Genomic DNA, 57,671 nt, shown 5'->3' on the forward strand with positions numbered 1-57,671 from the left:
GAGAAGACCACCACCCGGGTGTCGGACTTCGGTCCGACCCCGATCTCCCGCAACTGCTCCAGCAGGGCGCCGAGCCCCCGCTCCCCTCTCCTCCTGGAGGCACAGGTGGCTCCCCCCGCCGAAGTGCTCGCCGTCCGCGGCCTGAGCAAGACCTTCCCCGGCGTCCGGGCCCTGGACGGCGTGGACCTCACCCTGCACGCCGGTGAGGTGCACGCCCTCATCGGCGAGAACGGCGCCGGCAAGTCGACCCTGATCAAGGTGCTGACGGGCGTCCACCGCGCCGATGCCGGCGCCATCACGTTCCTGGGCCGCCCGGTCTCCTTCGCCACACCGCTGGAGGCCCAGAACGCCGGCATCTCGACCATCTACCAGGAGGTCAACCTCATCCCGCTGATGAGCGTCGCCCGCAACCTGTACCTGGGGCGGGAGCCGCGCAACCGGCTCGGGCTGCTGGACTTCGGCCGCATGCACCGCGAGGCGGAGCGGACGCTGCGCGGGTACGGGGTGCGCGTCGACGTGCGGCAGCCGCTGCGCACCCTGGGCGTCGGCGCCCAGCAGATGGTCGCCCTGGCCCGGGCCGTGGCGGCCGACGCCCGCGTCGTCGTCATGGACGAGCCGACCTCCTCCCTGGAACCGCGCGAGGTGGAGACCCTGTTCTCGGTGATCCGGCGGCTGCGGGCCGACGGCATCGCGGTGATCTACGTCAGCCACCGGCTGGACGAGCTGTACGCGATGTGCGACACCGTGACGGTGCTGCGCGACGGCCGCCGGGTGCACTCCGGCCCGTTGGCCGAGCTGGACCGGCTGTCCCTGGTGTCCACCATGCTCGGCCGGGACCTGGGCGAGGTGCGCCGCGAGGGGCTGACCAAGTTCACCGGCGACCACCACGCGGCCGACGCGCAGCCGGTGCTGCGCGCGACCGGCCTGACGGTGCCGCACAAGCTGCACGGCGTGTCCCTGGACATCCGGCCCGGCGAGGTCGTCGGACTGGGCGGGCTGCTCGGCTCCGGCCGCACCGAGACCGCCAAGGCCGTCTCCGGCGCGCTGCCGCTGCAGTCGGGCCGGATCACCGTGGCCGGTGCCGCGCTGCGCGGCGGGTCCACCCCGGCCGCCATCCGGGCCGGCGTCAGCCTGCTGCCCGAGGACCGCAAGAGCGAGGGCATCGTGCCCGGTCTCTCGGTCCGCGAGAACATCGCGCTGGCGGCCCTGCCCCGGCTGTCCCGCTTCGGTCTGGTCTCCGAGGCGCGGGTGGACGCCGTCGTGGACACCTTCGTCGAACGGCTGCGCATCAAGGCCTCCTCCCCGCACCAGAAGGTGGGCGAGCTGTCCGGCGGCAACCAGCAGAAGGTGCTGCTGGCGCGCTGGCTGGCGATGAACCCGAAGGTCCTGCTGCTCGACGAGCCCACCCGGGGCATCGACGTCGGGGCCAAGGCCGAGGTGCAGAGACTCGTCGACGAACTCGCCGAGGACGGTCTCGGCGTCCTGCTCATCTCCTCCGATCTGGAGGAGCTCATCGAAGGGTCGGACCGCGTGGTCGTGCTGAAGGACGGCGCCGTGGTCGGCGAGCTGACCGGCGACGACGTCACCGAGGAGAAGCTGATGCGGACCATCGCCGAGACCGGCGCCGCCGTGCGGACGGCGGCCGTGCCCGGGGAGGTGGGCGCCGATGGCTGAGGCCACCTGGCGTACGGCCTCCTTCGACCGGGCGCGCCTGCTGCAGTGGATGCAGACGTACGGCGTGTACGCGGGGGTCGCCGTCCTCCTCGCCGTCAACACCGCGGTCACCCCGCACTTCGTGTCGGCGGAGAACTTCCGCACCCAGGCCGTGCAGGTGGCGCCGGTCGTCATCGTCGCGCTGGGCATGGCGCTCGCCATCGGCACCGAGGGCATCGACCTGTCGGTGGGCGCGGTGATGGCGCTCGCGGCGTCCGTGACGGCGCTCTACCTCGGCTACGGCCTGGTGCCGGCGCTGCTGATCGTGGCCTTGTTCGCCGCCGCGGTGGGACTGGCCAACGGCGCCCTGGTGGCGCTGGTCGGCGTGCAGCCCATCGTGGCGACGCTGGCGCTGATGGTGGGCGGCCGGGGCCTCGCCCTGGTGCTGCTGCCCCAGCTGAAGGACGTGCACAACGAGGCGCTCGCCGAGCTCGGTTCGGGGGACGTGCTGGGGGTGCCCCACCTCATACTGGTCGCCGCGGCGCTGGCGCTCCTGGTGGCGTTCGTGGTGCGGCGCACCACGTTCGGGCGGCAGCTGCTGGCCATCGGCGACAACCGGGCGGCCTCGCAGCTCGCCGGCCTGCCCGTGCGGCGGGTGCTGATCGTGGTGTACGTCGCCTGTGCCCTGCTGGCGGCGGTGGCGGGCGTGCTGGCCACCGCCCGGCTCCAGGCCAGCGACCCCACATCGCTGGGCAACCTGATGGAGCTGTCCGCGATCACCGCGGTGGTGGTCGGGGGCACCCCGCTCAGCGGCGGCCGGGTCAACATCGGCGGCACGGTGGCGGGCGCCGTCCTCATCCAGCTCCTCACCGCCACCCTCATCAAGCACGATCTGCCCCCGTCGTGGACCCAGATCGCGCAGGCAGTCGTGATCGTGCTCGCGGTGTACGCGGCACGGGGACGGGGGAAGCGATGACGGCGACGAAGCCGGACACGCCGGTGGAGTCCGCGCCCCGGGACGCCGTGGCCCCCGATCCGGTGGGCGGGGCCCGCTCCGAGCGGCTCAGCGCCCTGGTCCAGCAGCACGGGGCGCTCGCGGTGCTGGTGGCCGTGTCGATCGTGGCGTCCGCCGGCTTCGACTCCTTCGCCACCGTCGACAACCTGTCCAACATGGCGACGAGTTCGGCCTTCCTCGCCGTCGTCGCGCTCGGCATGACCTTCGTCATCGTCACGGGCGGGATCGACCTGTCGGTCGGTTCGCTGTTCGCCCTGGGCGGTGTGCTGGCCGCCTGGGGTTCCCGGTACGGCACGGCGGTGGCCCTGGCGCTGCCGCTCGCCGTGTGCGGGCTGATCGGCGTCGTCAACGGGCTGCTGATCGCCCGGGCCCGGCTCGCGCCGTTCATCGTCACCCTGGCGGCGATGCTCGCGGCGCGCGGCCTGCTGCTGTCGCTGACGGACGAGGGCGCCGAGACCTATCTGGTCGCCAAGGGCTCGTTCCTCGCCGAACTCGGCCAGGGCACGACCCTCGGGCTGGGCAATCCGGTGTGGATCACGCTGGCGCTGTTCGCGGCGGGCGCCGTGGTGCTGCGGCGCAGCCGGTTCGGGCAGCACGTGTACGCGATCGGCGGCAACGAGGACGCCGCCGCCCTCATGGGCGCCCCGGTGGCCCGTACGAAGATCCTCGTGTACGCGCTGTCCGGTCTGCTGGCCGGGCTCGCGGGCGCCCTCAACGCCGCCTGGCTCGCCTCCGGCGTCACCATCCTCGGCGGCGGCATGGAACTGGAGGCGATCTCCGCCGTGGTCATCGGCGGAACCCTGCTCACCGGCGGTCTCGGTCACGTCAGCGGCTCGCTGGTCGGCGTGCTGCTGCTCAAGGTCATCCAGAACGTCATCAACCAGATCGGCTCTCTCGACTCGTCCTACCAGCAGGTGGTCAGCGGCGCCTTCCTGGCCGTCGTGGTGATCGCCCAGACGTGGCTGGGCCGCAGGCGCCGGCTGCTGTAGCACCACGCAAGCGCATGTACTCCCCCCACCCCAAGGAGCCGCTGTGCGCAGTGTGTCCGTCCTCCGTTCGCTCGCCGGACGGCTCAGAGGGAAGGTGCGGCGGGCCACCGCCGCGTCCGTCCCTCTGGCCCTGGTGTGCGTGGCCGCCCTCACGGCCACGGACACCGCCGAGGCGGCCCCGGCCGCCTGGAGTCCGAAGCCCGCCCCCATGACCACCCCGTGGACCGACCGGGTCCCCGTCGACGCGCCGCTCCCCGAGTATCCGCGTCCCCAGCTCACCCGCCCCGACTGGGCCAACCTCAACGGCGTCTGGGACTTCGCCGTCACCCCGGCGGACGCCGGGCAGCCGGCCTCGTTCCCGGAACAGATCCGCGTCCCGTTCGTCGCGGAGTCCGCGCTCTCCGGCATCCAGCGCAAGATCACCCAGAACGACAGACTGTGGTACCGGCGCACCTTCACCGTTCCGTCCGCCTGGAACGGCCGCCGGGTGCAGCTGAACTTCGGCGCCAGCGACTGGCGTACGACGGTGTGGGTCAACGGCAGGCAGGCCGGGGCCGCCCACAGCGGCGGCTACGACTCCTTCTCCTACGACATCACCGGCCTGCTGACCGGCGGGACCAACACCCTCGTCGTCTCGGTGTGGGACCCCACGCAGACCGGCGGACAGGCCGTCGGCAAGCAGCGCATCAGCGACGTCGTCCCGCACCCGGGCGGCGGCATCTTCTACACGGCCGCGTCGGGCATCTGGCAGACGGTGTGGCTCGAACCCACCGCCGCGGCCCACATCACCCGCCTGGACCTGGTGCCCGACCTGAAGAGCGACTCCCTCAAGGTCACCGTGCGGGGCGAGGGCGCCGACGGCCAGAACGTGCGGGTCACGGTGTCGTCCGGCTCGACCACCGTCGGCAGCGGCACCGGACAGGTCGGCGGCGCCTTCTCCGTCGCAATCCCGCACCCGCACCTGTGGACCCCCGACGACCCCTTCCTGTACGACGTGCGGGCGGACCTGCTCTCCGGCGGCGCGACGGTGGACTCCGTGGGCAGCTACACCGGCATGCGCTCCATCGGCGTCGCCAGGGTCGGCGGTGTCCTGCGGCCCGTGCTGAACGGCGCCTTCGTCTTCCAGACCGGCACCCTGGACCAGGGCTACTGGCCGGACGGCATCTACACCGCGCCGACCGACGAGGCCCTCAGGTACGACCTGCAGAAGCACAAGGACCTGGGCTTCAACATGGTGCGCAAGCACATCAAGGTCGAGTCGCAGCGCTGGTTCTACTGGGCGGACAGGCTGGGCCTGCTCGTCTGGCAGGACATGCCGGCCATGGACACCCGCACCCCGGACGCGGCCGCGCGCACCCAGTGGGAGGCCGAGTACGACCGGATCATCGACCAGCACCGCAGCTCGCCGTCCCTGGTGATGTGGGTCGACCAGAACGAGGGCTGGGGCCAGTACGACCAGGCCCGCATCGCCGACCACGTCAAGTCCTACGACCCGTCCCGGCTCGTCGACAACATGAGCGGCGTCAACTGCTGCGGCGCGGTCGACGGCGGCAACGGGGACGTCCTCGACCACCACGTCTACGTCGGACCCGGCACCACCGTGCCCACGGCCACCCGCGCCGCCGTCCTCGGCGAGTACGGCGGGCTCGGCTACCGGGTGAGCGGCCACGAGTGGTACCCGGGCGGCGGTTTCAGCTACGAGGACCAGCCCACCCGGGCCCACCTCGACGACCGGCTGACCGGGCTGCTGGACTCGCTCCGGGAGGTGCGGATGCCGGCCGGGCTGTCCGCGTCCGTGTACACGGAGATCACCGACGTCGAGAACGAGTCGAACGGCCTGCTGACCTACGACCGCCAGGTGGTGAAGGTCGACGCCGCCCGGATCCGCGCCGCCAACCGGGCCCTGATCGACGCCTCGCGCCAGCCGGCGGCGCCCGTCTCCCTGCCCGCCGGCCAGTACCGGTCCCTGCGGGTGACCACACCCGGCTTCACCGACCGCTACATCCGGCACAAGGACGGAGCCGTCTACACGGAGGTCGTCGGCGCGAACAGCGACGGCCTGCTGAAGAACGACGCCACCTGGAAGATCGTGCCGGGGCTCGCCGACGGTTCGTGCTACTCCTTCGAGTCGCGGAACTACCCGGGCCAGTACCTGCGCCACCGCGACTACCGCGTGTACAAGGAAGCGGGCAGCGGGGACCTGTTCAGGACCGACGCCACCTTCTGCGCGGTGCGCGGCGCCGACGGCGGCGTGCGGCTCTCCGCCGCCGGCTTCCCCGAGCAGTACCTGCGTCACTACAACGCCGAACTGTGGCTGGCGACTCCGGGCGGCACCCACGCCTGGGACAGCCCGGCGCACTTCGCCGAGGACACCACCTGGGCCGTCGAAGCCCCCTGGGCGCCGTAGGCCCGGCCGTCCGGGGCACGTCGGCGCCGGCCGCGGCCGTGCCCCGGACCGGTCCCCCGCCTCCGAGGCGGCACGGCGGCGACGGCCGCCGCGGCCTCGGAGGCGGGCGCAGGAGCGCCTAGAAGGGGGTGAGGGTCAGGCGGATGCCGGTCGGCGCCGTGTCCTGGATGTACGAGGCGAAGTCGGCCACGTCGTCGAAGGCGAAGCCGTACGCCTTGCCGTCCTCGTTGACCGTGTGCATGGCCTTGGCGTAGTGGTTGGTGATCGCGCCCTGGTAGAAGGAGCCGGCGCCGGTCGTCGGCTGCGCCGCGGAGGAGATCAGGGTGGAGCGGTTGAAGCCGGCGCCGAGGACGGCGGCGACGGGGCCGGTCGTGCCGTCGTTGGGCGCGGCGAGGGCTCCGTCGCAGAAGAGCACGTCGCGGGTGGACGGCTTGGCGAAGGAGACCTGGCCGGGGCCGTCGAAGGTGAGCTTGCCGCCGCGCACCCGGCCGGTGAAGGTCCCGGCGTTGGTGGTGACCTTGAGGTCCTTGCCGGTGTAGGTGCTCCACACCTCGTCGATGTACGGGGCGAAGTAGTCCTTCGGGAACAGTCCGGCGTCCAGGCCGTGGCCGGGGGCGATGACGCGCGTGTCGTCGACCACGAGCCGCGAGAACTCCGGGACCTGCTTGACGGCGGCGAACGCGGCGGCCCGGCCTCCGGCGCGCACCGTGCCGGTCGTCTGGTCCTTGGCGCCGGTCAGCCGGATGCTGAGCGGCACGCTGAACATGTCGACCATCGTGGTGTTGCAGAACATGCCGGAGGCGTTGTAGGTGAACTCGGCGCAGTCGTGGATCACCGCGAAGTTGGGGTCCGACGACACCCAGCCGGCCGGGTACTGCAGGGCCGCGTTCCCGGCTCCGTCGGTGACCGCCTTGAACTTCAGCTTCTTGCCGAGCGACACGTAGATCCGGCCGGACATGTACGGCAGGGTTATCCGGGTCTCGCCCCCCGACAGGGTGATCGCGTAGTCGGTGAAGCCGTCGGCGCCGTTGTCGGACAGGGCGATCGGCGCCAGCTTGCCGTCGGGGGTGAGCCGCACCTGCCGGCCGTCCTGGTTGCCGACGACGTACACGTGGACGTTGGCGTTGTCGAAGGCGCCGCTGTTGTTGACGATCGTCAGCGGCAGCGCGCCGGCCGCCTTGACCGAGTTGCCGTCGCCGGCCGGACCCGCGAGGGCGTGCGGGGCCACCGCCGCGACGACGGGAGCGGCCACCGCGGCCCCGCCGAGAGCGAAGAGGAACTTGCGGCGGCCGAGGTTGCGCTGGTGACGGGGTGTCATGGGGAGTGTCTCCTGCCGTGCTTGTGGGGGGGTCGTGCCGGCCCACGGGTGGGAGCGCTCTCAGGTGGCGCTTGCGACCCGCTGGGGAGCCTGATGTTACGTACGCGACGACCCCCGGACAACAAATCCGTTTCGCCCTCAACTAGCGCCTGACCTGCGGATATTGAGGTCCGGGGGTCAGTGACCATGAACGCTTAACCCGTATTTAAGGGCCCCTTAAGCCGGGCGGCCGGCGGCGCGTGTCTCGAAACCGGCGCTCACGGGCCGACGCGGGGTGAAGGTCCGGCAGCGAGAGCGTGCACAGCTCTGGACAGCCGTCCCGGGACCGTGCTGTCATGCCCATTGCCGCCTCCTTCCAACGTTGTACAAGACGCGCAACGAGCCACAGCTCACCGATTCGAGGAGACACGTGCGCCCCAGCAGAATCCGACCACGACTGGCCATGCTGCTCACCGCGGCCCTCGGCATCACCGGTCTCGCCGCGGCGCCGTCCGCGACGGCCGCCGGCCCCGCCGAGGAGCCCCACGGCCTCAAGGGCGAGTACTACACCCAGTCCGCCCCGGGAGCCTTCGACTTCCACGACCTGAAGGCGACCGCCTTCGACCCGGACATCGACTTCGGCAACCTCGAACCCCGGCTCCAGTCCGCCACCGGACGGAACGACGACGTGAGCGTCCGGTGGACCGGCAAGGTCGTCCCGGAGCGAACGGGCCCCACCACCTTCTCGATGACCGGCGACAACGGCTTTCGGCTGTGGGTCGACGGGAAGCTCGCCATCGACCACTGGGTCGACGACTGGGACAGGAAACAGACCTCGCAGCCGGTCGAGCTGACGGCCGGCACGGCCTACGACATCAAGGTCGAGTACTTCGAGCACTTCGGCGGCTCCAACCTCCATCTGCGCTGGACCGAGCCGGGACAGGCCGAGGAGGCGATCCCCTCCTCCGCGTTCCGCCTGCCCGACGGCTTCGACTACGACGGCGCCCTCGCCGCGACCGTGCTCAGGGACGGCCGCACGCTCAGGCTGGACTTCGCACAGACGCTCGCGGCGCCGCCGGCCGGCCTCACCGAGCACATCGACGCCGTCGTCGGCGGCGCCAAGTGGCCGCTCGGCGCGGCCGCGCTCGACCCGGCCGACCCCAGCTCCCTCCTCGTGGCGCTGAAGGAACCCGTCGTCGGCAACAGGACCGGCACCGCGCCCGGGCTCGCCGACGTCCACTACGACGGCAAGGGCGGCCTCACCTCCCGGGAGGGCAAGGCCGTCGGCGCGTTCTTCGGCAGCGGCCCCAACCACTCCACGTACGAGCTGCGCACCAGGTGGGCGGACGAGGTGTCCGCGCGCAACGCCCACCCCGAGTACCCCCGCCCCCAGCTCACCCGGGACGCCTGGCGGAACCTGAACGGCACCTGGCAGTTCGCCGCCGCCGAACCCGGCGAGCAGCCCCCGGTCGGCAAGCGGCTCGACGAGCGGATCCTCGTCCCCTACCCCGTCGAGTCCCAGCTGTCGGGGATCGAGCGGCACGAGGACCGCATGTGGTACCGGCGCACCTTCACCGTCCCGGCCGACTGGAAGATCGGCTCGGGCAAGCGGCTGCAGCTGAACTTCGGCGCCGTCGACTGGCAGGCCGAGGTGTACGTCAACGGCACCCGGGTCGCCGGGCACAAGGGCGGCTACGACAAGTTCAGCGCCGACATCACCAGGGCCCTCAAGCCCGGCCGCACCCAGGAGCTGATCGTCGGCGTCTACGACCCGACCGACGCCCCCGGCGGGGAGAACCCGCCGGCCGGCAAGCAGCGCACCGACCCCAGCGGCATCTGGTACACCCCCTCCTCCGGCATCTGGCAGACCGTCTGGATGGAGCCGGTCGCGGCCGACCACGTCGACACCCTCCGGCTCGTCCCGGACGTCGCCAAGGGCACGGTCACCGTCGAGCCGCAGGGCGTGCGGGCCGGCCTCCCGGTGCGGGCCACGGCGTACGCCGGTCACCGCGTGGTCGCCACGGCCGCCGGCCGCAGCGGTGCGCCCCTCACCCTGAAGATCCGCAACCCGCGCCTGTGGTCGCCCGACGACCCCTTCCTGTACGACCTGAAGGTGAGCGTCGGCGGCGACCGCGTGGGCAGCTACTTCGGGATGCGCTCCATCGCCGTCCAGAAGGTGAACGGCGTGCCGCGCACCGTCCTCAACGGCGAGCCCGTCTTCATGATGGCCACGCTCGACCAGGGCTTCTGGCCGGACGGCCTGCACACCGCGCCCACCGACGAGGCCCTCGCCCACGACCTGAAGATGCACAAGAAGATGGGCTTCAACGCGGTCCGCAAGCACATCAAGGTGGAGCCCGACCGCTGGTTCTACTGGGCCGACCGGCTCGGTCTGCTGGTCTGGCAGGACATGCCGGCGATGAGCAGGGTGCCCGACAGCGCCGCCCAGCGCGCCCAGTACGAGCACGAGATGAAGCAGATGATCGACGAGCACATCAGCAGCCCGTCGGTCGTCATGTGGGTCACCTTCAACGAGGGCTGGGGCCAGTACGACATGGCCCGCATCGCCGACCAGGCCAAGTCCTGGGACCCGACGCGGCTGGTCAACAGCATGTCGGGGCTCAACCTCGGCGCGGACGGCGGCACCGGGGACATCATGGACGAGCACGGCTACCCGAGCCCCGCGCTGCCGCCGCACCCCGACGGCAGGCGCGCCCTGGTCAGCGGCGAGTACGGCGGCCTCGGCCTCGCGGTGCCCGGCCACGCCTGGTCGGTGCAGCAGTCGTACGTCGACGTCGACCCGGCGCGGTACACCGACGACTACCTGGCCAAGCTCGCCGAGGTGCACGCCCTGGCCTGCAAGGGCGGCAACGGCGCCGTCTACACCCAGATCTCGGACGTCGAGGGCGAGCTCAACGGCCTGCTGACCTACGACCGCGCGATCGTCAAACCCGACGTCGAACGGCTCAAGGCCGCCCAGGACGCACTGATCGACGACGCGTCACGGGCCGTCCCGGCCGGCTGCCCGGCCTCCTGACGGCCGCACCGCACCGGCTCCGGCGCGGTCCGGCCCCCGCCCGCCCGCTCCGCCCCGCGGAGCGGGCGGGCGGCGCCGCACCGCGCCGGTCCCCTGCCCCGGCCGCGCCCCGCACCGCACCTCCCCGGAACAGGAGCACCCGCATGCCCGTCAGCAGACGCGCCCTCCTCGGCGCCGGCGCCCTCTCCCTCGGCACCGCGGCCCTGGGCGGCCCCCTGGCCCGGACCGCCTCGGCGGCGCCCCGGCCCACGGCCGGCGCCCTCGTCCCGGACCGGTTCCTGAGGCTCCCCCCGGGCAGCGTCACCGCCCGCGGCTGGCTCGCCGGCCAGCTCAGGCTGCAGCTCGACGGCCTGTGCGGCCGGTACGAGGCCGTCTCCCACTTCCTCGACTTCCGGGCCAGCGGCTGGGTGCACCCGGAGCACGGCGCGTGGGAGGAGGTGCCGTACTGGCTGCGCGGCTACGTCCCGCTGGCGATCGCCACCGGTGACGAGCACGCCCTGCGGCGCTCGCGCGAGTGGATCGACGCGATCCTGGCCACCCGGCAGAGCGACGGCTTCTTCGGGCCGCGGGCCCTGCGCACCTCGCTGAACGGCGGTCCGGACTTCTGGCCCTTCCTGCCGCTGCTGCAGGCGCTGCGCACCCACGAGGAGTACACGCACGACGAACGGATCGTGCCCTTCGTCACCGCCTTCCTGCGCTACATGCACGCCCAGGGGCCGGGCGCCTTCGACACCGGCTGGGTCTCCTACCGCTGGGGCGACGGCATCGACGTCGCCGTGTGGCTGTACCGCCGTACCGGGGAGCCCTTCCTGCTGGACCTGGCCGCCAGGATGCACACCCTGGGCGCGGACTGGACGGGGGCCACCCCCACCCGGCACAACGTCAACATCGCCCAGGGTTTCCGCGAGCCGGCCCAGTACGCGCAGCTGACCGGCTCGGCGGAGCCGACCGAGGCCACCTACCGCGCCTACGAGAGCGTCATGCGCGCCTACGGGCAGTTCCCCGGCGGCGGCATGGCCGGCGACGAGAACTACCGGCCCGGCTTCGGCGATCCCCGTCAGGGGTTCGAGACCTGCGGGATCGTCGAGTTCATGGCCAGCCACGAGCTGCTCACCAGGATCACCGGCGATCCGGTGTGGGCGGACCGCTGCGAGGAACTGGCGTTCAACCTGCTGCCCGCCGCCCTCGACCCGCAGGGCAGGGGGGTGCACTACATCACCAGCGCCAACAGCGTCGACCTGGACGACCGGCCCAAGACCTGCGGGCAGTTCCAGAACGGCTTCGCCATGCAGTCCTACCAGCCGGGCGTCGACCAGTACCGGTGCTGTCCGCACAACTACGGCATGGGCTGGCCGTACTTCACCGAGGAGCTGTGGCTCGGCACCCCCGACCGGGGTCTGGCCGCCGCGATGTACGCGCCGAGCACGGTCCGCGCCCGCGTCGGCACGGGAACGACGGTGACGATCACCGAGGAGACCGGTTACCCCTTCACCGAGGACGTCACGCTCACCGTGGCCACCCCGCGGCCGGTCCGCTTCCCGCTCCGCCTGCGCGTCCCGGGCTGGTGCGGCGACCCCGTGCTGCGCGTCAACGGCGGGCCGGCGCCGGCCGCGGTGCAGGCCGGCCCCTCCTGGACGACGGTGGAGCGGACCTGGCGCCACGGGGACGTCCTCACGCTGCGGCTGCCGCAGCGCACCGTCCTGCGCCGCTGGCCCGCCCAGCACGACGCCGTCAGCGTCCAGCACGGCCCTCTCGCCTACTCCCTGGAGATCGGCGAGAGGTACGACCGCTACGCGGGCGACGACGCCTTCCCCCACTACGAGGTGCACGCCACCTCGCCCTGGAACTACGGCCTGGTGCCCGCGCCGCGCCTGTCCTTCGCGCGCGCCGCGGGGCCCGTGCCGGACAACCCCTTCACCCACGCCACGGTGCCCGTGCGCATCACCGCGCAGGCCCGCCGGATCGACGAGTGGACGGCCGACGCGGAACACGTCGTCGCGCCGCTCCAGGACGGCCCCGCCCGCAGCGACGCCCCGGTCGAGGAGGTCACGCTGATCCCCATGGGCGCCGCGCGGCTGCGGATCACGTCCTTCCCCACCGCTTCGCCCGACGGCCGGCCCTGGACCCCCGAGCCGCCCTACCGGCGCATCCTCAACAAGCACAGCGGCAAGGTGCTGGCCGTCGACGGCATGTCCACCGAGAACAGCGCGCACGTGGTCCAGTACGACGACACCGGCACGGCCGACCACGCCTGGCAGCTCGTGGACAAGGGCGACGGCTGGTTCCTGATCCGCAACGGCAACAGCGGCAAGGTGCTGGGGGTCGACGGCATGTCCGGGGCCGACAGCGCGCACGCCGTGCAGTACGAGGACAACGGCACCGACGACCACCTGTGGGCCCTGGTGGACGGCGGGGACGGCTGGTACCGCGTCCGCAACAAGCACAGCGGCAAGGTGCTGGGAGTCGACGGCATGTCGACCGCGAACAGCGCGCACGTCGTCCAGTTCGCCGACAACGGCACCGACGACCACCTGTGGCGGCTGCTGTGACGGCGGCCGCGGCGCCGGGCGCCGCTCAGGCGGAGTCCCGCACCACCAGTTCCGGGTCGAAGACGACGCAGGCCGGTTCGGTGCGCTCGCCGCGGATGTGCTCGTCGAGCAGGCATGCCATCCGCGCCGCCATGCGCTCCACGGGCTGGCGGATCGTGGTCAGCGACGGGCGGCAGGCCGCCGCGACGCCGGAGTCGTCGAAGCCGACGACGGCCACGTCGCCGGGCACCCGCCTGCCGTGTTCCCGCAGCACCTGGCAGGCGCCCTGGGCCATGAGGTCGTTGGCGGCGAAGACGCCGTCCACCTCGGGGTGGGCGGCGAGCAGCCGCGTCATGGCCGTGACCCCGCTGTCGAAGGTGAAGCCGCCTTCCTCGACGGGCGGGTCCGGGCGGCCGTGACGGGCCAGTGCGTCGCGGAAGCCGGCCAGCCGTTCCCGGCTTGCGCCGACGTCGAGCGGCCCGGCCACGGTGGCCGGTCTGCGGCAGCCGCGCGCCAGCAGGTGTTCCGCCGCGAGCCGGCCGCCGTCCCGGTGGTCGAGGTCCACGCAGCTGAGTGGCACCGGACGGGCCGGGCGGGCGAACAGGACGGCGGGCAGACGCCGTTCGGCCAGCAGGGCGGGCAGGGGGTCGTCGGCGTGCGTGGAGACGACGAGCGCGCCGTCGGCGCGGCCCTGCCGCAGGCAGGTGAGGATCTCCTGCCGGTCCTCGGCCGACTCGGCGAACATCAGCACCGGGTGAACCGAGCGGGGACGCAGGTGGTCGACGACCCCGGCGACCACCCGCCCGAAGAAGGGGTCCGCGAAGACGCGGGCCGCGAAGGCCTGGTGCTCGGCCGGGTCCGGGCCCGCCCCGGACACCACCAGGGCGACGGCCTCGGCGCGCCGGGTCACGAGGGAGCGGGCGGCCCGGTTGGGTGCGTAGCCCGTCTGCTCGATCGCCCGGCGCACGAGTTCCCGCAGGGCGGGGTCCACGTTGCGGACCCCGTTGACGACCCGGGAGACGGTCGCCCGGGACACTCCCGCTTCCCGGGCGACGTCCTCCAGGGTGGGCGCTCGTCTGGTCATGCCCGCACCCTAAGGGACACCGGCCGCCCGCCATAGAGCGCTCTCCGGCTCCGGGGCGGGGAGCCGCCCGGCCGGCCGCCCCATCCGTCGCCGTGCCGCGCGGTCAGTCGTAGACGCCGAACTCGTACAGCGAGTAGCCGTAACCGGTGCCGCGCGCCGTGCCGTTGACGCGGACGTACCGGCCGGTCCCGGTGACGTCGAAGTCGTCGACGCCTCCGTCGCCGTTCGCCACGGTGCGGACGGTCTGCCAGTTCTGGCCGTCGTCGGAGGTCTGGACGGTGTACGCCTTGGCGTAGGAGGTCTCCCACACCAGTTGCACGTGCCGGAAGGCGGTGCGTGCTCCGAGGTCCACCCGTATCCACTGGGGGTCGCTCCAGTCGCTGGCCCAGCGGGTGGTGGGCTTGCCGTCCACCGCGTTCGCCGCCGGGCAGGGGCAGTCGCCGTAGCTCTGCTGGAAGGAGGACGCGACGGCCGGCCTGCCGAGCGCGAGGTCGGTGCCGCCGACCGCGGGCGGCACGACCCTGACCGAGCGGGTCTCCACGCCGACGTTGCCGTGGCCGTCGGTCGCCTTGACGTACACCTTCCAGACGCCGGGCCGGTCGGGCGCCGTGACCTTCAGCCGCCCGGCGCCCGGACTGGTGAACGGCAGGGAGACGAGTTGCTTGCCGCCGTCGAGGTAGTTGCTGTTGACGAGGACCTCGTAGGTGATCGGGTCGCCGTCGGGATCGGCGGCCCGCACGTCGAGGACCAGGTCGCGGCCGGCCTGCACGGCGTCCGCGCCGCCCTCGACGGACAGGCCGGAGACGACGGGCGGGGTGTCGTCGTGCGCGGTGTCGCCGCCGTAGGCCCGCTTGACCGCGTAGTACGACAGCCGTTTCTGGCCGGCGGGCAGCAGGTTGAACCAGATGCCGCCGAAGTCGTACTCGGTGCCGTAGTGGAACATCGTGGCGCCGAGGGCGACGCCCCTGTGCGCGGTGACGCAGCCCCACGCCCTGGTGTATCCGTCGGCCTTGGCCTGGTCGGACGGCTCCTGCGGCACACCGTTGGCGTCGTCGGGCACCTCCCACTCCCCCGCCGGCCCCGTCTCGGTGACGATGTAGGGCTTGGTGTACCCCCCTTGCTCCCACGCGGCCCTGACGTCGCAGACGCCGTTGTAGGAGTTGACCGCGTACAGGTCGAGGGCCGGTGCGTTCCGCTTGTAGTACGGCCAGGCGCCCACCCAGGCGTCGGTGGAGGTGACGGGGTGGTCGGGGTCGACGGCGTGGATCTTCCTGGCGATCTCGTCGACCAGGGTCGTGTAGGCGTCGCGCTGGCGTTCCAGCTCGGCGCCGCCGTAGCAGTTCTGCAGACCGAGCACGGACTCGTTGCCGACGTCCCACATGAGGACGCCGGGGTGGTCCTTGTAGGTCTGCACCCACTGGGGGATTTCGGTGAGCACCTGGCTGCGGTACGCCGTGTCCGCGACGTAGTCGACGCAGCCCCCGGAGCCGGGGCCGCCGCCGGGCTGGAGCCAGAAACCGGCGACGACCTTGATGCCGTGGGCCGCGGCCGAGTCGAACAGCGGCTTGCTGGAGGCGTCGGTGCCCCAGGTGCGGACGGTGTTGACACCCATCGACCGCAGGTCGGGCATGTACCTGTCGGCGTCGGCGACGGACGGCCCCCAGGTGAGGCCCTTGATCTGGTAGGGCCGTCCGTCGACGGTGAGCTGCCAGTCGCCCTGGCCGCCGGTCACCTTGACGACACTGCCGGCGGCGTGCGCCGAGGCGGCCGGCAGTGCTGTCAGGGCGCCGGCCGTCAGGAGAGCGGCGGACAACTGGGCCGGAAGACGGCGGGCACGGGTGCGTGGTGGGGGCATGGCGGTCCTCTGCGGTGGGGGGAGGGCGGGCGGCCCGGCCGCGGCGGGGCGTGCGTGCGGCCGGGCCGCCCGGTCGGGGGCGGGGGTGGCGGGGCGAGGATCAGGGAAGCCGGTAGTCCGCGTTCAGGGCCGCTCCCGCCTCGGGGTGCGTCTGGTCCCAGCCGCGCGCGTCGCACTGCAGTCCGCCGACGATGCAGTGGTCGACCAGTGCCTTGAGGGTGGCGTCGTCCCAGGCGTTGAAGAAGTCGTAGTGGAAGCTGTGGCCCGGCCCGCTGGCGAGGGCGACCTGCGACATGTCGCCGTTGACGGGGAAGGCCATCTTGAACTCGACCATCGGCAGCGCCACCGGGTGGTCGGCGGGGCAGATGTTGTCGTTGGTGCCGGCCTTGACCACGGGGTAGGCCATGTGGCTCTTGTGGTCGGGCGTGTCGAGGTACCTGCCGTCCCAGCAGCTGGGCGCCTGGAAACGGATGTTGAGCTGCACGTCGGCGCGGTTCGGGCAGGTCGCCGGGATCTCGGTGTTGAAGTAGCTGTCCCCGCATTCCCAGCCCTCGACGAAACCGGGGTGGCGGCGGAACTCGTCCGCCGTCTGCGTCGGGGTGCCCACCACGAACCGCAGCCCCTTGGGGAAGGGACGCACGCTGGTGTAGTCGGTGACGCCGGCCTTGTAGTAGATCGTCTGGGGGCCGACCGGGAGCACCGGCTTGCCCGCCTTGCTCAGGGTGGGCATCCAGTACCCGGACAGGTCACCGGGCGCCTTGCACGTGGTGCGGCCCGCGCCGAGCGAGGCCGTCGTGCTGTTCGCGTCGGTGGTGGTGTTGCCCATGAACGTGTGGTCGTGGGACTTGCCCGGCTGCTGCGGGTACACGATCGGGTCGTCGGGGGCGGTGTGCGTGACCGAGCAGTTGGCCTGGAACTCGTGGAAGTAGCGGTGCGGCGGGTTCTGGGGGGCCGGCACGCCGGTGACCGGCGGGTTCGCCGGGATGTAGCCGTCACCGTCCGGGTCCTCCGGCGAGGACGCGGTGGACGCCGCCATGAGATGGGCCGAGTGGGCCGCCGGTAACGCGGCGGTCGCGGGGGCCGGCGCGCCGGCACGCGCGGCGACGGCGCCCAGACCGAGCGAGGTGAGCAGCAGGGCGCTCGCGATCAGCGTTCCCGGGAGGATCTTCGATCTCCGTGGCATGGAGACCTCCTGGACATGGGGGGCGGTGGAGGTCGTACGGCACCGGTTCCTGATGGAGCGTCGGGACACCGGGGGCGGGAGAGCGCTCTCCCGCTCACGGAGTGTCCGCGCGGCGGCAAGGGGGCGTCAAGGGGCCCGGCGGCAGAAAGCGGGGACGGCCGCGGCCCGGGCCCCCGTGCCTGCCCGGCCGGGCGAGTGCCCGCCCCGTGCCGCCGCGCCCACCGGGCGTGCGGGGGCGGCGGCCGGAGGCGGCCGCTCGCCCGGCGGCTGTCCTCGGTCTCCTACGGGAGGCTGTCCGCGGGGCTCTTTCCGGCGGCGGTCCTTCCGGCGGCGGTCCTCAGGACTCTTCCAGGCGGCGGACGTCGTCCTCGTCCCACGTGCTGGTGTCGCGGGGCTGCGTGTACGGCTCCGCCTCGGGCGGGTGGCCGCCGGCGATGGCCCGCTGCCGCACCGTCTCCGCGTCGAACTCCAGGCCCAGCAGGATGGCCAGGTTGCTGATCCACAGCCAGACCAGGAAGACGATGACGCCGGCCATCGTCCCGTACGTCTTGTTGTACGACGCGAAGTGGGCGACGTAGAACGCGAACCCGGCGGAGGCGATCATCCAGATCAGCAGCGCCAGGAAGCTGCCCGGGGTGATCCAGCGGAAGCCCTTCACCTTGGCGTTGGGGCTCGCCCAGTAGAGGATCGCGATCATCATCGTGACCAGCAGCACCAGTACGGGCCACTTGGCGATGCCCCACACCGCCAGGGCCGTGTCGCCGACCCCGAGCGCCTGCCCGGCCTGGTGGGCCAGACCGCCGGTGAACACCACGATGAGGGCGCTGGCGACCGCCAGCACCATCAGCACCACGGTGACCCCGATGCGCACCGGCAGGATCTTCCACACCGGGCGTCCCTCCGGCATGTCGTAGACGGCGTTGGCGGCGCGGATGAAGCCGGCCACGTACCCGGACGCGGACCACACCGCCAGCACGATGCCGACGACCGCCATGAGCGAGCCCGTGCCCGCGTTGCCCTGCAGCTGCTCCACCGCGCGGGTGATGATGTCCCGGGTGGAGCCGGGGGTCAGCTGCTTGACGTTGCTCAGCAGCTTGTCGATGGTCGCCTTGCCGGTGATGCCCAGCAGCGACACCAGCACGAGCAGCGCCGGGAACAGGGAGAGCACGCTGTAGTACGTCAGGGCCGCCGCCCGGTCGGTCAGCTCGTCGTCCTTGAACTCCTTCAGGCTGCCCTTGAACACCGCCACCCAGCCCTGCTTCGGAAGGCCCGTCGGCCCGTCCGGCGCGGCCTCCTCCACCTCCCGGCTGGGACCGGTCTCCTCCGGCGCCGGCACCTCGGGGGCCGCGGATGCGCCGCCGTCGTCGTCTTTTCGCCCTGGTAGATGAAGCTTCGCCATACCGCTCGGGTAACCCCGCTCCGCCGCCTCACGCCCCCCCGCACACCGGCGGCGCACGGACACGGCCTCCGGCCGGCCCCGGCCGGCGGGCGCGGATCAGGCCACGCGGGAGGACCGCGGAGCGGCGTGCGACCGGGTGGCGGTCCGCTGCCTGCCGCCCTGGATCAGGCGCAGGTGCCGGCCGCCGGCGTGCCGGGGCCGTTTCGGCGAGCGCGACAGCCAGTCCTCGACACGGTCCATGCCGTACAGCAGGACTCCCACGACCGGCAGCAGAAGGCACGCAACGATGACCACGGCTCGGGCTCCCTCCCGGCAGACAGCCGTGGCCGGGTGCCCGCGCTGCCGCGTCGGTCACCGGGTGCCCGTGTGAACATGCTGTGCCGTTCCGGAGGATGATCCGCGGCGCCGGATCGCGGGCGCCCACGGCGGCGGGCCGGCGAGCGGGGCGGCCCGCGGGGCGGGAACGGGCCCGCGCGAAGGCCGGGTGCGCGGCGCCGTCGCGGGCCGGCCCGTCACCGGCCGGGGGCGAGCGGGGTGGGCGGGCGGGGGCGAGCGGGGTGGGCGGCCGGGGGCCGGCCGGGCTGGTCCGGGCTGGTCCGATCGGAGCAGTCGCCCTCGCGGCGCGGCGCATCACCGGCCACGGTGGGGAGAGCGCGCCGGCCGCACGCCGGCGCCCGATCCCTCTCCCCCTGCCGAGGAGCGTTCATGTCCGAACGGAACACGATGCTGCGCAGTTTGCACGATCTCGGATTGGCTGCCTGGTTCGGCGGCTCGCTGATGGGCGCGGTCGGCCTGAACGCCGCCGCCCGCGACGAGGGCGGAACGTCGACGACCACGGAGCGGATCTCCAGCAGCGGCTGGGCCAAGTGGACGCCGGTCAACGCCGCGGCGATCGCGGCCCACCTGGTGGGCGGCAGCGGTCTCCTCGCCGTGAACGCCCCGCGGGTCAGCGCCCAGCAGGGCGTGGGCGCCTCCACCCTCGCCAAGACCGTCCTGACCGGCGCGGCCCTCGCGGCCACCGCCTACAGCCGGGTGCTCGGCAAGAGGATCGAGCTGGCCGCCTCCTCGGATCCCAAGGACGCGGAGAAGGCCGGGAAGCACCCCGTCGACGCCGACAAGGCCCGGCGGCAGCTGTCGTACATGCAGTGGGCCGTCCCCGCCCTGACCGGCGGCATCGTCATCCTCAACGCCCTGCACGGCGAGCAGCAGCGGCCCGAGGAGCAGGCCCGGGGCGTGTGGCAGCGCGCCCGTTCCTTCACCCCCCACATGCCCTCCGGAGCGGACTGGCACCTGACCCACTAGCCCGTCCGCCGCCACGGCCGGGCGGCCCGCGCGGCCGTGGCGGTACGGGGGTGCAGGGCGCCGGGGGTCCTGGCGTCCCGTCCGCTACGACGGTCCGGGGCCATCGCGCAGGATGTCCGCCGTGATGTCGGCGAGCGACCTGCCGCTGCGGAAGGCTTCGGCGCGCATGACGGCGAGCGCGTCCTCGCCGGTGAGCCCCCTGCGGGCCACCAGGGCGCCGATGGCGCGCGCGGTGTCGAACCAGTGGGCGCGCACGACCTCTTCCGGCTCCCAGGACGGGGCCCGCGTCCCGGTGATGATCATGTCGCGGGTCGGGACCAGCGCGGTCGCCACCGCGTCGGCCACCTCGGCCGCCTGCTCCAGGTCCTCCTTGCCGAGCGCGTGCGGGCGCAGCGCCAGCACGTCGGCCGTGCCGAGGACGTAGTCGCCGAAGAAGACGGGGAGCGCGTACACCGACCGCACCTGCGGCAGCCTCTCGCGCATGGTGGCTCCGAAGAGGGTCCAGGGAGTCAGCTCCTCGTGCAGGTCGTCGACGCCCACGGCCTCCCCGCTGTGCGCCGCGCTGATGCAGGGGCCCTCCAGCACCGTGAACTGGATCTCCTCCAGGACCAGCGCCTCGTCGCCGGACGCCGCCAGCAGTTGACGTGCGGGGGTGTCGGTGAGCAGCGACAGGGTGGCGCCGTCCATGCCGAGCCCTTCGCACACCGCCGCGCACACCCGGCGGGGCAGCTCCGTCACGGGTGCGTCCGCCGCGGCCTGCGCGACCATCCGGGCGGCCTTCGCGACTCCGCTCGTCATACGGCCCTCCGCTGCGCTGCCTCGGGCCGGGCCGGCCGCGGGTCCCGGGCCGCGCGGCCGGGTGAGGGGGCCGGCCGCCGGTGCCGCCGTGCCGGGGTGTCCTGATGTGGGCGCATACCGGCGGAGTACCCCGCCGGGCGGCGGTGACGCCGCCCCCTGTCCCGCGTTCCGCTCGCTGCGCGCCGGTAGCCGGTCCGCGCGGCGGGTACTCGGGCTTCCGTCCACCCGTGAAGGAGCCCGAGATGTCTGAGCCGAACGACCAGGACCTGAGCCATCCGCTGGAACAGGTCACCGGTGAACGCGACGTCCACCCGGAGGAGGACCCGGACCAGCAGCAGAACGAGGAGGCGGCGGCCGGGACCGGCGCCGGCGAGCAGCAGGCGGCCGGCGAGCCCGCCGACGGGGACACGGCCTGACGCGGCCGGCGCGCCGCAGAAGCCCGCTCCTGCTCCTCGACTCCCCCGGGATCGGGCCGGGCTCTTTACCTCCGGAGAACCCGCACTTTATATTCGGGCGAGATGTTGTCAATCGCCCGATTTGCGTATGGGTGCGGGGTGGGTGATCCGCGCCCGCGCACGACGGTGTCGCGAGGAGGCTCCGTGACCGTCACTCGTATCCCCCGATCCCCCGCCCGGGCGTCCCGGCGTTCCGCCGCCGTCGCGTCGCCGGCATGAACTGGCGCGGACGTGCGGCGTGCCGCAACGAGGACCCCGAGCTGTTCTTCCCCATCGGCGACACCGGCCCGGCGGCGCAGCAGACGGAGAAGGCGCTGGCCGTGTGCCGCAGCTGCCCCGTCCTCGCGCCGTGCCGGACCTGGGCGCTCACCCACGGCGAGACCGACGGCATATGGGGTGCGACCACGGCGGCGGAGCGCCGGTCCCTGCGCCGCCGGATCGATCCCGCGGGCGCGCGGGCCGGGCCGTAGAACCTGCCGAGCCCGCAGGGCCGGCCGTCCGGGTGCACCGCGACCCGGGAGCGAGAGGCACTGCGGCAGGACGGCTGGTGCGTAGGCCTCGTCCGCGGTGATCCACTTGGCGGGCAGGCCGGCGGCCAGGCAGCGGCGGACGATGTCCCGGGCCGGTTCTCCCTTGGTCGCGAAGCCGCGTTCGTCGGGTATCTTCGCCGCCCGGCAGCGGTCACGATCGGACGTCCGGGGCCGCAGCGATCGACGGGCGGGCAGGTGAGCCGGCGCCGCATGAGGTGTGGCCCCGGCCAGGAGGCCGAAGAGGTGGCGTTCGAGGACCCATCGGGAGCAGCGCCGGTCCCAGGCCGTCGGGCGCCGCCGGGGCCGCGTCCCCGGCGTGACCCTGCTCGGCGACGCGGCCCACCTGATGTCCCCCTTCGCCGGCGAGGGCGCCGACCTGGCGATGCTGGACGGCGACGAGCTCGCCGAGGCCGTCGCCCCCCACCCGGGCGACCGGGAGGCGGCCCTCGCCGCGTACGAGGAGGCACTCTTCCCGCGCGGCGAGGCGTCCGCCGGCGCGTCGGCCGCCGGCCTGGAGACGATGTTCGGCGAGAAGGGGCTCGAGCGGACGACCGGGTTCTTCACGTCCGTGCGGGACGGTGCGGGACGGCGGCTCCGCCCCGTACGACGGCGACGGCCGGGCGATGGCGATCTCATGCGACCGTGTCGAGGCGGGTGATCTGTTCGGCCACACTCCTTTCGATCGCAGCGGCGAGGGCCTTCGCCTGCTCGGCGCTCCCCGACGTGCGTTCGCTCGCACACAGCATGCGGACCTGGACGAGATGCGCCCGCAGACTCTCGGTGAGGAGACGGTCGAAGGTCTCCCCGGACACGGTCTTCGCCCTGCGCACCGTGTCGAGGCCGACCATCCCGGGCATGGTGTGGCCTTCGTGGGGGCGGGTGTCGGGCACGCCCGAGAGCCTCAACAGCTCGCGCAGGTCGCTGAGTTCGTCCCCGAGCCTCCTGTCCGTCTCCTTCGCCCAGGCGGCCAGGGCCGGGCGCCCGGCGCGTGCGGGCGCCAAGTCGGTGAGCAGCCCGGCCCGTTCGTCCATGGGGATCATCAGCTGGATCCACGCGGTGTCGGTGTCGTTGAAGGAGGCGGGCGCGGGACGGTCGGTCGCCGGCTGCGGGGCGCAGCCGGCGACCGCCAGGCCCAGGAGCAGGGCGGCCGCCGTCCGCCGGGTCAGAACGTTCCGGCGGAGTTGCACTTGGCGCTCTGCACGATGCAGTCCTTCACGCGCTGCCCGAGGGCCGCGGTGTCCCAGGCGTTGAAGAAGTCACCGTGGATGGACGAGGCCATGCCCGACGCCAGGGAGAACCCGTCGGCGCTGCCGCTGGTCGGGTAGCTGATGACGAACGAGACCGAGGGGATGGCCACCGGGTAGGCGCCGCTGCACTTGCCGTCGTAGGTGAAGGCGACGTGCGACTTGTGGTCCGGGCTGTCGAGGTGCTTGCCGTCCCAGCAGTCCGGGAAGACCAGCTGGTACACCAGCTTGGCGGTGGGGGCGCACAGCGGCCAGTTGCCGTCGGCGCTGCGGCCGGTCTCACCGCCCGGTCCGGCGCACCAGAACTGGTTGGGCGAGCCGGCCGGAGTGGCCACCTGCAGCTTGGCGTTGCCCGCGATCATGCGGAAGCCCTGCGGGAAGGGCACGGTCGCCGTGGGGTCGGGCAGCCGCGACCCGTAGTAGACGATCATCCCGTCGGGTTCGACCGCCTTGCCGCGCTCGTAGAGCGTGGGGATCCAGTAGGCGGAGAGGTCCTTGGCGGGCGTGCAGCTCGTGCCCGTGTTGCTCAGCAGGCTCTGGGTCGTGGTGAACGCGTCGGTGCTCTTGTTGCCGAAGAAGCTGTGCATGTGGGACGCGCCCGGCAGCCCGGGGGCGACGATCGGGTCGTCCGGCTTGGAGTGGCTGTAGGTGCAGGTGGCGTTGAACTCGGGGACGCGCACCGCGTTGGCGGGCACCGGCGCCGGGGTCATGGCCCGGAACTGGGTCAGCTGGGCCTGCCACTTGGCCTGGTCGATGTCGACCCAGCCCGGCGCGGGCTCGTCGCCGCCGCTGACGAACGAGAACCAGTTGATGTTGACGAAGTCGCCGGGCGTGGTGGCGCGCAGCACCGCGAACACGGTCTGGGGCCCGGTCGGGTGGGTGGTGACGTCGGCGCTGCGGGTCGCCCAGGTCTGCCAGCCTCCGGTGGGGCTGACCTGGATCACGGCGAGCAGGGGGCCGGTCAGGGAACCGGTGCGCAGTTCGACGGAACCGGTGCCCGTGGCGGAGGCCACGCGCGCCGACACCGTCAGCCGGCCGGCGGCCCCGAGGTCGACCTGGTCGAACCGCATCCAGTCGCCGTCGGCGAGGTAGGCGGCGTTCTGCCCGCCGCCCTGGTCGGCGGTCGTCTCCAGGGTGACGCCGGACTGTGCCGCGTAGGACTCGGCCTGGACGGTGATCGTGGCGGCCCGCGCGGCGGGGGCGCCGAGGGTGATGCCGAGGGCGGCGGCCAGGGCGATCGCCAGGGCACCGACCAACACGGGAGAGAGGCGAAGGGAGTATCTGCGCATGTCACTTCCTCATCGGAGGGGTGGGGCGTGGTGCGGCTGCGGTCCGGCCCGGAACGGAGGTGTCCGGGACGGAACCGACAAGGGGGCCGGTGCCGGCCGCGCTACTGGTACACGCGCACGTAGTCGACGAGCATCCGGGACGGGAACGGCGTGGACGCGTCGGTCGGGCCGGGCCAGTCCCCGCCGACCGCCAGGTTGAGGATCATGTAGTGCGGGTGGTCGAAGATCCAGGGACCGCGCGTGCGCTCCACCTGGTCCTTGTCGAGGGTGAACACGGTGCGCCCGTCGAGGCTGAAGACGATGCCCTTGCTGTTCCAGTCGGCGGCCCAGGTGTGGAAGTCGTCCGAGAAGTCGGCGCCCGAGGGCAGCCGGTACGGCGAGCCCATCCCGTTGCCGCCGTTGTAGGCGGGGGCGTGCACGGTCGAGTAGGCCGTCTTCACGTCCTTGCCGAGGACCTCCATGATGTCGACCTCGCCGTTGTACGGCCACGGACGGCCGGTGAGGAAGTCGGCGCCCATCATCCAGAACGCGGGCCACAGCCCGTTGCCCTTGGGCACCTTAACGCGGGCCTCGACGCGCCCGTAGGCGAACTGGAAGGTGGCGCCCGTGTTCATGCGGGCCGAGGTGTACTGGCAGGTGGTGCTGCCGGTCAGCGGGTCGGGCGGGCAGGCCCGGCCGGGGCTGGCCTCCTTGCGGGCCTCCATGACCAGGTGGCCGCCGCCGTCGAGCGCGGCGTTCCGGTGGTCGGTGTAGTACTGCAGTTCGCCGTTCTGCCCGGTGCCGGGGTCGGCCCGCCACTTGGCCGGGTCGGGTTTGCTCCCGGCGGCTCCGTCGAAGTCGTCGCTCCACACCAGCCGCGGCGGCTGCGCCGGGTCCGGCGGCAGCGGCGGCGCCGGGATCGGGGCGCCCCCGGTGCCGTACACCTGGAACTCCCACAGGGAGTAGCCGTAAGGGGTGGCGCGTTCGGTGCCGTACATCCGCACGTAGCGTCCCGTGCCGGAGACGGCCAGGGTCTGCTTGAAGCCGGTGCCGGACGTGGTCGAGTAGACGGGCGTCCAGTCCGTGCCGTTGGACGACACCTGGATCTGGAAGGACTTGGCGTAGGCCGGGTCCCACTGCAGGACGACCTTGGTGATCTGCGCGGTCGCGCCGAGGTCGACGGAGATCCAGCCGGGGTCGGTCCAGCCGGTGGTGGAGCTGGTCGCCCAGCGTGAGGCGGGGTCGCGGTCGAAGGCCCGCGCGGGCGTGCACTCCCAGCAGTTCTGGTCGCTCTGCGAGGAGGAGGCCGCGCCTGTCTTCCCGTACGACAGCAGCGTGTCCCCGCCACCGCCGCCCGGGTCGCCGCCGGTGCCGTCGGTCCCGAAGACCTGGAACTCCCAGAGGGAGAAGCCGTATCCGGTGCCGCGCTGGGTGCCGTACATGCGGACGTAGCGGCCGGTGGCCGTCAGGGTCAGGTTCTGGGTGCCGCCGGTGCCGTCCGTCGTCTCGTGGACGGTGGACCAGGTCTCGGCGTCGTCCGACACCTGGATGCGGAAAGCCTTGCCGTAGGCGGCCTCCCACTGGAGGGTCACGCGGCTGATGCGGGCCGGCGCCCCGAGGTCGACCCTGATCCACTGCGGGTCGGAGAAGGCGCTGGACCAGCGCGTCGCCGGGTTGCCGTCGACGGCTCCGGGCGCGCCGAACGGGTCCTCGGTGCTGGACGCGACGACGGGCCGGCCCTGCGACAGCAGGGTCTCGGCGGCGTGGGCCCGGGGCGCGGGCAGGCTCAGGAGCGTGAGCAGGACGGCCGCGACGACGGCGGGTAAGCCGATGCGGCGGAGCAGGGGATGCACGGGCGACTCCTCAGTGGGGGGAAGGATGAGGGAGCGCTCCCTGAGGGGTGAGAATGGGCCGGTCCCGATGGACTGTCAAGGTTTTGAGCAACAGGCCCGTAACGCCCTTGACGCACAGGGTCGGTCCCGGGGAACGGTTCCTGAGATCCACTTCGGCGGTATGCACGACACCCCTCGACAGGCGCCCTGAGGAGCTCAGTCGACGGCGAGTTCCCCTGCCGGGGCGCGGAGAAGGGCCCGTTGACATGCGGATCGGGCCGAGGTGATCCTGAGGGGAAACGCTCCATGGACTCGAGGACCGGGCACCGGTGATCGGAAGGCGATGAAACGACCCACGCTCGCGGTGGTCGCCGCGCGGGCCGGCGTGTCCAAGTCGAGCGTCTCCCGGGTCATCAACGGGGAGACCACCGTCGCACCGGAGATCCGGGACGTCGTCATGCAGGCGGTGCGGGAACTCGGGTACGTGCCGAACGCCGCCGCCCGCAACCTGGTCACCCGCCGCACCGACGCCGTCGCCGTGGTCGTCTCCGACCCGCCCAAGGGCGTGGTGTCCGACGACCCGCTGTTCTCCACCGTGGTGCGCACCGTCAGCCGGGAGCTGGAGGCCGTCGGCAGACGCGTGGTGCTGATCCTCGCCGAGTCCGACGAGAGCCGGGCCCGGGTGGAGCGGTACGTGGCGGGGGGTCATGTGGACGGCGTGATGCTCGTGGCGCTGCACGGCGCCGATCCACTGCCGGCCGCGCTCGCCCGCATGGGCCTGCCCGTCGCGTCCTTCAACCGCACCGCCGCGACGGACGTCCCGTACGTGGCGCTGGACAACGCGGGCGGCGCGGCGCTGGCCGTACGGCACCTGCTGGAGCGGGGCAGACGCCGGATCGCCACCATCACCGGACCACTGGACCTGTACGAGTCCCGTGAACGGCTCGAGGGGTACCGGGCGGCCCTGCGGGACACCGGGCGCCGCTCGATCGTCGCGCTGGGTGACTTCACCCGGGTGTCGGGCGCGGAGGCCATGCGGCAGCTCCTGGAGGACGACCCGGACCTCGACGCGGTGTTCGCGGCCAACGACCTCATGGCCATCGGGGCGTTGCGCACCCTGCACCAGGCGGGCCGCCGGGTCCCCGACGACGTGGCCGTCGTCGGGTTCGACGACATCGAAGCCGCCGCCTACACCACGCCCGCGCTCACCTCGGTGCGCAGTTCCATGGCCGAACAGGCCACCGCGACGGTGCGCCTGCTGCTGGCGCTCATCGAGAGCGGCCCGAGGAAGCCGGTGATCATGCCGAACGAACTCGTGGTCCGCGAGTCGAGCTGAACGGCGTACCAGGGGACGGGACGCCGACGGGTGACGGCGGCCGGCCGGTCCCCGCGGGGCCGCCGGCCTTCCGCTGTGCCGCCGGTCAGGGTGTGAACACCTCGTCCAGGCGGTCGATCGCCCCGTCGGCGCCGAGGTGGTAGGTGAAGACCAGCCCGCTGTTCGGGTGCGCCTCCAGCCAGTCGAGGAACTCCTGCACGCCGATGTGCTGGTTCTCGGTGCTCTCCACGATCGGCGTCGTGACGGTGATGTACGCGGCCTGGTCCATGGGGATGAAGGTCTCCTTGCCCACGGTCTCGAACGGCGCGCCGTCGGAGTCCGCGGGTGCGCAACCCCAGTTGCCGTGCCGGACGATGAGGCTCAGCGAGCCGCCCTCGGGGGTGTAGCGGTAGACCGCCACCTCGTCGGGCGAGATGGGCATCTTGTGGTCGCAGCCGCCGCCCGCCGGCTTCGAGGCGGCCGGCTCGGCCGGTGCCGGCGGCTTCGTCGGGGCGGTGGCCGAGGAAGGCGAGGAGGGCGCGGAGGGCGAGGAGGGCGAGGATCCGCCGCCGGCGCCCTTCGCGGGCCCGCCCGTGGGCGTGCCGACGGGGTCGGACCCGGCGGTGGCGGAGCCGGCCGCCTCGGCGCTGCCGGCCGACCGGGCGGTCGCCTTCTTCCCGCCGGCCGGCGGCGCGGCCGAGCCGTCGGCCCCGTTGCAGGCCGTGAGCAGCACCGCCAGGACGGCGGCGGACACACCGGCGACGGTCGCGCGGACCGCGGCGCCGGATCGGTGAGGGGCGGTCTTCCTGGTGGTGGGCACGGCGCGTCCTGTCTCGTGAAGGGCAGCCTGTGGGCGGGCTGTGTCGGTATCCGGGACGGACGATTTTCAGCCATCGCCCGGTTGCGGCGGCCACCGTTCGTTTCCCTCTCGTGACATGGGGCGGCCGCACGGCGCCGGGACGTCGGGGGGCGGCCGGTGAACCGGCGGATCGCGGGCAGACGGCGGGAGTGATCTTCGTCAGCCAGGGAGGGGGGCATCACCACCGTGACCACGCCCGCACGCCGCATACGGCCGGCCGGTCCCCTACGGGCGACCGGCCGCCGGCGGTTCGATCTGCGCGCGACCGCGCTGTCCTTCGGACTGCTCGCTCTCGCCCTGTGCGTCCTGGGGTTCGCCGTCCGCACAGCGGCCGAGGCCGTCGAGCGGCGCCCCGCCTGGGTGGCGGCGCTGTGCTTCCTGGGCACGGCCGCCGCCCTGGCGCTGCGCCGACGGCGACGGCGGCGGCACGCCGGTGCCGCCCGGGCCGCCCGGCAGGCCGCAGCGGCGCTGGAGGCGGGGACGGAGACGGCGCTGGAGGCACTGGAGGCACCGCCGGCGCAGGCCGTCCCGTCCCCGCCCGGGCCCGCGCGCACCGGCCCCCGGGACGGCGACGCCGTCACCGCCGCCCTTCCCGGCGCCACGCGTCCGCTGCCCGTCGACTACGACGCCCTCGACGCCGACGAGTTCGAACAGGCCGTGGCCGCGCTGTGCACACGGGACGGGTGCAGCGGCGTGGAAGTCGTCGGCGGCGCGGGTGACCTGGGCGCGGACGTGCTGGCCGTGGCCCCGGACGGGCGGCGGGTGGTCATCCAGTGCAAGCGCTACGGCGCGGGGCACCGGGTCGGTTCGCAGGACCTGCAGCGGTTCGGCGGCACCTGCTACACGGTGCACGAGGCGGACGTCGCGGTCCTGGTCACCACCAGCGACTTCACCGCGCCGGCCGCCGAGTACGCCGAGCAGTGCGGGATCGTGTGCCTGGACCGCTCCGGCCTGCAGGCGTGGAGCGACGGCACCGGCCCGGAACCCTGGAGGCTCGTGGACGGCGCCGGTGAGGACGTCACCTGCTGACACGCCGTGGCCGGATCGGACGCGTCAGGTGGGGGGCGCCTGGACGCCGGGGCGGAACTTCGGGACCCGGACCGTGATCTTCGTGCCCGCTCCGACGCCCGTCTCGACGACCAGGCCGTAGTCGTCGCCGTAGACCTGGCGCAGCCTGCGGTCCACGTTGCTCAGCCCGATGCCGGTGGACGGGCCGGCCGTGCCGTGCAGGATCGCGCGCAGGCGTTCCGGTTCCATGCCCACGCCGTTGTCCTCGACGACGACCCGGGCCTCGGTCCCCTCGTCCTCGGCGACGATCGTGACCCTGCTGCGCTCCACCGCCTCCTCCAGTCCGTGCTTGAGGGCGTTCTCGACCAGGGGCTGCAGGCACAGGAACGGGAGCGTCACCGGCAGCACCTCGGGGGCGATGCGGAGGGTGACCTCGAGACGGCGGCCGAACCGGGCGCGGGCGAGCTCCAAGTACTGCTCGATGGAGCGCAGTTCCTCGGCGAGGGTGGTGAAGTCGCCGTCGCGGCGGAACGAGTAGCGGGTGAAGTCGGCGAACTCCAGCAGCAGTTCGCGGGCGCGTTCGGGGTCGGTGCGGACGTAGGAGGCGATGCTCGCCAGCGAGTTGTAGACGAAGTGCGGCGAGATCTGGGCGCGCAGGGCACGGACCTCGGCCTCGTGTGCGCTGGAGCGGGCCCGGTCCAGGTCGGCGAGCTCGAGGTCCGCGGAGAGCCGGCGGGCGGCCTCCTCGGCGGCCCGTACCGGCACGGCCGGCTCCGCGCCCGCGAACACGGCGAGCGTGCCGACGGCCGACCCGTCGGCGGTCAGCGGGACCAGGACGCCCCACCGGACGGGGCAGCCGTCGTCGTCGCAGGACAGGGTGAGGGCGCGGGTGCGCGGGGACGGGGCGAGCCGGGCCGAGAGCTGGTCGCGGTGGTGCTCGGCGGCACCGTCCCAGACCAGCACGGAGGTCTCGTCGGCGAGGGCGAGGGCGGGGACGCCGAGGAGGGGGCGCAGCCGGCGGGCCGCCCGGCGGGCCGTGTCGGGCGTCAGCCCGGCCCTCAGGGGCGCGGCGGCGAGCGCGGCGGCGTGCAGGGCGTGGGCGAGGGCGCGCGTGCCGTCGGGGCCGGCCGCGTGTTCCTGCTGCCGGCGGGCGGCCCCGTGCCCGAGAGCGGTTCCGAGGGCGAACAGCGCGAGCCCGGCCAGTACGAGGGCCGCGGTGACGAGCACGGTCATGTACGGCACACCCGGCCGTGGCGCGCGGGACGAACGGGCACGGGGACCTCCTCGGTCGGAGACGGACGGGTCAGGGGGCCGGCCGGAGCGGGACGGCCGGTCCGGGAGACGGCTGTTCGGGAGACGGCTGTTCGGGAGACGGCTGTGTCGGGACGGCTGTGTCGGGACGGCTGTGCCGGGACTGCCGTGCCGGGACGGGGCGGTCGAGGGGGTGAGGTCTCCTTCGGGGGCGGTCGGGCGGAAGGCGGGCCGGGAAGCGGGCGCCGGTTCGCGGGGCGGGGGCCGCTCGGCGGGCCGGTCAGGTGCGGGGCGGGGGCGGTTCGGGCAGGTGGAGGCGGGCCATCGTGGCGGCCGTGCCGGGGGGCACCCGGTCCCGGGTGGCCAGGGAGGTCAGCACCATCGCCGCGAACCCCACGGGTACGGACCACACCGCGGGCCAGGCCAGCAGGGTGTGCAGCCAGCCCGAACGGGCGCCGCCGGCGATGGTCGCCGTGACCGCGGTGAGCGCGGAGCCGCCGCCGAGGACCAGTCCGGCGATCGCCCCCGGCGGGGTCAGCCCGCGCCACCATATGCCGAGGATCAGCAGCGGGCAGAACGAGGAGGCGGACACGGCGAAGGCGAGCCCGACCGCGTCGGCCACCGGCAGCTCGCCGACCACGGCGCCGGCGGCGGCGGGCACCGCGACCGCGGGCAGGGTGGCGAGCCGGAAGTGCCGTACGCCGAGGGTGGGCAGCACGTCCTGGGCGAGCACGCCGGCCACGGACAGGGTGAGCCCGGAGGCGGTGGACAGGAACGCGGCGCAGGCGCCCCCGGCGACGAGGGCCCCGAGCAGATCACCGGCGGGGCCGCCGACCAGCCGCTGCGGCAGCACCAGCACCGCGGCGTCGGTGTCCCCGGTGAGCAGCAGGTCGGGCGCGTACAGCCGGCCCAGCACGCCGTACAGGGGCACCAGCAGGTAGAAGGCGCCGAGCAGGCCCAGCACGATCACGGTGGTGCGGCGGGCGGCGCGGCCGTCGGGGTTGGTGTAGAAGCGGACGACGACGTGCGGCAGGCCCATCGTGCCGAGGAAGGTGGCCAGGATCAGCCCGTAGGTGGCGTACAGGCTGTGCTGTTCCCGGTCCGAGGAGAGGGGTCTCGCCCAGCTGGAGGAGGCGGTGCGGCCGAGACCCCGGTCCGGCAGCGGGACGCGGGCCCCGGCCGGGAAGCGCAGGGTGGTGTGCGTGCCGATGCGGTGCCGGCCCTCGGCCAGGGTGAGCGGACCGCCGTGGACGGTCCGGCCGTCCACGGAGCCGGACACGGTCACGCGGACGGGTTCGCGCACGGTGACGGTGACCGGCCGGTCCAGGCGCACCTCGGCCGGGCGGTGGAGGACGGGCCGGTCGTCCCAGGCGGGGACCGGGGCGCGGTCGGCGCGCCAGGCGAGGAGCAGGAACGCCACGGGCACCAGCAGGGCGGTGAGTTTCAGCCAGTACTGGAACGCCTGGACGAAGGTGATGCTCCGCATCCCGCCGGCGGCCACCGCCCCGCTCACCACGGCCGCGACGACCAGGCCGCCGGACCAGCCGGGCGCCCCGGTGAGGAGCCGCAGGGTCAGCCCGGCCCCGCGCAGCTGGGGCAGCAGGTAGAGCCAGCCGATGCCGACGACGAGCACGCCCGCGATCCGGCGGACCGCCCGGGACTCCAGCCGGGCCTCGGCGAAGTCCGGCAGGGTGTAGGCGCCGGAGCGGCGCAGCGGGGCGGCGACGAAGGCCAGCAGCACCAGGAACCCGGCGGTGTAGCCGATGGGGAACCACAGCATGTCGGCGCCCTGGGCGAGGACGAGTCCGGCGACGCCGAGGAAGGAGGCGGCGGACAGGTACTCCCCGCTGACCGCGAAGGCGTTGAGCCGGGGGGCGACGGTGCGCGAGGCGACGTAGAAGTCGGAGGTGGTGCGGGAGATGCGCAGGCCCAGCGCGCCGACCAGGACCGTGGCGAGGACCACGGCGGTCACGCCCGCGATGCCGTACGTCCGGTTCACCGGCCGGCCCCGGCGGTTCGTCGGCGCATGGTCAGGGGCGTTCCGCGGAGGCGGGCGTGCCGGTCTCGTTGCGCTCGGCCCGGCGGACGTACCAGGCGCCGATGCCCAGCAGCACGGGGTAGGGCGCGACGCCGAGCAGGAGCCAGACGGCCGGCGGGACGCGGGGCGCGGCGCCGGCGGGCGGCAGGAGGCGCAGGACGACGGGGAGCAGGCCCAGCAGGGCGGCGAGCAGCGCGGTCGCGGTGAGGGCAGCCCGTATCTGACGGCGCATCAGGGCGCGGACGGCTCCGTCGTCGCCCGGTGCGCCGGGCCGGGGCCCGGGCGCGGGCGCCGGGCGCGGCGGGGTACGGCCGGCGGCGGGGGCGTGCGGCCGTGCGGTGACCACTTCTCTGCGAGGGACGGATTCCGCACCCATCACGCACTCCCCGACGCCGCGGTGATCACCTTGTGTGCGGCGAGTGTACGCAGCGGGCCACCGGTGAGACACCCGCCGGACCGAATCGGCACACGTCCGTCACGCGCGGTTCGCGCCCGGTGGTTCAGCGGGCCCGGCCCGCCGCGCGGCTGGCAAGCAGGTCGCGCAGTTCCCGGGCGTTGCGCCGGCTCACGGCGAGGATCCGGTCGCCGATCCGGACGGTCAGGTTCCCGCCGTCGAGGCGGAGTTCCTCGATCCGGCCGAGGGCGACGAGCCGGCTGCGGTGGATCCGCACGAAGCCGCGGGAGCGCCACTGGTCCTCCAGCGTGGACAGCGGTATCCGCACCAGGTGGCTGCCGTGGCCGGTGTGCAGCCGGGCGTAGTCGCCCTGGGCCTCGACATAGGCGATGTCGGCGACGGGCACGAACCGGGTCACCCCGCCCAGTTCCACGGGGACCTGGTCGCCGAGGGCGGGCGCGGGCGGCGGGAGGGCGGCGGGGCGGGGTCCCCGGCCGGCCCGCACCAGGTCGGCGACCCGCCGCACGGCCTCGGCGAAGCGTTCCTCGCGCAGCGGCTTGAGCAGGTAGTCCACGGCCTTGAGGTCGAAGGCGCGGACGGCGAAGTCCTCGTGGGCGGTGACGAACACGATCAGCGGCGGCGCGGCCAGCCCGCCCAGCAGGCGGGCCAGTTCGAGGCCGTCGAGGCCGGGCATGTCGATGTCGAGGAAGACGACGTCGAAGCCGTCCGGGCCGTCCGGGCCGTCCTCCATCGCGCGGCTGAGCCGGCGCAGCGCCTCGGTGGCGGCCGGCGCGGGCACGGCCGTGCCGACCCGCGGGTCCTTCCCCAGGAGGTACAGCAGTTCCTCCAGCGCGGGTTGCTCGTCGTCCACCGCCAGGACGCGCAGGGGCGCGCAGGTCGCGCTCATGTCCGGCCGGCTCCTCACGTCCTCGACGGCTGCTTCCTGGGGACATGGTGGTCCCGTCGGCCGTCACCGTCGAGATCGCGGACGGCGGTGCGTCCCGGCGGCCCCCGGCGTGCCGGCGTGCTCCCGGGCGGCAGCGGTCGCCGTCACCCCTCGGACAGCAGGGCGGTGAGGATCCGGTCGGGGGTGAGGGGCAGGGTGCGGAAGCGGATGCCGGTGGCGTGGTGGACGGCGTTGCCGACGGCGGCGGCGGTGCCGACGATGCCGATCTCGCCGATGCCCTTGCCGCCCGGGGGGTTGAGGTGGGGGTCGTCCTCGTCGATCCAGTCGGCCTCGATGTCGGGGACGTCGGCGTGGACGGGCACGTGGTAGGAGGCGAGGTCGGTCTCGGGGAAGTCGCCGAACGCGGGGTCCAGGGTGCTGCCCTCGGTGAGCGCCATGCCGAGGCCCATCACCATGGCCCCGGTGAACTGGGAGCGCGCGGTGCGGGCGTTGAGGATGCGTCCGGCGGCGAAGACGCCGAGCAGCCGGCGGACCCGCACCTCGCCGGTGACGGTGTCGACGGCGACCTCGGCGAAGTGGGCGCCGAACGCGTGCCGCGCGTAGGGGCTCTCGGCGTCGGCCTTCCCGGTGGTGTCGGCGTGGACCGTGAGGCCGTCGGCGGGCAGCGGGCCGCGGTGGGCGGCGAGCCGGGCCGCCAGCTCGGTGCACGCTTCGTGGACGGCCCACCCCCAGGAGGCGGTGCCGGAGGAGCCCCCGGCGAGCGGGGCGGGCGGCAGGTCGCTGCGGCCGACCTCGGTGCGCACGCGCTCCAGGGGGACGCCGAGGGCGTCGGCGGCGACCTGGGCGAGGACGGTGCGGGCGCCGGTGCCGATGTCGGCCGCGTTGACCCGGACGGTGAAGGCGCCGTCGGGCAGCGCCTGGACGGCGGCGGCGGACGGGGCGACCTGCACGGGGTAGGTCGCGGCGGCCACGCCGGTGCCGAGGAGCAGGGGGCCCTCGCGGCGCACGCCGGGGCGCGGGTCGCGGCCGGCCCAGCCGAAGCGGCGGGCCCCTTCGCGCAGGCACTGCACGAGGTGCCGGCTGCTGAACGGCTTGCCGCTGCCCGGCTCCCGGTCCGGTTCGTTGCCCACGCGCAGCTCCACCGGGTCCGTGCCGAGCGCGTCGGCGAGTTCGTCCAGGGCGGACTCCAGGGCGTACATGCCGGGCGCCTCGCCGGGGGCGCGCATCCAGGACGGGCTGGGCACGTCGAGCGGCACCACGTGGTGGGAGCTGCGCAGGTTCGGGGTGGCGTACATGACGCGGGAGACGACCGCGGCCTGCTCCACGAACTCCTTGACGCGGGAGGTGTGGGTGGTCACCTCGTGCAGCAGGGCGGTGAGCCGGCCGTCCGGGTCCGCGCCGAGCCGCAGCCGCTGCACGGTGGGCGCGCGGTGGCCGGTGGCGGTGGGCAGGTGCCGGCGGGCGTAGGCGAGGGTGACGGGCCGGCCGGTGTGCCGTGCGGCCAGTGCGGCGAGGACGACGTCGGGGCGTGGGGTGCCCTTGGCGCCGAAGCCGCCGCCGACGTGCTCGGCGACGACGGTGATGTGCTCCTCGGGCAGTTCGAAGAGCCGGGCGAGCACGGACCGCACGGCCGTGCCGCCCTGGGTGGAGGTGTACACGGTGAGCCGGTCCCCCTCCCAGTGGGCGGTGCTGGTGTGCGGCTCCAGGGGGTGGTTGTGCAGCGGCGGCACCCGGTAGGTGGCGTCCACGCGCACGCCGGCCCCGGCGAAGGCGGTGCGCGGGTCGCCGTGCTCGACGCGGGCGGGTCCGCTGCTGACCTCCTCCGGCTCGTAGCCGTGCGGGCTGCCCGGGGCGAGGTCGACGTCGTGCGGCGCGGTGTCGTAGGCGACCCGGACGGCCCGGGCGGCGGCGCGGGCGGCCTCCGGGGTCTCGGCGACGGCCAGGGCCACGCACCAGCCCCGGTGCGGCACGTCCGGGCCCTGGAGCACGGCGAGCGTGGCGTCCTCGGGTTCGGCGACGCGGGGTGCGTCGCCGGGGGTGAGGACGGCGAGGACGCCGGGCAGGGCGAGGGCGGCGGAGGTGTCGACGCCGGTGACCCGGCCCCGCGCGACCGCGGCCGGCACGGGCCAGGCGTGGGCGCGGCCGGGCAGGGCGTACTCGGCGGCGTAGCGGGCGGCGCCGGTGACCTTCTGACGCCCCTCCCGGCGCTCGGCGGGGGCGCCCAGGGCGGTGCCGGCCGTGCCCGGCCTGCCGGTCGCCCCGGTCGTGCCCGGCGTGCCGGTCGTGCCTGGCGTGCCGGTCGTGCCGGTCGTGCCTGGCGTGCCTGTCATGGGGTCCTCCTGTGACGGCTCAGGCCGCTGCGGTCTCCGGGGCGAGACGGTTCAGGACGTCCAGGGCGAGGTTGCGGGCGAGGGGCACCTTGTAGGCGTTGTCCCGCAGCGGTTCGGCGTGCGCGAGTTCGAGCGCCACGGCTCCTTCGAAGGCGGCCGGGGTGGCGGGCGCGCCCAGCAGGGCCAGTTCGGTGTGCCGGGCCCGCCAGGGCCGGTGGGCGAGCCCGCCGAAGGCGACCCCCACCTGGTCCACGATGCCGTCCGCGACCCGCAGCACCACGGCCACCGAGGCGAGGGCGAAGGCGTACGACGCCCGGTCCCGCGCCTTGCGGTAGGCGGACGGGACGCCGGCCGTGGCGGCCGGGAGCCGCACGCCGGTGATCAGTTCGCCGGGGCGGATCCAGGTGTCCCGCTCGGGGTGCTCGCCGGGCAGCCGGTGGAAGTCGGCCACCGGCAGGCGCCGGGCGCCGTCGGCGCCGTACAGCTCGACCTCGGCGTCGAGGGCGGCCAGGGCCACCGCCATGTCGGAGGGGTGGGTGGCGATGCACCGGGCGGAGTGGCCGAGCACCGCGTGGTCGCGGTGGACGCCCTCGCGGGCGCCGCAGCCGCTGCCCGGCTCCCGCTTGTTGCAGGGCTTGTCCAGGTCCTGGAAGTACGGGCAGCGGGTGCGCTGGAGCAGGTTGCCGCCGGTGGTGGCGGCGTTGCGCAGCTGTGCGGAGGCGCCCGCGAGGAGCGCCTGGGACAGCGCCGGGTAGCGGTCGCGGACACGGGGGTCGGCGGCGAGGTCGCTGTTGCGGACGGTGGCGCCGACCCGCAGGGAGCCGTCGGGCAGTTCCTCGACGGCGTCCAGCGGCAGCCGCCCGACGTCGATGACCGCGGTGGGCTGCTCCACACCGAGTTTCATCAGGTCGACCAGGTTGGTTCCGCCGGCGAGGTAGCGGGCGCCGGGGTGGGCGGCGTACGCCTCGGCGGCCTCCTCGACGCTGCCGGGCCTGAGGTAGGCGAAGCCGTTCACTCGATCACGTCCTCGATCGCCTCGACGATGCGGGGGTAGGCGCCGCAGCGGCACAGGTTGCCGCTCATCCGCTCGCGGATCTCCGTCCGGTCCAGCGGCACGGGCCGGCCGGAGGGGGCCGCCGGGTCGGTGACGTGGGAGGGGTGGCCGGCGGCGGCCTCGGCGAGCATGCCCACGGCGGAGCAGAGCTGCCCCGGGGTGCAGTACCCGCACTGGAAGGCGTCGCGGTCCAGGAAGGCCCGCTGCAGCGGGTGCGGGTCCTCTCCGGCGCCGCCGAGGCCCTCGACGGTGGTGACCTCGCTGCCGTCGAGGGCGACGGCGAGCAGCAGGCAGCTGTTGACGCGGCGTCCGTCGACCAGCACGGTGCAGGCCCCGCACTGCCCGTGGTCGCAGCCCTTCTTGGAGCCGGTGAGTTCCAGGTCCTCGCGCAGCAGGTCGAGCAGGACGCGCCGGTGGTCGACGAGCACGGTGCGGGGTTGGCCGTTGACCCGGAGGGTGACCTCGGAGCGGTGGCCGGGCTGGTGCGGGCTGGTCATGGCAGGGGTGACCTTCCTACGGGCGGTGCTGCCGTGCAGACCGCGTATCCAGGCAAGGGGGGCTCACACGTCCCAGCCGGCCGTCGCACCCGACCGGGTCATCCTGCCGGTGACGTCCGCGGTGTCCGCGGCGGGCGGTGCGCTCACCCGGACGGCACTCCCGGAGTCCGAGAAGCGCAGCACGGTGGTGCTCGTCACCGCGGTGTCCTCCCGGCCCGGCGTCCGGTGCTTCGGCGGGTGCAGGGCGAGCCGCACGCTCTCCTGCCGCACCCGGCCCCGTGCGTCCAGCCACAGGTCCACCGGCACGGCGGACGTGCCGAGCTGCCGGCCCGAGGGCCTCTCGTGGACCACGCCGTCGACGACGCGCTGTCCGCCGGTGGTGCCCTGCGAGGTGAGCGTGGGGCGGCCGGCGCCGGCCCGGGCGGGCGGGGTGGCGCCGGCCGGCCGGGCCTGTGCGTGCGCCGGGCGCACCCGGCCCGGTCCCGGTCTCCCCGTCCGGTGCCGCTCACGCCGGCCGGGTCACGGGGGCACCGGCGCAGGAGGCCCGGCCCGTTCAGGCGGTCGGCACCTCGTCGTCCCGCTGGGCGAACTGCGTACGGTACAGCTCGGCGTAGCGCCCGTCGGCCGCCAGCAGCTCCTCGTGCGTACCCCGTTCCACGATCCGCCCGGACTCCACGACGAGGATCTGGTCGGCGGTCCGCACGGTGGACAGGCGGTGGGCGATCACCACGGCGGTGCGGCCCTCCAGGGCTTCGGTGAGGGCCTCCTGCACGGCCGCCTCGGAGGTGTTGTCCAGGTGGGCGGTGGCCTCGTCCAGGACGACCACGCGCTGGCGGGCCAGCAGCAGCCGGGCGATGGTCATGCGCTGGCGTTCGCCGCCGGAGAGCCGGTAGCCGCGCTCGCCGACGACCGTGTCCAGGCCGTCGGGCAGGGACCGTACGACGTCGGCGAGGCGGGCGCGGCGCAGGGCGTCCCACAGCTCGTCGTCCGTGGCGTCCGGGCGGGCGAGGGCGAGGTTGGCGCGGACGGTGTCGTGGAAGAGGTGACCGTCCTGGGTGACCATGCCGAGGGTGGCCCGCAGGGACGCCGCGGTCAGGTCGCGTACGTCCACCCCGCCGATGCGGACGGCGCCCGCGTCGACGTCGTACAGCCGCGGCAGGAGCTGGGCGATGGTCGACTTCCCGGCGCCGGAGGAGCCGACGAGGGCGACGGTCTGCCCGGGCTCGGCGCGGAAGGAGACGCCGTGCAGGACCTCGGAGCCGCCGCGGGTGTCCAGTGCGGCGACCTCCTCCAGGGAGGCGAGCGAGACCTGGTCCGCCGACGGATAGGAGAAGCGGACGTCCTCGAACTCGACGGCGACCGGGCCCTCGGGGACCTCGCGGGCGTCGGGCCGCTCCTCGATGAGCGGCTCGAGGTCCAGCACCTCGAAGACCCGCTCGAAGCTGACGAGCGCGCTCATCACCTCGACCCGGGCCCCGGCGAGCGCGGTCAGCGGGGCGTACAGCCGGGTCAGCAGCAGGGCGAGGGAGACCACCGCGCCGGGCTCCAGGGTGCCGCGCAGCGCGAACCAGCCGCCGAGGCCGTAGACGAGGGCCAGGGCGAGGGCGGAGACCAGGGTGAGGGAGGTGATGAAGACCGACTGGGCGGTGGCCGTGCGCACGCCGATGTCCCGGACCCGGCGGGCGCGGGCGGCGAACTCCGCCGACTCCTCCTCCGGGCGGCCGAACAGCTTGACCAGGGTGGCGCCGGGGGCGGAGAAGCGCTCGGTCATCCGGGTGCCCATGGCCGCGTTCAGCTCCGCCGCCTCCCGCTGCATGCGGGCCATCCGGCTGCCCATGCGCCGGGCGGGCAGCACGAACACCGGCAGCAGCACCAGCGCCAGCAGGGTGATCTGCCAGGACAGGGTGAGCATCACCGCGAGCGTGAGCAGCAGGGTGACCAGGTTGCTGACGACGCCGGAGAGGGTGCTGGCGAAGGCCCGCTGGGCGCCGATCACGTCGTTGTTCAGACGGCTGACCAGCGCGCCCGTCCGCGTACGGGTGAAGAACGCGACGGGCATGCGCTGCACGTGGTCGAACACAGCGGTTCTGAGGTCGAGGATGAGTCCCTCGCCGAGCGTCGCCGACAGGCGGCGCCCGAGGATGCCGAGCCCCGCCTCCACGAGGGCGACCAGCGCGATCAGCAGGGCGAGCCGGACCACCGTGCCGGAGTCGTGCCCCGCCACGATCGCGTCGACGACCCGGCCGGCCAGCACCGGGGTCGCCACGGCGAGCAGTGCCGTCACCACCCCGAGCAGCACGAACCGGGCGATGCCGGAGCGGTGCGGGCGGGCGAACGCGGCGATGCGGCGCAGCGTGGCGCGGGCGAGGGGGCGGCGCTCGGACTGCGCGTTCATCACGCTGTGCAGCTGGGTCCATGCGGTGGTCTCCATGCTCATGGGAAGACCGTAGAACCTCAAGCTTCGTCGAGGTCAATGGCCGCGGTCCGCCACCCCCGCGCCCCCCGGCCGGCCGCGGGGGCGCGGGGTCCGGTCAGCCGGTGCTCACCCGTAGCTCTCCGCCCCCGGGGTCGACGCGCTCGTGCCAGCGTCCGGTGAGGACGAGGGTGCGGTGGGGCGGGACGGTGCCGGCGGCGAGCCGCTGGCGGTGCAGCAGGCGGCCGTCCTGGTGGACGTGGAGGACCGGGCGGGTCAGCGGGGCGCCGGTGCGCAGGATGTGGCGGGCGGGCGGGGCCGTGGGGGTGACGCGGTTCGGGGCGATCCAGCGCAGCGGCGCCTCCACGGTGACCGGCACGCCCGGCTCCGGCCAGGGCGCGCCCGCCAGGTGCTCCAGGACGGCGCCGGCCGCCCGGGCGCCCTCGCGCGCGGCGGTGCCGGCGGGCTCCACGGCGTGCAGGAGGTTCCCGGCGGCGAAGACGCCGGGCCGCGAGGTGTGCAGGGAGGCGGGCACGGCGGGGCCGCGGGTGCCGGGGTCCAGGGCGAGGCCGCCGCGCCGGGCGAGTTCGTGGTCGGGGACGAAGTCGCCGGTGAACACGATCGTGTCGCAGGGCAGTACGGCGGTACGGCCGTCGCGGTGCCGGACGCGGACGCCGGACAGCCGTCCGTGGCCGAGGAGTTCGGTGACCGTGGTGCCGGTCAGCAGCGGCACGCCGTGCAGCAGCCGGGACGCCTGGGCGCGGACGCGGCCGGTGCGGGCGCGCGGGTGTTCCGTGACCAGGGCGACGACCTCGGTGCCGGCGGCGCGGAGGGCGCCGGCCGCCGCGTAGGAGACGTCCTCGGCGCCGGCCACGACCGCGCGGGCGCCGATGCGCTGCCCGAACAGGTGCACCGCCTGCTGGAGTTCGCCGGTGGTGTAGACGCCGGCGGGGCGCGTGCCGGGCACCAGCCGGGCGGTGCGCGGGCGTTCGCGGGCGCCGGTGGCGAGGACGACCGCGCGGGCCTCGACGGTCTCCGGCCCGCCCGGGCCGACGGCGTCCAGCACCGGTCCCGCCGTCGCCCAGTCCAGTGCCGTCACGCCGGTGCGGAGGCCGGCGCCGGCCCGTTCGGCGGCGTCCGTGAGCAGCCGGGCGTAGCCGGGGCCGGTCAGCGGCCGCGTCCAGGTGCCGAAGCCGCCGTGCGCGCAGTGCCGGGGCACTCCGCCGGGCTGCGCCTCCCGCTCCAGGACCTCGACCCGCCCGGCGCCGGCGGCGGCCAGCCGCGCGGCGGCGGCGAGTCCGGCGGGACCGGCGCCGACGACGAGGACGTCGACGCGGCGGGGTGTCGTCATGTGCCGCTCCCTTCTCCGGTGCCTGCGGACGGCCCCCGTTCGAACAGCTCCCGTACCGCCGCCCCGCAGTAGAAGCCCTGGCAGCGGCCCGCCCGGGCGCGGGTGCGGCGGCGCAGGCCGTCCAGGGTGCGGGGCGGGAGCGGACCTGCGAGGGCGTCGCGGATCTCGCCGCGCGAGACGCGCTCGCAGTGGCAGACGAGGGCGCCGTACGCGGGATCGGCGGCGATGAGTTCGGGCCGCTGGTAGGGGCGCGGGAAGCCCTCGCCGAGGTTGGGCATGGTCACCGGCTCCGGTTCGCGGACCGGGCCGAGGTCGAGGCCCGTGCCGGCGAGCAGGCCGGCGACGTGGGCGGCGATGGCCAGGGACGCGGTCAGGCCGGTGGAGCGGATGCCGCCGACGGTGACGTACGCCTGCTCGGGGTGGGCCGTGATGCGGTAGTCCTCGTGCTCGGTGGCGGCGCGCAGCCCGGCGTAGACGGCGGTGACCTCCTCGTCGAGCAGGGCGGGCAGGATGCGCCGGCCCTTGTCCCGCAGCGCGGCGAGCCCGTCGGCGGTGGAGCCGGTGGCCCGTTTGTCGTCCAGGTCCTCGGCGGTGGGACCGAGCAGGACGTTGCCGTAGACGGTGGGGGCGACCAGGACGCCCTTGCCGAGGGCGGTCGGCACGGGCAGGAGGATGTGCCGGACGAGGGGCCGGGCGAGCTTGTCGTACACCAGCAGCTGGCCGCGGCGGGGGGTGACGGTGAAGTCCTCGTGGCCGAGGGCGCGGTCGAGGGTGTCGGCGTGCAGTCCGGCCGCGTTGACCAGGTGGCGGGCGTGCAGGGCGCCCCGGCTGGTGGCCAGCCGGTGCCCGTCCCCGCGTGTCACGCCGTGCACGGCGGTGTTGAGGTGCAGGTCGGCGCCGGCGCGCACCGCCTGGGTGGCGTAGGCGAGGGTGGTGCTCCAGGGGCAGATGATGCTCTCGCCGGGGACGTGCAGAGCGCCGAGCGCGCCGGGACCGAGGTGCGGCTCGCGTGCGTACAGCGCCTCGGGGCCCAGCAGGACGGTGCCGGGGCATCCGTTGCGCGCCGCCTTCTTCGCCAGCCGGGGCAGTGCGGCGAGCTGCTCCTCGTCCCAGGCGACCAGCAGCGCGCCGACCCGCTCGACGGCGATGCCGCTCGCGGCCGCGTAGGCGCCGAGCCGCTCGTACCCCTCGCGGACCAGGCGGGCCTCCAGCGTGCCGGGGGTGGCGTCGAAACCGGTGTGCAGGATCGCGGTGTTGGCCTTGGAGGTGCCCTGGCCGACGTCGTCCTGGGCCTCGAGGAGGGCGACGCGCAGGCGGGGCCGGCGGGCGAGTTCGCGGGCGATGGCGCAGCCGACGACGCCGGCGCCGACGATCGCCACGTCGTACACCGTCGCGGGCAGCGGCCCGTCCGTGGTGACGGTCACGGGCCGAGCAGGGCCGCTACGGCGGTGCGGAAGCCGGCGCGGCGTTCGGCGGCCTCGTCGGCCGGGATGCGGGGCTCGTACACGGCGGCGGGCCTCCGGTCGGGCAGGGCGTCCTCGACGGCGAGCGCGGGGTCCGCGCCGAGGCGGGCGAGGACGGCGGCGCCGAGCGCGGTGGCGTCGGGCAGCGCGGACACCTCGACAGGGCGTTGCAGCAGGTCGGCCTGGGTCTGCATGAGGAGTGCGGAGCGGGTCAGGCCGCCGTCGGCGCGGAGCGTGTGCAGCGGGGCGCCGAGGTCGGCGGCGGCGGCGTCGGCGAGTTCGGCGACCTGGGCGGCCAGGCCCTCGCACAGGGCGCGCACGAGGTGGCCGGGGGTGGTGTCGAGACCGAGTCCGGTGAGGGAGCCGCGCAGGTCGCCGCGCCACCAGGGGGCGGCGAGCCCGGCGAGGGCGGGGACGAAGGTGACCCCGCCGCTGTCGGGGACGGCGCCGCCGACGGGATCGAGGTCGGCGGCGGAGGAGATGACACCGAGGTCGCTGAGCCAGCGCACCGCGGAGGCGGCCGTGTAGACCTGGCCGTCCAGGCAGTAGGCGGTGCGCCCGGCGAGCCGCCAGGCCACGCAGGCGGCCAGGCCGGAGCCGCCGCGCCGGGGGCGGTCGCCGGTGTGGGCGAGCAGGAAGGCGCCGGTGCCGTAGGTGCACTTGGCGGCGCCGGGTGCGGTGACCCGCTGGGCGAGCAGCGCGGCCTGCTGGTCGACGATCAGGCCGGTGAGGGGGATCTCGGGGCCGAAGGCCCTGGTGACGCCGACCGGCCCGGCGGCGTCGGTCACCTCGGGGAGGCGTTCGCCGGCCAGTCCGTACAGGTCGAGGGCGCGCGGGGACCAGGCGACGCCGTCCAGGTCCAGCAGCTGGGTGCGGCCCGCGGTGGCGGCGTCGGTGACGAAGGCGCCGGTGAGACGGTGGACCAGCCAGGCGTCGGAGGTGGTGACGACGCCCTCGCGGGTGAGGTGCCGGCGGATCCAGGCCATCTTGGGCGCGGCGAAGTACGGGTCGAGGGGCAGGCCGGTGAGCTGCCGCAACTCCTCGGCGTGCGGGGCGAGTCCGGCGCAGACGGTCTCGGCGCGGCGGTCCTGCCACACCAGGGCGTCGGTGAGCGGGCGGCCGGTGGCCGGATCCCAGGCGAGGACGGTCTCCCCCTGGTTGGCGAGGCCGAGCGCGACGACGTCCTCGCCTGCCTCGGCGAGCGCACGGCGGCCGGCGTCGACGACCGAGGCGTACAGGTCGTCCGGGTCCACCTCGACCCGGCCGCCGGGCAGGTGACGGGGGCGCACCTCGGCGGCGGCGGCGCCGAGGACGCCGCGCTCCGGGCAGACGACGAGCGCCTTGGTGCCGGACGTGCCCTGGTCGACGGCGAGCACCGGCCCCCTCATCGTCCGTCCTCCGCTGCCGGCCCGAAGATCACCGCGCCAGCCTGCCGTCGCACCGGGTCCCGCGTCAAGGTTTTCCGGCGCCGGTCACGCCGCCCGGTCAACTGACGCATCGAAAAGTTGAGTTGGCAATGATGTACGGCGGATCGGGCACCTCTATAGTGACCGCCGACCACCCGAGACATCTCCATCAACGCCCAGGGGAGGGCTGTTGCCACGTCACCCCGCCGCCCCGCCCGTGCGCCAGTGGCCCGGGGCCGACGGCTGATGGCCAGAGACGGAGCCCGCCCCTCCTACGACCCCGCCGGCCCGGACGACGCGCTGCGCGCCGCCCTCCAGGACCTGCGCACCGGCCGCTGGATGGCCATGCGCACCCTGCTCGCGGACACCACGCAGTGGTGGCAGTGGACCCAGCGCACCCAGATCCTCGCGGCGGCCGCGGCCGGCACCGACGTGGTGCGGGCCTGGCTCGCCGAGGAACCGGACAGCGTCCACGCCACCGTGATGCGCGCCCGGATCGGTGTGGAGCGCGCGCTGCGGGCCCGGCGCGAACAGCACCGCCGTACCCATGAGTTGTGGATCGAGGCGTGGGACGCCGCGCAGTCCGCCACCACCGCCGCCCCGCAGGACCCCGTGCCCTGGGTGTGCCTGCTGGCGCTGGCCCAGCTCGATCCGCAGCAGCGCTGGGAGGAGCACCGGGCCGCGGCGCCCGAGCCGATGCTGCCGCCGGGCCCCTGGGGGCTGCTGGCCGAGGCCGGCAGGCGGGACCCGTACAACCGTGAGGCCCACCACCGGATGCTGCAGTTCCTGTACGTGCGCGGCGGTTCGGGCCGGCTCGCGGAGGCCGCCGGGTACGCGCAGTGGGCCGCCGGCCAGGCGCCGCCCGGCTCCGCGCTGCACCTGCTGCCGCTGTACGTCAGGGTCGAGCGCTACCGCCGGGACAGCGGGCACGACGCGGCACTGGACCTGCACTGGGTGGCGGAGGAGGCGGCCCGTGAGGCGCGGCGCGCCCTGCACTCCTGGTTCGAGCACACGGACCGCGCCGAACGGTCGCTGCCGGACCTCAACCACCTGGCCCACGCGCTGTGGGGCTCGCTGCAGTTCCGTGAGGCGGCCCGGGTGTTCGAGGCGATCGGCCCGTACTTCACGCCTCCGCCCTGGATGTACCGCATCCCGGACCGGGACCGTGCCGTGGAGGTCTTCCTCCAGGCCCGGGACCGCTGCCGGGCCGCCGGGGGCGGCTCGGGCCCCTGACGCCGCCGCGCGGACCGGCCCCTCGGGTCCGCGCAACGGCGGACGGGACCCGTTCGCCGGGCGCGCCGCCCGACGGTCCGGCACCGGCCGGCGGTTCACCCCTTGCGCCGCCCGACGTACCGGTGTCACCTGGCACTTCACCGCTTCCGTGTCTGAACGACGCCCCTTCTCACGACACTTCACCGATCCCGGCCCCCGTACCGCCCCGCACGACCCGCTCACGTCCTGTACGCCCCTGTTCGAGGCCCGTTGATCCCGGAGGTCCCCGCGTGTCCCCCACCCCCGATCCGTCGTCCGCCCCCTCCCCCGCCCGGCCGCCGCAGGACGAGGAGCAGCGCCTGCGCGAACTCGGCTACCGGCCGGTGCTGGCCCGCCGCATGGGCGGCTTCGGCAACTTCGCCATCAGCTTCTCGGTGATCTCGATCCTGTCCGGCTGCATGACCCTGTACGGGTTCGGCCTGAACACCGGCGGCCCCGCCGTGATGCTGTGGGGCTGGGCCGGCGTCGGCCTGTTCGTGCTGTGCGTCGGGCTGGCGCTCGCCGAGGTCACCAGCGCCTACCCGACCTCCGGCGCCCTGTACTACATGGCCGACCGGCTCGGCGGACGGCGCTGGGGCTGGTACACCGGCTGGCTGAACCTGCTCGGTCTGCTCGGCGCGATCGCCGGCATCGACTACGGCGCCGCGCTGTTCACCGGCGCGTTCGCCAACCTCCAGTGGGGGTTCGAGCCGACGCCCGGCAGGACCATGCTCATCTTCTGCGCCATCCTGCTGCTGCACGCGGTGCTGAACCTGTTCGGCGTGCGTCTGGTCAGCCTGCTCAACTCGGTCAGCGTGTGGTGGCACCTGGCCGGCGTCGCCCTGATCGTCGGGGCGCTGGCGATCGTCCCCGACCACCACCGGTCGCCGTCCTTCGTCTTCACGAAGTCCGTCAACGAGACCGGCTGGGACAACCCGCTGTACGTCGCCGCGATCGGCCTGCTGCTCGCGCAGTACACCTTCTCCGGGTACGACGCCTCCGCCCACCTGTCCGAGGAGACCTCGCACGCCTCGGTGGCCGCGTCCCGCGGCATCGTCCGCGCCATCTGGGTGTCCTGGCTCGCCGGCTTCGTGCTGCTGGCCGGGCTCACGTTCGCCATCCAGGACTACGACGCCACCCGCACCACCGCCACCGGCGTGCCGCCCGCGCAGATCCTGCTCGACGGCCTCGGCGCCGACGGGGCGAGCGCGCTGCTCCTCGTCGTGATCGTCGCCCAGCTGTTCTGCGGGAACGCCGAGGTCGCCGCGGCCAGCCGGATGGTGTTCGCGTTCAGCCGGGACGGCGCGCTGCCCGGTTCCCACCTGTGGCGCAAGGTGAGCGACCGCACCCAGACCCCGGTCCCCGCAGTGTGGCTGTCCGTCGCCGTGGCCGGCGTCCTCGCGCTGCCCTCGCTGTACTCGGCGACCGCGTACAACGCGGTGACCGCCATCAACGTCATCGGCATCACCCCCGCCTACGCTATCCCGGTCCTCCTGCGGCTGCGCGCCGGCGACCGGTTCCGGCCCGGTCCGTGGAACCTGGGCCGCTGGAGCAAGCCGGTCGGCTGGATAGCGGTCGTGTGGGTGGCGTGCGTCACGGTCCTGTTCTGCCTGCCGCAGGCGTCCCCGGTCACGGTGGACACCATGAACTACGCCTCCGTGGCCCTCGCCGTGGTCCTGGTCCTGGCCACCGTCTGGTGGTACGTCGCCCGCCGCTCCTACGGCACGCCCACCACCGCCGCCTACGGCAGCGACCGCGACCAGGCCGATCTGGCCGAGGGCATCGTCTGAGCCGTCCGGCGGGGCGGCGGTCCCGGTGCGAACCGGTGTGCCAGATACGGCAGGATGAACGAGCGCGCCGGTCACCGGAGTTCGGGGGCCGGCGCGGTCGCACTTCCCGGACTTCGAGCAGGTGACAACGTGACGACAATCCTCGACCGGCGCTCCGCAGCGGCCTCGTGCCCCGGAGGTGACCGGTGAACCGCGCGCTGACCCTGGACGACCTCGTCGTCGCCGGCATCGCCCTGGGGGCGGGGCTGCTGCTCGCCTTCATGTCCCGCACCCTGCTGCGCTGGCTCGCCAAGCACGCCAAGCGGACCCGCTGGAGCGGCGACGACGTGATCGTGGACGCGCTGCGCTCGGTCGTGCCGTGGGCGGCGATCGCGGGCGGCGCGGCGGCGGCAGCGGCGGTGCTGCCGCTCACGCGGTCCGTCCAGCACCACGTGAACCAGGTGCTGCAGGTCTGGCTGATCATCGTGGTGACGTTCTCGGCGGCCCGGGTGATCGCCGGGCTGGTCCGTTCGGTCACCCAGTCCCGCTCGGGCGTGGCGGGCTCGGCGACGATCTTCGTCAACATCACCCGCGTGCTGGTCCTGGCGATCGGCTTCCTGATCGTCCTGCAGACCCTCGGCATCTCCATAGCGCCCCTGCTCACCGCCCTGGGCGTGGGCGGTCTGGCCGTGGCCCTGGCGCTGCAGGACACGCTCGCCAACCTCTTCGCGGGCATCCACATCCTCGCCTCCAAGACCGTCCAGCCGGGTGACTACATCCGGCTGAGCAGCGGCGAGGAGGGCTACGTCGTCGACATCAACTGGCGCCAGACGACGGTCCGCCAGCTCTCCAACAACCTCGTGGTCATCCCCAACGGGGAGCTCGCCAAGGCGAACATGACCAACTTCACCCGCCCCGAGCAGGAGCTGACCGTCCTGGTGCAGGTCGGAGTCGGCTACGACTCCGACCTGGAGCACGTGGAGCGGGTGACCGCGGAGGTGGTCACGGAGGTGATGACGGAGGTCACCGGGGCCGTGCCGGAGCACGAAGCGGCCATCCGCTTCCACACCTTCGGCGACTCCCGGATCGGCTTCACGGTCATCCTCGGCGTGGGCGAGTTCAGCGACCAGTACCGGGTCAAGCACGAGTTCATCAAGCGCCTGCACCGCCGCTACCGCGAGGAGGGCATCCGCATCCCGGCCCCCGCCCGCACGGTCGCCCTCCAGCAGGGCGCGGTGGTCATCCCGCAGCAGCGCAGCGCCGAGGACGCGACCCCGGGGTCCTCGCGGGGCGACTAGAACGCCGTCCACGGCAGGAGCACCGCCGACGCGTGCCCGGGCGGCGGCCGCGCCGTACCGCGGACCCCGGACGCCCGCGGTACGGCGCCCGCCGGGCCGCCCTCGTACGGCTCGGCCGGCGCCGGCCGTGCGGGGCGGTCGCGCGCCCGCCGGACCCCGCCCGCCGGGGCCGCGGCGGCAGCGCCGCGCCGGCCTGCCCGTGCCCGCCACGCCGACTCGCGCGGCGGCGCGGCGGCGCGGCGGGATCCGGCCCGGTGCGTCCCGGAAGCTCCCGGGTCGCGGGCCGTTCGCCGCTGTCCGGAAAGACGCCCGGTCACGGACCCCTGTCGAGCCTGGGGACACCACGAGATATCTTGATGTCGAGCAATGTTGCAGACGTGGAGCGGAGCACCCGGTGACTGACTCGACCATCATCTACACCTACACAGACGAGGCCCCGGCCCTGGCGACGCATTCGTTCCTGCCGGTGATCCAGGCGTACGCCTCGCAGGCCGGTGTGCCCGTGGAGACCCGCGACATCTCGCTGGCCGGGCGCATCATCGCCGTCTTCCCGGAGTACCTGGACGAGGACCAGCGCATCCCGGACGCGCTGACCGAGCTCGGCGAGCTGGCCAAGACCCCCGCGGCCAACATCATCAAGCTGCCGAACATCTCGGCGTCCATCCCGCAGCTGAAGGCCGCCATCGCCGAGCTGCAGGGCAAGGGCTACGCGCTGCCGGACTACCCGGACGACCCGAAGACCGACGAGGAGCGGGAGATCCGCGCCCGTTACGACAAGGTCAAGGGCTCCGCCGTCAACCCGGTGCTGCGCGAGGGCAACTCCGACCGCCGGGCCCCGGCCTCGGTGAAGAACTACGCCAAGACCCACCCGCACCGCATGGGCGCCTGGACCCCCGAGTCCCGCACCAACGTGGCGACCATGGGCGAGAACGACTTCCGCTCCACCGAGAAGTCCGTCGTCGTCGCCGAGGACGGCACGCTGCGCATCGAGCTGGTCGGCGAGGACGGCGCCACCACCGTCCTGAAGGAGTCCGTGCCGGTCACGCGGGGCGAGGTCCTCGACGCGTCGGTGATGCGCGTCGCCGAGCTGAACCGATTCCTCGCCGCGCAGGTCGCCCGCGCCAAGCAGGAGGGCGTCCTGTTCTCCGTGCACCTGAAGGCCACGATGATGAAGGTCTCCGACCCGATCATCTTCGGCCACGTGGTGCGCGCGTTCTTCCCGAAGACGTTCGCGAAGTACGGCGAGACGCTCAAGGCGGCCGGCCTCTCCCCGAACGACGGCCTCGGCGGCATCCTCAAGGGCCTGGACGCCCTGCCCGAGGGCGCCGAGATCAAGGCCTCCTTCGAGGCCGAGCTCGCCGAGGGCCCGGACCTCGCCATGGTCGACTCCGACAAGGGCATCACCAACCTGCACGTGCCGTCGGACGTCATCATCGACGCCTCCATGCCGGCGATGATCCGCACCTCCGGCCACATGTGGGGCCCGGACGGCCAGGAGCACGACGCCCTCGCCGTCATCCCCGACTCCTCCTACGCCGGCGTCTACCAGGCCGTGATCGAGGACTGCCGGGCCAACGGCGCCTACGACCCGTCGACCATGGGCTCCGTCCCCAACGTCGGCCTGATGGCGCAGAAGGCCGAGGAGTACGGCTCCCACGACAAGACCTTCGAGATCCCGGCCGCGGGCACGGTCCGCCTGGTCGACCAGGCCGGCAACGTCGTGATCGAGCAGCCGGTCGCCGAGGGCGACATCTTCCGCGCCTGCCAGACCAAGGACGCCCCGATCCGCGACTGGGTCAAGCTGGCCGTCACCCGCGCCCGCGCCACCGGCGACCCGGCCGTGTTCTGGCTGGACGAGGGCCGCGCCCACGACGCCAACCTGATCGCCAAGGTCAAGGAGTACCTGCCGGAGCACGACACCGAGGGCCTGGACATCCGGATCCTCTCCCCCGTCGAGGCCACCAAGCTGTCGGTGGAGCGCATCCGCCGCGGCGAGAACACCATCTCGGTCACCGGCAACGTGCTGCGCGACTACCTGACCGACCTGTTCCCGATCCTGGAGCTGGGCACCAGCGCCAAGATGCTGTCGGTCGTCCCGCTGATGGCGGGCGGCGGCCTGTTCGAGACGGGCGCCGGCGGCTCCGCGCCCAAGCACGTCCAGCAGCTGGTCAAGGAGAACTACCTGCGCTGGGACTCCCTCGGCGAGTTCTTCGCCCTCGTGCCGTCCTTCGAGCAGTACGCGGCGGCCACCGGCAACACCCGCGCCAAGGTCCTCGCCGACACCCTGGACCGCGCCACGGCGACCTTCCTCAACGAGGACAAGTCCCCGACCCGGCGCGTCGGCGGCATCGACAACCGCGGCAGCCACTTCTACCTGTCCCTGTACTGGGCGCAGGAGCTGGCGCGGCAGACCGACGACGCCGACCTCGCGAAGGCGTTCGCGCCGCTCGCCGAGCAGCTCGCCGCCAACGAGCGGAAGATCGTGGACGAGCTGAACGCCGTGCAGGGCTCCCCGGCCGACATCGGCGGCTACTACCAGGTGGACAAGGCCAAGGCGGACGCGGTCATGCGCCCGTCGGCCACCTGGAACGAGGTGCTGGCGTCCCTGAGCTGACGCCCGCGCCGCCCGCCGCCTCCGCGGCACCCGCCCGCCCCGGCCGGACCACCGGCCGGGGCGGGCGCCTTGTTCCGGGCTGCGTGCCGGACGGGCCGGCGGCCCTGCGCGGCCGGTGACGGCCGGCCGGAAGGCCCCCGCCGGGCCCGCGCCGGCGGCGGTGTGACACCTTCAGCGTGCGTCCCGCCGGCCGAGGCCCGCCCCTCCGACGACGCCCCTCCGACGCCCCCGACGACGCCCCGGAGCAGCCCGTGACCATGCCCCCGTTCGAACTCCTCCCCGGAGCCGCCGGCTCGCCCGTGCTGCTGCACGTGCCGCACTCCGCGCGGGCCGTCCCGCCGGACGTACGCGCCGGGATCGTGCTCGGCGACGCGGCCCTGGAACGGGAGCTGGACCACATCACGGACGCGCACACCGCGGAGCTCGCCGAGCGGGCCGCGGCGCTGGCCGGCCTCACGCCCTGGCGGTTCGTGAACCGGCTGTCGCGGCTGGTCGTGGACCCCGAGCGGTTCCCGGACGAGCGGGAGGAGATGCTCGCCGTCGGAATGGGCGCCGTGTACACGCGGACCACGCACCTGGGCGAGCTGCGGCCCGCTGGCGCCGACCCGGAGCCGCTGCTCGCGCGCTACTTCCGGCCGTACGCCGAGGCCATGGCGCGGGCGGTGGCCGGACGGCTGGCCGCGACCGGGCGCGCCGTCGTCATCGACGTGCACTCCTATCCCGCCGAGCCGCTCCCCTACGAGCTGCACGCGACCGGCCCGCGCCCTCCGGTGTGCCTGGGCACGGACGCCTTCCACACCCCGCCGGAGCTGGTCGGGGCCGCGCGCACGGCGTTCGCCGGATGCGGGGGGACGGAGCTGGACAGCCCGTTCGCCGGGACGTACGTGCCGCTGGAGTTCCACGGCGAGGACGCCCGCGTCCACGCCCTGATGGTGGAGATCCGGCGGGACACCTACATGACCGAGCCGGGCGGGCCCGCCGGACCGGGACTCGGCCGGCTCGCCGCCGCGCTGGCCGCGCTCGTCGACGCCCTCTAGCCGCGGCGTGCGCGGCCGGCCGCCGGAGCCGGGCCGGGCCCGTACCGGATCGGGCCCGTACCGGATCGGCGCTGTCCAGCCGGCCGCTGCGACGCGCAGGGGCGCCGAGCTCACTGCTGTCCGGCGCTCCGGGGCTCGATGCGGTAGTCGAAGGCGAGCGTTCCGACGTCGAGCGCCGTCGCCCCGCCGTCGATGGTCAGAACCGCGCCGTTGACGTACGAGGCGGCCGGTGAGAGCAGCCAGCTGACCGCCTCCGCGACTTCGTGCGGATCTCCCGGGCGGCCCAGGGGCAGCGGCCGGGTCGCCTCGTCGTACGCGGCCTCCGCGCCGCCGTCGCCCAGACCCGCCTCCTCGGCGAAACGGGCCATGCGCCCGTCGGCCATCTCGCTGCGGACCCAGCTGGGGCAGACGACGTTGGCGCGCAGCCCCTGGCGTCCGTAGTCGACGGCCAGGGAGCGGGTGAGGTGCAGCATCGCGGCCTTGGACGTCGCGTAGGCGGCATTGCCCGCGCCGTTGCGCAGGGCGGCCACCGAGGCGACGGCGACGACCGCTCCGCGCGTCCGCAGCAGGTGGGGGATCGCCGCGCGCAGAAGCAGGAAGGGGCCGGTGACGTTCGTGCGCATCACGTCGTCCCAGTCCTCCAGCGACAGGTCCCCGACGGCGCCGCTGCGGCCGATGCCCGCGTTCAGGACGATCCCGTCGAGCCGGCCGTAGGCGGTCAGCGCCGCGTCGACCAGGCTCACGGCGGCATCGGGGTCGCCGACGTCGGAGGGGTGGGCGACGGCTCCGGTCTCCTCCGCGATGCGCCGCAAGGGCTCGGGCCGCCGCCCGGAGACGACGACCTGGTCCCCGGCCTTCCGCAACAGCCGGACGCAGGCGGCGCCGATGCCCGTTCCCCCGCCCGTCACGATGACGACTCGCTGCTCCGTCATGTTCGTCAACCTCCCGCACATGCGGCATCACTGTCGGTACTCGATCTTATGCAACGGCCGGCGCCGGGGATGATCACTTCTCGGACAACCTGCCGGCAGCCGTCGCACAGCCGTGCGGCGGGCGACGCCCGTGGCCGCACCGGTGCGGCCACGGGCGTCGAGGGTCCCTCAGGACGCGGCGCGGCGCGCCGTGGCGGCCGCGTCGGGGTGGGCGAGGCCCAGGTGGTCGCGCAGGGTCGTGCCCTCGTAGTCGGCGCGGAACACGCCCCGTTCCTGCAGCAGCGGGACCACCTTGTCGGCGAAGGGGTCGAGTCCGCCGGGCGTGATGTGCGGGACCAGGATGAAGCCGTCGGCGGCGTCCGCCTGCACGAAGTCGTCGATGGTCCGGGCGACGGTGGCCGGGGAGCCCACGAAGGTCTGCCGGTTGCCGGTGTTGATGACCAGGTCGCGGATGGACCACTTGTTGACCTCGGCGAGCTGCCGCCATTCACGGGCGACGGCGACCGGGTCGCGGTACATGCGGACCTGGGCCCGGCCCCGGGAGACGTGCTCCTCGCCGACCACCGGGTCGACGTCCGGCAGGGGGCCGTCCGGGTCGTAGGCCGACAGGTCGCGGTTCCAGACGAACTCCAGGTGTCTGAGGGCGGTCGCGCCGCTGACCTGCTGGCGGCGGACCTCGCGGGCCAGTTCGGCGGCCTCCTGGTCGGTGTCGCCGAGGACGAACGTCGCCGCGGGCAGGATGAGCAGCTGGTCGGGGCGGCGGCCGTACGCGGCGAGGCGGGACTTGACGTCGGTGTAGAAGGCCCGGCCCTCCTTGAGGGTGGAGTGCCGGCTGAAGATGGCGTCCGCGGCGGCGGCCGCGAACTCGCGGCCCTCGTCGGAGTCGCCCGCCTGGAAGACGACCGGGCGGCCCTGCGGGGAGCGCGGCACGTTGAACCGGCCGTGGATGTCGAAGTGCCGCCCCTGGTGCACGAACGCCCCGGCCCGGGCGTCCCGGAGGAAGGCGCCGGTGGCCTGGTCGGCGAGGATCTCGTCGCCCCGCCAGGAGTCGAAGAGCTCGTTCGCGGTGGCGAGGAACTCCCTGGCGCGGGAGTAGCGCTCCTCCTGCGGCAGGAAGCCGCCGCGGCGGAAGTTCTCCCCGGTGAACGCGTCCCAGGAGGTGACGACGTTCCACGCGGACCGGCCGTCGGAGAGGTGGTCGAGGCTGGCGAACTGCCGGGCCACCTCGTAGGGCTCGTTGAACGTGGAGTTGATGGTGCCGGTCAGGCCGAGCCGGTCGGTGACGGCGGCCAGCGCCGCCAGCACGGTGAAGGTGTCGGGGCGGCCGACGACGTCCAGGTCGTAGATCCGGCCGTGCTGCTCGCGCAGCCGGAGTCCTTCGGCCAGGAACAGGAAGTCGAACTTGGCGCGTTCGGCGGTCCGCGCGAAGTGCGCGAAGGAGCTGAACTCGATGTGGCTGCCGGCGGCCGGATCGCTCCACACGGTGGTGTTGTTGACCCCGGGGAAGTGCGCGGCGAGGTGGATCTGCTTCAGCGGCTTGCTCATGGCGTACGGTCGTCCTCTCCGGCGGTCAGACTGCGGTGGCTGCGCCGGGCACGAGCGGAGCCGAGTGCCTGGCGGCGTAGCGGTTGGCGGGGCGGGGAAGGCCGAGGAGGCCGCGCAGGGTGCCGGCCTCGTAGGCGTCCCGGAAGCGGCGGCGGCGCTGCAGTTCGGGCACCAGGTCGCGGGTGATGCGGGGCAGGTCGTGGCCGGCGACGGCGGGCCGCAGCCGGAAGCCGGTCAGTCCGGTTTCGGCCAGTTCCTCCAGCAGATCGGCCAGTTGCCGGGCCGTTCCGGTGAAGACGAGGGCGTCGCTGCGGTACGGCTCGCCCGCGAGGGTGTCGAGGCGGTCGAGACGGGCCCGCGCCTGAGCCGGGCTGTCGTCGAGGAGGACGACGAGGTCGCCGAAGACGTGCAGGGTCTGTTCCGCGCGGCCCGCCGCCTCCTGCTCGGCGCGGATCTCGGCGACGATCGCGCGGGCCTGTGCCGCGTCGTGCGGGGTGACGTACCCGATGTCGGCCTGGCGGGCCACGAGCCGGTAGGGGACGGAGTCGTGGGCGAGGGCGGTGACCGGCGGCTGGCCCTGGGGCGGGCGGGGCGTGATGGAGGGGCCCTTGACGCGGAAGAAGCGGCCCTCGAAGTCGACGTAGTGCAGCTTGTCCCGGTCGATGAAGCGGCCGGTCGCCACGTCCCGGATCTCGGCGTCGTCCTCCCAGCTGTCCCAGAGCCGGCGCACCACCTCCACATGGTCGGCGGCCTCCTCGAACAGGTCGGCGAGCAGCTCCTGCGCGGCCGGGGTGCCGAAGGCCTCGATCCGGGGGACGGTGCGGCGGCCGAAGTGCGCGGCCTCGTCCGGCCGGACGGAGATCTGCACGCGCAGGCCCGCGCGTCCGGTGCTGACGTAGTCGAGGGTGGCGATCGCCTTGGAGATGTGGAACGGCTCGGTGTACGTGGCCACCACGGTCGGGATCAGACCTATGTGCCGGGTGAGCGGGGCGACGCGGGCGGCGACGAGCACCGCGTCGAGCCGGCCGCGGACCTGGTCGGTGCGCTCGTCGGGCGCCGTGACCCGGGCGGACTGGGGGCCGAGGCCGTCCTCGAGGGTGACGAAGTCGAGCAGGCCGCGTTCGGCTTCGGTGACCAGGTCGGTCCAGTAGCCGGCGGTGAACAGGTCCCGGGGGCGGGCGACCGGTTCGCGCCAGGACGCGGGGTGCCAGCCGGTGCCGTCCAGGGCGACGGCGAGATGCAGGGGCGCGGGAGGGGTGGGGGACACGTCGGTGCCTTCCTTGATGTCCGTACGGGAACACCGGCTCGCGGGCAGGGCGCGGCGAAGGGCGAGCGCGGCGGGAGGAACTCCGGGCCCGAGAGGGCGAGGTGACGGAGTGACAGCAGTGACAGGGGTGACCGGTCGGCCGGGGAGGGGTCAGCGGCGACAGAGCGCGGCGGACACGCGCTGGAGGTCGATGTGCGGCCGGGAGTGCAGGCGGACGGAGCGGTACGGGCGCGTGAGGCGCGGCGGGCGGACCCGCGGACGTACGCGTGTCACTGCGGTCCCCTCCCTCCGTGGGGCCTGGCGGGCCGGGTGGGCGTCCGCCTGGCGCATCTCGTCATGACGTCCAACGCCCGGACGGCGCCGGATGTTCCCGGGCCGCCTGGTCCCGGCCCGGACCGGGCGGCCGACGGCGCCGCCGACGCGGTCGGCGAGCCGGGGCCCGGGGCTGACGGTCACGGCCTCTCCGAGCGGCGCATGCGGCAGTCACCCGTGCGGATGCCGACGGCCCGTCCGCACAGGGGGCCTGGACGCACCGCCGTCACCGGCGAGAAGCGTCCGCCGCGTCCGCGGCGTGGCCCGCCCAGTCCAGGATCTGGACGGCGGCTCCGGCGGCCTCCAGGCCCCGGCAGCGGCCGTGGTGGCGGCGGGCGATGCCGTCGAGGTCGAGGTGGCGGCCGAAGGCGGGACGGGCGGTCAGGCGCCGGGCGTAGTCCCACAGGCCGTGGTGGCCGGCGACGCGGTGCACCGCGGAGGCGTCGAGGTGGCAGCGGTGCACGGTGTCCAGTTGCACCAGGGCCGTCCACAGCTCGATGTCGGCGGCGGTGATCCGGTCGTCGACCAGGTACTCCTCCCCGCTGAGCCGCCGCTCCAGCCGGCCCAGGGTGTCGAGCAGAGTGTCCAGGGCGGCGGCCCGTTCGGCCGGGCCGGCGCCGGCCTGCCCGGCACGCTGGGCGGCCTCCTCGATGCCCTCGGCGCACATCCGCTCCACGGCCTCGATCACCGACTCCTGGCCCGCGGGGTACAGGCGGGGGCGGCCCGGGTGCCCGAAGCGGTCCAGGTCGCGCAGGATGTCGGGGGCGTGGGTGCTGACGATGCGTCCGGACCAGTCGTCGCTGAGCACGGGCGCCAGCGCCGGGCCGGTGTAGTGGTGCGCGCTCGCCTCGTACAGCGGGCGCAGCGCCGCGTGTCCGCCGCCGGGACAGTCCGGGACGGCGGGCAGCAGGGTGACCGGACAGTCGGCGTCCAGCCCGAGCAGGCTGTGGCCGACGGCGAGGCGCAGCCCGTCGGGACAGGCCGTCGACAGATGGAGCCGGTAGCGGTGCGGGACGGCGTAGTGGCCGCTGCGCGCGTCCTGGCCGATCCGGCCCCTGAGGAGCGGGGCGGTGCGGCGGACGGACGGGACGGCGGCGAGCGGAGCGGTGGACATGCGTCTCCCCGGGTGGTGGGCGTGCGGACGGGCGCGCCGGCCCGAGGGGGGCCGGCCGTGGGCGCGAAAGGGTCCGGTTCAGCGGTGGAGGCTGATCGCGCTGCTGACGCGCAGCAGGTCGATGTGACGGCGGGAGGTGAGCAGGGCCGCGCGCAGCGGTGTCCGGCCCGCTAGGCCGGTGACCGCTGTCAGGCGCGCCATCGATTCCCTACCTCTTCACTAGGATTCCCTCGCTGGAGTGTCGATCCGGCCGCCCACGGCGTCAAGGGGACGTCCACGTCACGGACTCCGGCCGGGTGAGAGCGCTGTCGCGCGGCCCGCCGACGCGCCGCGTGCGCGAGCCGCGGCGGGCGAGGCGGAGTCGGAGCCC

45 protein-coding genes and 2 pseudogenes are annotated in these 57,671 nt (G+C 74.2%); 17 read left to right on the forward strand and 30 right to left on the reverse strand.

Annotated features, from left to right (window positions below; genetic code table 11):
* Positions 1-105: 105 nt before the first annotated feature.
* From ABZ261_RS18985 to ABZ261_RS19000, 4 genes are all read left to right on the forward strand, one after another.
* A complete protein-coding gene (locus ABZ261_RS18985) occupies positions 106-1,674 on the forward strand; it encodes a sugar ABC transporter ATP-binding protein (RefSeq protein ID WP_356860723.1) in 1,569 nt (522 codons plus the stop codon).
* Complete coding sequence (locus ABZ261_RS18990) at positions 1,667-2,629, forward strand: ABC transporter permease (protein WP_356860540.1); 963 nt, start codon at positions 1,667-1,669, stop codon at positions 2,627-2,629. Before ABZ261_RS18985 ends, ABZ261_RS18990 begins: the two co-directional genes overlap by 8 nt.
* Positions 2,626-3,657, forward strand: coding sequence for an ABC transporter permease (locus ABZ261_RS18995; RefSeq protein ID WP_356860542.1), 1,032 nt, complete (start codon positions 2,626-2,628; stop codon positions 3,655-3,657). The genes ABZ261_RS18990 and ABZ261_RS18995 overlap by 4 nt, the downstream gene beginning before the upstream one ends.
* Positions 3,658-3,790: 133 nt before the next feature.
* Positions 3,791-6,064, forward strand: coding sequence for an AbfB domain-containing protein (locus tag ABZ261_RS19000; RefSeq protein ID WP_356860725.1), 2,274 nt, complete (start codon positions 3,791-3,793; stop codon positions 6,062-6,064).
* Positions 6,065-6,182: 118 nt separating this feature from the next.
* Here the strand turns inward: ABZ261_RS19000 and ABZ261_RS19005 are convergent, their stop codons facing one another.
* Positions 6,183-7,382 (reverse strand): beta-1,3-glucanase family protein, encoded by a 1,200-nt coding sequence (locus ABZ261_RS19005; protein ID WP_356860544.1) that lies wholly within the window; start codon positions 7,380-7,382, stop codon positions 6,183-6,185.
* Positions 7,383-7,791: 409 nt separating this feature from the next.
* Here ABZ261_RS19005 and ABZ261_RS19010 point away from each other — a divergent pair, with 409 nt between their 5' ends.
* Both ABZ261_RS19010 and ABZ261_RS19015 read left to right on the forward strand, forming a co-directional pair.
* Entirely contained in the window at positions 7,792-10,398 is a 2,607-nt protein-coding gene (locus ABZ261_RS19010) for a PA14 domain-containing protein (protein ID WP_356860546.1), read from the forward strand.
* A 143-nt stretch (positions 10,399-10,541) separates the two neighbouring features.
* Positions 10,542-12,947, forward strand: coding sequence for an RICIN domain-containing protein (locus ABZ261_RS19015; protein ID WP_356860548.1), 2,406 nt, complete (start codon positions 10,542-10,544; stop codon positions 12,945-12,947).
* Positions 12,948-12,972: 25 nt separating this feature from the next.
* Here ABZ261_RS19015 and ABZ261_RS19020 read toward each other — a convergent pair whose 3' ends face one another.
* From ABZ261_RS19020 to ABZ261_RS19040, 5 genes are all read right to left on the reverse strand, one after another.
* The gene (locus tag ABZ261_RS19020; RefSeq protein ID WP_356860550.1) at positions 12,973-14,010 is read right to left on the reverse strand and encodes a LacI family DNA-binding transcriptional regulator; all 1,038 of its coding nucleotides are present in this window, start codon (positions 14,008-14,010) and stop codon (positions 12,973-12,975) included.
* Positions 14,011-14,113: 103 nt separating this feature from the next.
* Positions 14,114-15,865, reverse strand: coding sequence for a discoidin domain-containing protein (locus tag ABZ261_RS19025; protein ID WP_356860552.1), 1,752 nt, complete (start codon positions 15,863-15,865; stop codon positions 14,114-14,116).
* 100 nt (positions 15,866-15,965) lie between these two features.
* Positions 15,966-17,048 carry a DUF1996 domain-containing protein gene (locus tag ABZ261_RS19030; protein ID WP_356860554.1) on the reverse strand — a complete coding sequence of 361 codons (1,083 nt, stop codon included), beginning with the start codon at positions 17,046-17,048 and terminating at the stop codon, positions 15,966-15,968.
* Between the two features lie 337 nt (positions 17,049-17,385).
* The gene (locus ABZ261_RS19035; RefSeq protein ID WP_356860556.1) at positions 17,386-18,447 is read right to left on the reverse strand and encodes a YihY/virulence factor BrkB family protein; all 1,062 of its coding nucleotides are present in this window, start codon (positions 18,445-18,447) and stop codon (positions 17,386-17,388) included.
* A 96-nt stretch (positions 18,448-18,543) separates the two neighbouring features.
* The gene (locus ABZ261_RS19040; protein WP_356860558.1) at positions 18,544-18,741 is read right to left on the reverse strand and encodes a hypothetical protein; all 198 of its coding nucleotides are present in this window, start codon (positions 18,739-18,741) and stop codon (positions 18,544-18,546) included.
* A gap of 411 nt (positions 18,742-19,152) precedes the next feature.
* On the opposite strand from ABZ261_RS19040, the gene ABZ261_RS19045 reads away from it, so the two are divergent.
* A complete protein-coding gene (locus tag ABZ261_RS19045; protein ID WP_356860560.1) occupies positions 19,153-19,749 on the forward strand; it encodes a hypothetical protein in 597 nt (198 codons plus the stop codon).
* A gap of 84 nt (positions 19,750-19,833) precedes the next feature.
* Here the strand turns inward: ABZ261_RS19045 and ABZ261_RS19050 are convergent, their stop codons facing one another.
* The gene (locus tag ABZ261_RS19050) at positions 19,834-20,547 is read right to left on the reverse strand and encodes a GAF and ANTAR domain-containing protein (protein WP_356860562.1); all 714 of its coding nucleotides are present in this window, start codon (positions 20,545-20,547) and stop codon (positions 19,834-19,836) included.
* Positions 20,548-20,789: 242 nt separating this feature from the next.
* On the opposite strand from ABZ261_RS19050, the gene ABZ261_RS19055 reads away from it, so the two are divergent.
* Positions 20,790-20,963, forward strand: a complete 174-nt coding sequence (locus ABZ261_RS19055; RefSeq protein WP_356860564.1) for a hypothetical protein — start codon at positions 20,790-20,792, stop codon at positions 20,961-20,963.
* A gap of 254 nt (positions 20,964-21,217) precedes the next feature.
* Positions 21,218-21,472, forward strand: coding sequence for a WhiB family transcriptional regulator (locus tag ABZ261_RS19060; RefSeq protein WP_356860566.1), 255 nt, complete (start codon positions 21,218-21,220; stop codon positions 21,470-21,472).
* 81 nt (positions 21,473-21,553) lie between these two features.
* Here the strand turns inward: ABZ261_RS19060 and ABZ261_RS19065 are convergent.
* Positions 21,554-21,697, reverse strand: a pseudogene (locus tag ABZ261_RS19065) (transposase); the annotation flags it as partial.
* Between the two features lie 52 nt (positions 21,698-21,749).
* On the opposite strand from ABZ261_RS19065, the pseudogene ABZ261_RS19070 reads away from it, so the two are divergent.
* Positions 21,750-22,094 (forward strand): annotated as a pseudogene (locus tag ABZ261_RS19070) (FAD-dependent monooxygenase); the annotation flags it as partial.
* Positions 22,095-22,164: 70 nt separating this feature from the next.
* Here ABZ261_RS19070 and ABZ261_RS19075 read toward each other — a convergent pair.
* The 3 genes from ABZ261_RS19075 to ABZ261_RS19085 form a co-directional block, all read right to left on the reverse strand.
* Positions 22,165-22,719: a DUF305 domain-containing protein gene (locus tag ABZ261_RS19075; protein ID WP_356860568.1), complete on the reverse strand. Its 555-nt coding sequence runs from the start codon at positions 22,717-22,719 to the stop codon at positions 22,165-22,167.
* Entirely contained in the window at positions 22,695-24,035 is a 1,341-nt protein-coding gene (locus ABZ261_RS19080; RefSeq protein ID WP_356860570.1) for a DUF1996 domain-containing protein, read from the reverse strand. Before ABZ261_RS19080 ends, ABZ261_RS19075 begins: the two co-directional genes overlap by 25 nt.
* Positions 24,036-24,166: 131 nt before the next feature.
* The gene (locus tag ABZ261_RS19085) at positions 24,167-25,897 is read right to left on the reverse strand and encodes a discoidin domain-containing protein (protein ID WP_356860572.1); all 1,731 of its coding nucleotides are present in this window, start codon (positions 25,895-25,897) and stop codon (positions 24,167-24,169) included.
* A gap of 322 nt (positions 25,898-26,219) precedes the next feature.
* Here ABZ261_RS19085 and ABZ261_RS19090 point away from each other — a divergent pair, with 322 nt between their 5' ends.
* Positions 26,220-27,212, forward strand: coding sequence for a LacI family DNA-binding transcriptional regulator (locus ABZ261_RS19090; RefSeq protein ID WP_356860574.1), 993 nt, complete (start codon positions 26,220-26,222; stop codon positions 27,210-27,212).
* Positions 27,213-27,297: 85 nt separating this feature from the next.
* Here the strand turns inward: ABZ261_RS19090 and ABZ261_RS19095 are convergent, their stop codons facing one another.
* Positions 27,298-28,011 carry a hypothetical protein gene (locus ABZ261_RS19095; RefSeq protein WP_356860576.1) on the reverse strand — a complete coding sequence of 238 codons (714 nt, stop codon included), beginning with the start codon at positions 28,009-28,011 and terminating at the stop codon, positions 27,298-27,300.
* Between the two features lie 225 nt (positions 28,012-28,236).
* Here ABZ261_RS19095 and ABZ261_RS19100 point away from each other — a divergent pair, with 225 nt between their 5' ends.
* The gene (locus tag ABZ261_RS19100) at positions 28,237-29,079 is read left to right on the forward strand and encodes a restriction endonuclease (RefSeq protein ID WP_356860578.1); all 843 of its coding nucleotides are present in this window, start codon (positions 28,237-28,239) and stop codon (positions 29,077-29,079) included.
* A 24-nt stretch (positions 29,080-29,103) separates the two neighbouring features.
* Here ABZ261_RS19100 and ABZ261_RS19105 read toward each other — a convergent pair whose 3' ends face one another.
* The 12 genes from ABZ261_RS19105 to ABZ261_RS19160 all read right to left on the reverse strand — a co-directional run bounded on the left by ABZ261_RS19105 (position 29,104) and on the right by ABZ261_RS19160 (position 44,144).
* Entirely contained in the window at positions 29,104-30,291 is a 1,188-nt protein-coding gene (locus ABZ261_RS19105) for a histidine kinase (RefSeq protein ID WP_356860580.1), read from the reverse strand.
* 298 nt (positions 30,292-30,589) lie between these two features.
* Complete coding sequence (locus ABZ261_RS19110; RefSeq protein ID WP_356860582.1) at positions 30,590-32,308, reverse strand: cation acetate symporter; 1,719 nt, start codon at positions 32,306-32,308, stop codon at positions 30,590-30,592.
* A gap of 31 nt (positions 32,309-32,339) precedes the next feature.
* Positions 32,340-32,579: a hypothetical protein gene (locus ABZ261_RS19115; RefSeq protein WP_356860584.1), complete on the reverse strand. Its 240-nt coding sequence runs from the start codon at positions 32,577-32,579 to the stop codon at positions 32,340-32,342.
* A gap of 268 nt (positions 32,580-32,847) precedes the next feature.
* The gene (locus ABZ261_RS19120; protein WP_356860586.1) at positions 32,848-33,648 is read right to left on the reverse strand and encodes a LytTR family DNA-binding domain-containing protein; all 801 of its coding nucleotides are present in this window, start codon (positions 33,646-33,648) and stop codon (positions 32,848-32,850) included.
* Between the two features lie 143 nt (positions 33,649-33,791).
* Positions 33,792-35,978 carry a xanthine dehydrogenase family protein molybdopterin-binding subunit gene (locus tag ABZ261_RS19125; RefSeq protein ID WP_356860588.1) on the reverse strand — a complete coding sequence of 729 codons (2,187 nt, stop codon included), beginning with the start codon at positions 35,976-35,978 and terminating at the stop codon, positions 33,792-33,794.
* Positions 35,979-35,997: 19 nt separating this feature from the next.
* Positions 35,998-36,993, reverse strand: coding sequence for a xanthine dehydrogenase family protein subunit M (locus ABZ261_RS19130; protein ID WP_356860590.1), 996 nt, complete (start codon positions 36,991-36,993; stop codon positions 35,998-36,000).
* On the reverse strand, positions 36,990-37,529 hold the full coding sequence (locus ABZ261_RS19135) for a 2Fe-2S iron-sulfur cluster-binding protein (protein WP_356860592.1): 540 nt from the start codon (positions 37,527-37,529) through the stop codon (positions 36,990-36,992). The genes ABZ261_RS19130 and ABZ261_RS19135 overlap by 4 nt, the downstream gene beginning before the upstream one ends.
* Positions 37,530-37,592: 63 nt before the next feature.
* The gene (locus ABZ261_RS19140; protein WP_356860594.1) at positions 37,593-38,000 is read right to left on the reverse strand and encodes a hypothetical protein; all 408 of its coding nucleotides are present in this window, start codon (positions 37,998-38,000) and stop codon (positions 37,593-37,595) included.
* 82 nt (positions 38,001-38,082) lie between these two features.
* Positions 38,083-39,960 carry an ABC transporter ATP-binding protein gene (locus ABZ261_RS19145; RefSeq protein WP_356860727.1) on the reverse strand — a complete coding sequence of 626 codons (1,878 nt, stop codon included), beginning with the start codon at positions 39,958-39,960 and terminating at the stop codon, positions 38,083-38,085.
* 100 nt (positions 39,961-40,060) lie between these two features.
* A complete protein-coding gene (locus ABZ261_RS19150; RefSeq protein WP_356860596.1) occupies positions 40,061-41,293 on the reverse strand; it encodes an FAD-dependent oxidoreductase in 1,233 nt (410 codons plus the stop codon).
* Positions 41,290-42,717: an NAD(P)/FAD-dependent oxidoreductase gene (locus tag ABZ261_RS19155; protein WP_356860598.1), complete on the reverse strand. Its 1,428-nt coding sequence runs from the start codon at positions 42,715-42,717 to the stop codon at positions 41,290-41,292. Before ABZ261_RS19155 ends, ABZ261_RS19150 begins: the two co-directional genes overlap by 4 nt.
* On the reverse strand, positions 42,714-44,144 hold the full coding sequence (locus ABZ261_RS19160) for an FGGY family carbohydrate kinase (RefSeq protein ID WP_356860600.1): 1,431 nt from the start codon (positions 44,142-44,144) through the stop codon (positions 42,714-42,716). The genes ABZ261_RS19155 and ABZ261_RS19160 overlap by 4 nt, the downstream gene beginning before the upstream one ends.
* 264 nt (positions 44,145-44,408) lie before the next feature.
* Here ABZ261_RS19160 and ABZ261_RS19165 point away from each other — a divergent pair, with 264 nt between their 5' ends.
* The 5 genes from ABZ261_RS19165 to ABZ261_RS19185 all read left to right on the forward strand — a co-directional run bounded on the left by ABZ261_RS19165 (position 44,409) and on the right by ABZ261_RS19185 (position 52,131).
* Positions 44,409-45,395, forward strand: a complete 987-nt coding sequence (locus tag ABZ261_RS19165; protein ID WP_356860602.1) for a hypothetical protein — start codon at positions 44,409-44,411, stop codon at positions 45,393-45,395.
* Between the two features lie 269 nt (positions 45,396-45,664).
* On the forward strand, positions 45,665-47,203 hold the full coding sequence (locus tag ABZ261_RS19170) for an amino acid permease (protein WP_356860604.1): 1,539 nt from the start codon (positions 45,665-45,667) through the stop codon (positions 47,201-47,203).
* 185 nt (positions 47,204-47,388) lie between these two features.
* Positions 47,389-48,480, forward strand: a complete 1,092-nt coding sequence (locus ABZ261_RS19175) for a mechanosensitive ion channel family protein (RefSeq protein ID WP_356860606.1) — start codon at positions 47,389-47,391, stop codon at positions 48,478-48,480.
* 394 nt (positions 48,481-48,874) lie between these two features.
* Positions 48,875-51,094 (forward strand): NADP-dependent isocitrate dehydrogenase, encoded by a 2,220-nt coding sequence (locus ABZ261_RS19180; RefSeq protein WP_356860608.1) that lies wholly within the window; start codon positions 48,875-48,877, stop codon positions 51,092-51,094.
* Between the two features lie 257 nt (positions 51,095-51,351).
* Entirely contained in the window at positions 51,352-52,131 is a 780-nt protein-coding gene (locus ABZ261_RS19185) for an N-formylglutamate amidohydrolase (RefSeq protein ID WP_356860729.1), read from the forward strand.
* Positions 52,132-52,241: 110 nt separating this feature from the next.
* Here ABZ261_RS19185 and ABZ261_RS19190 read toward each other — a convergent pair whose 3' ends face one another.
* From ABZ261_RS19190 to ABZ261_RS19215, 6 genes are all read right to left on the reverse strand, one after another.
* Positions 52,242-53,063 carry an SDR family oxidoreductase gene (locus tag ABZ261_RS19190; protein WP_356860610.1) on the reverse strand — a complete coding sequence of 274 codons (822 nt, stop codon included), beginning with the start codon at positions 53,061-53,063 and terminating at the stop codon, positions 52,242-52,244.
* A 168-nt stretch (positions 53,064-53,231) separates the two neighbouring features.
* On the reverse strand, positions 53,232-54,608 hold the full coding sequence (locus tag ABZ261_RS19195; protein ID WP_356860612.1) for an NtaA/DmoA family FMN-dependent monooxygenase: 1,377 nt from the start codon (positions 54,606-54,608) through the stop codon (positions 53,232-53,234).
* A 25-nt stretch (positions 54,609-54,633) separates the two neighbouring features.
* On the reverse strand, positions 54,634-55,875 hold the full coding sequence (locus ABZ261_RS19200; protein ID WP_356860614.1) for an LLM class flavin-dependent oxidoreductase: 1,242 nt from the start codon (positions 55,873-55,875) through the stop codon (positions 54,634-54,636).
* Positions 55,876-56,025: 150 nt separating this feature from the next.
* Positions 56,026-56,205, reverse strand: a complete 180-nt coding sequence (locus ABZ261_RS19205; RefSeq protein ID WP_356860616.1) for a putative leader peptide — start codon at positions 56,203-56,205, stop codon at positions 56,026-56,028.
* Positions 56,206-56,413: 208 nt separating this feature from the next.
* Positions 56,414-57,301, reverse strand: a complete 888-nt coding sequence (locus tag ABZ261_RS19210; RefSeq protein WP_356860618.1) for a glutathione S-transferase C-terminal domain-containing protein — start codon at positions 57,299-57,301, stop codon at positions 56,414-56,416.
* 78 nt (positions 57,302-57,379) lie between these two features.
* Positions 57,380-57,502, reverse strand: a complete 123-nt coding sequence (locus ABZ261_RS19215) for a putative leader peptide (RefSeq protein WP_356860620.1) — start codon at positions 57,500-57,502, stop codon at positions 57,380-57,382.
* Between the last annotated feature and the right edge of the window lie 169 nt (positions 57,503-57,671).

The sequence above is a fragment of the Streptomyces sp. NPDC006193 genome (assembly GCF_040613915.1).
Lineage (GTDB): Bacteria > Actinomycetota > Actinomycetes > Streptomycetales > Streptomycetaceae > Streptomyces.

Coding starts and splice junctions, on each gene's coding strand:
- ABZ261_RS19150 (WP_356860596.1), bottom strand. CDS start 41,293: ATGACGACACCCCGCCGCGTCGACGTCCTCGTCGTCGGCGCCGGTCCC.
- ABZ261_RS19050 (WP_356860562.1), bottom strand. CDS start 20,547: ATGACGAGCGGAGTCGCGAAGGCCGCCCGGATGGTCGCGCAGGCCGCG.
- ABZ261_RS19135 (WP_356860592.1), bottom strand. CDS start 37,529: ATGACCAGCCCGCACCAGCCCGGCCACCGCTCCGAGGTCACCCTCCGG.
- ABZ261_RS19105 (WP_356860580.1), bottom strand. CDS start 30,291: ATGACCGTGCTCGTCACCGCGGCCCTCGTACTGGCCGGGCTCGCGCTG.
- ABZ261_RS19185 (WP_356860729.1), top strand. CDS start 51,352: ATGCCCCCGTTCGAACTCCTCCCCGGAGCCGCCGGCTCGCCCGTGCTG.
- ABZ261_RS19015 (WP_356860548.1), top strand. CDS start 10,542: ATGCCCGTCAGCAGACGCGCCCTCCTCGGCGCCGGCGCCCTCTCCCTC.
- ABZ261_RS19035 (WP_356860556.1), bottom strand. CDS start 18,447: ATGGCGAAGCTTCATCTACCAGGGCGAAAAGACGACGACGGCGGCGCA.
- ABZ261_RS18990 (WP_356860540.1), top strand. CDS start 1,667: ATGGCTGAGGCCACCTGGCGTACGGCCTCCTTCGACCGGGCGCGCCTG.
- ABZ261_RS19215 (WP_356860620.1), bottom strand. CDS start 57,502: ATGGCGCGCCTGACAGCGGTCACCGGCCTAGCGGGCCGGACACCGCTG.
- ABZ261_RS19195 (WP_356860612.1), bottom strand. CDS start 54,608: ATGAGCAAGCCGCTGAAGCAGATCCACCTCGCCGCGCACTTCCCCGGG.
- ABZ261_RS19060 (WP_356860566.1), top strand. CDS start 21,218: ATGAACTGGCGCGGACGTGCGGCGTGCCGCAACGAGGACCCCGAGCTG.
- ABZ261_RS19190 (WP_356860610.1), bottom strand. CDS start 53,063: ATGACGGAGCAGCGAGTCGTCATCGTGACGGGCGGGGGAACGGGCATC.
- ABZ261_RS19005 (WP_356860544.1), bottom strand. CDS start 7,382: ATGACACCCCGTCACCAGCGCAACCTCGGCCGCCGCAAGTTCCTCTTC.
- ABZ261_RS19020 (WP_356860550.1), bottom strand. CDS start 14,010: ATGACCAGACGAGCGCCCACCCTGGAGGACGTCGCCCGGGAAGCGGGA.
- ABZ261_RS19045 (WP_356860560.1), top strand. CDS start 19,153: ATGTCCGAACGGAACACGATGCTGCGCAGTTTGCACGATCTCGGATTG.
- ABZ261_RS19115 (WP_356860584.1), bottom strand. CDS start 32,579: ATGCGCCGTCAGATACGGGCTGCCCTCACCGCGACCGCGCTGCTCGCC.
- ABZ261_RS19090 (WP_356860574.1), top strand. CDS start 26,220: ATGAAACGACCCACGCTCGCGGTGGTCGCCGCGCGGGCCGGCGTGTCC.
- ABZ261_RS19025 (WP_356860552.1), bottom strand. CDS start 15,865: ATGCCCCCACCACGCACCCGTGCCCGCCGTCTTCCGGCCCAGTTGTCC.
- ABZ261_RS19165 (WP_356860602.1), top strand. CDS start 44,409: ATGGCCAGAGACGGAGCCCGCCCCTCCTACGACCCCGCCGGCCCGGAC.
- ABZ261_RS19030 (WP_356860554.1), bottom strand. CDS start 17,048: ATGCCACGGAGATCGAAGATCCTCCCGGGAACGCTGATCGCGAGCGCC.
- ABZ261_RS19145 (WP_356860727.1), bottom strand. CDS start 39,960: ATGGAGACCACCGCATGGACCCAGCTGCACAGCGTGATGAACGCGCAG.
- ABZ261_RS19055 (WP_356860564.1), top strand. CDS start 20,790: ATGTCTGAGCCGAACGACCAGGACCTGAGCCATCCGCTGGAACAGGTC.
- ABZ261_RS19125 (WP_356860588.1), bottom strand. CDS start 35,978: ATGACAGGCACGCCAGGCACGACCGGCACGACCGGCACGCCAGGCACG.
- ABZ261_RS19120 (WP_356860586.1), bottom strand. CDS start 33,648: ATGAGCGCGACCTGCGCGCCCCTGCGCGTCCTGGCGGTGGACGACGAG.
- ABZ261_RS19210 (WP_356860618.1), bottom strand. CDS start 57,301: ATGTCCACCGCTCCGCTCGCCGCCGTCCCGTCCGTCCGCCGCACCGCC.
- ABZ261_RS19160 (WP_356860600.1), bottom strand. CDS start 44,144: ATGAGGGGGCCGGTGCTCGCCGTCGACCAGGGCACGTCCGGCACCAAG.
- ABZ261_RS19205 (WP_356860616.1), bottom strand. CDS start 56,205: ATGCGCCAGGCGGACGCCCACCCGGCCCGCCAGGCCCCACGGAGGGAG.
- ABZ261_RS18995 (WP_356860542.1), top strand. CDS start 2,626: ATGACGGCGACGAAGCCGGACACGCCGGTGGAGTCCGCGCCCCGGGAC.